The organism is Herbiconiux sp., from assembly GCF_023264895.1.
Lineage (GTDB): Bacteria > Actinomycetota > Actinomycetes > Actinomycetales > Microbacteriaceae > Herbiconiux.
Window position 1 is genome coordinate 1 of sequence record NZ_JAHFUY010000036.1, and the last position, 43,593, is coordinate 43,593.

Below are 43,593 nucleotides of genomic sequence, written 5' to 3' on the forward strand. Positions count from 1 at the left end.
GCCCGCGGACGCCAGGGCCCGCCGGGGTGCGGCGGGGCGCCGAGCCCGGAGGACGAGCGCCGCCACCGCCCAGCCGAGGCACGCGCCCGCCGTGTTCGTGATGAGGTCGTTGACGTCGGCCGTGCGACCCACGTCCATGACGTACTGGGCGATCTCGATCGAGAGCGTGACCGCGAGCGCACCCGGCAGCAGCGCGCGGAACCGGATGCCCGCGGCCGCCGCCAGGAGGCCCAGCGGCACGAAGACGAACACGTTGAGCACGGCGTCGACCGCGGATCCCCGACCGTCGAACAGGAGCGGCAGGAGGTTGAGCCGCACGCCGAGGCCCGTTCCGGTGCGGAGGGTCATGTAGGCGACCGACACGCCCCAGACGAGCATGAGCAGCACCGCCGCGGTCACGACGACGGCCGGCACCCGCCCGCGCCGCGATCCCGCAGCACCCACGGGGGCGCCGACGGCCCGGCGCGGCACGAGCGCGAGTGCGAGACCGGCCATCGAGGTCACGGCGAGCACCGCGGCGAACGCGAGGTTGAGGGCGAAGGTGCTCATGGTCGCTCCAGAGTGGCAGGTGGCACCGCGAGACACCTGGGGAAACGCCGGGGCCCGGCTGTCCGCACGATCCACACGTGATCGACGCGGCATCCACACGCCGAGCGCGCAGCGGAGCGCGCACCGGGCACGCACCGCGCACGTGGCGGGCACGCCCGACCGCCCCGGGGCCTGGCATGATGGGGGCGATGACCGATATCAGCCAGTCGCCCGGCACCTCGGCGGCACGCGCGTCCCGCACCATCCTGGTGGGCTTCCTGGGCTCGATCGTGCGCAGGATGGGCAACTGGATGCCCATCGCCGGCGCCGTCGAGCTGATGGGTCAGTGCGGGCTCGACGAGTCGAGCGTGCGCACGGCGATCTTCCGGCTCAAGCAGCGCGGCTGGCTCGTGCCCGAGGCGCGCTCGCGGGCCAAGGGCTACCTGCTCACCGATCTCGCTCTCGAGTCGCTCGCGGCGGGCGACGAGATCGTCTGGCACGCGAGGCAGGCCGCCAACCTCGACGACGGCTGGTGCGTGGTGAACTTCTCGGTGCCCGAGTCGGCCAGGGCAAAGCGGCACAAGCTGCGCGCGCACCTCGCGGCGCTCGGCTTCGGCAACATCGGCTCCGGCGTCTGGATCGCCCCGGCCCGCATGCTCGACGCGGCCAAGCGGGCCATCGAGGAGCTCGACCTCACCGGCCAGTCCGCCGTCTTCGTGGGCGACTACGCGGGCGGCCAGGAGCTCGACGAGCTGCTGCGCAACGGCTGGGACCTGCCGGAGATCGACCAGCGCTACCGCGACTTCATCGACGACCACCTCGAGCGCGCCGAGGCCCTCGAGTCCTCCGGCACGATCGACGGCGAGGACGCCTTCGTGACCTACGTGACCGTGATCAACCAGTGGCGGAAGCTCCCCTTCCGCGACCCGGGGCTCCCGCGCGAGATCCTCGGCGACGACTGGGCGGCGCCGGCCGCGGGAGTGCTGTTCGAGCGCATGGTGACCCTCCTCGAGGGCCGCGCCCTCGCCCACGCGGCCTCGCACTGGCCGTCGGTCGCCGAGAGCGCGGGCGACCCTCGACCGTGAGCGCCGTCGGCGAGGCCGCCGCCCCCGACCTCGGCAACCTGCCCCGGTTCCTCGACCATCTGGCCGAGCGCGATGACGACGCGGCCCGGTTGGCCCGACAGCTTCTCGCCGACGGCGGTGAGGTGCTCGTGTTCTGGGGGCCGCAGCAGATGGACGTGTGGCATCTCGAGGTGCGGCGCGGGCGGTGGATCGTGCTCTTCCGCATCGAGCGCGGCATGGCCGAGTGGCCCCGGATGGGGCTCGTCGCCGACCCGCCCGTCTCGTGGGACGACTATCGCCCGGTCGGCCTGGCCGTGCTCGCCTGGGCCCGAGCGAACGATGTGCCGTTCGACCTGGACGGACCAGACGACCTCCATCACGACCTGGCGTCGCACGGCCCGGCAGCTCTGGACTGGCTGGGCGACGGGCGGGTGCAGGTGTTCGATCGTCTGTGCGCCGCCTGGATGGACTACCGACACGCCCGCGTGGCCAGGGCCGGCGAGGGCGCGCGGGAGTCCGTCCGGGCCGAGGGCCTCGCGGCCCTCGAGCGTGCGGCGGCCGGATAGTACGTCACCAACACCTGACGATCGATATATTTCGGGGATGTAAAACCTTCGGGATCGCTCGCCACGGGCATCCCGGTGCCCCTACTTTGAGTGCATGACGAACATCGTGGGTTCTCTGGCCGTTCCCGACTTCAAGCTCGGGCTCTTCAGCCCCAACTGCTCCTCGGGGCTCGCGGTCACCACGGTGCCCGAGCGCTGGTCCGGCAGCTGGGACGACAACATGGCGCTCGGCCGGCTGGCCGACGAGGTGGGCATCGACTTCCTGCTGCCGATCGCGCGCTGGATCGGCTACGGCGGCGGCACCAATTTCCACGGCTCGGTGCTCGACCCGATCGCCTGGCAGGCCGGGCTCCTCGCCATCACCGAGAAGATCAGCGTGTTCGCCACCGTGCACACCGCCTTCAACCACCCCATCGTCGTGGCGAAGGCCCTCGCCACCGCCTCGCAGATCGGGAAGGGCCGCGCGGGCCTCAACATCGTGGCCGGCTGGAACCAGCCCGAGTACGAGACCTTCGGCATCGAGCTGCCCACCGACCACGACGCCCGCTACGCCCGCGCGCAGGAGTGGTGGGACCTCATCCGCACGCTCTGGCAGTCGGAGGAGCCGTTCGACTGGAACGGCGAGTACTTCCAGTCGCAGCACCTCGAGGGGTGGCCGAAGCCGCAGGGCGGGAGCCTCCCCGTGCTGAACGCCGGCTCGTCGAAGCAGGGGCGCGACTTCGCCGCCCGCAACGCCGACTACGCCTTCACGGTGGTGGGCGGCCCGGAGGACGGCGCCGGCATCGTGCAGTCGATCAAGGCGGCAGGGCAAGCGGATCATGGTCGCGACGTGGGTGTGTTCACGCTCGGTCACGTGGTCTGCCGACCCACCCGCGCCGAGGCCGAGGAGTACCTGCACTACTACGCCGACGAGAACGCCGACTGGGACGCCGTGGACAACCTGATGCGCCTGCAGGGCCTCCACGCCCAGTCGTTCACACCCGAGATGCTCGAGATGTTCCGCGGGCGCTTCGCCGCCGGGCACGGCAGCGTGCCGCTCGTGGGCTCGCCCGACGACGTGGCCGACGAGATCGCGCGCTACGCCGAGGCCGGCTTCTCAGGCATGACGCTCTCGTTCCTCAACTACACCGCCGAGCTCGGCGACTTCGCGGCCGAGGTCATCCCCCGCCTCGAGCGGAAGGGCATCCGGCTCCCGCGCTGACGCCGCTGCCGACACCGGATCCGCTCACCGCGGCACGGCGGGCCCGGTCGGCCACCGCAGGAGGGCGGCGACCCCCGACCCCGTCGGCGGCTCCACCAGGTCGACGTCATCCGGCACCCGGCGCGAGTCGGTGAACAGCACCGACGCATCGGTGAGCACCGCGGCGCGCACGAGCGCGACGGGGGCGGGCACCGAGGCGAGCACCTCGGCCCCGAGGGCCTCCTCCGGGCTCGCCGCCAGCCACGGCTCGGCGGCGAGCGCGAGCAGCTCGCGATCGCGCAGCCGATCGGTGTCGAGCAGCAGCGTGTCGACCTGGGCCGACGCGAGCGCGTGCACGACTCCTCCGACGGTGGTCTCCACCTCGTTGTCGCCGCGACCGGCGTGCAGGGCGATGAGGTCGGCCGCCTCGTCCTTCCGCTCGGCCAGCAGCCGGGCGATCTCGTGCTCGATGTGCTCGTCGAGAGCGGCGGGGTTCGACCCCTCCGAGCGCGTGTCGACGGGCAGCACCGAGAGCAGCCGCCTCGACTCCTCGGCGAGCTCCTGCTCGAGCAGCTGGCGGGCGCGCACGTCTCCGCTCACCACGAGGAGGCTCGGCCTCCGCTCGCGCACGATGCGGTCGACCATCTCGGCGAGCTCGGCCTGGGTCTGCCGCCAGATCTCCTCGGCGTGGTTCTGGAACCGGTCGTGCCGCCATCCGCCCGCCTGCACCTTCTTGAGGGTGTCGGTGCGTCCCTGATGGGCCTCCCGCTGCTCGGGCGCCGAGGCCCCGAGGCGGTAGAGGGTGATCTCGCCGCCGTCGCGACCCGTCTCCACGACCAGGCAGCGGATCTCCGGCGGCCGGTGCTCGAAGAGCGGCACGAGGTCGGGCACCGGCCCCACCACGACGCTCTCGGGCTCGACCGCCCGGCCGGGCAGGAGCTCCTCGACCACGATCTCGCCGCCGTTCACGAGCAGGTAGAGGCAGTGCTCCCCGCCCTCGCCGCGGAGCGTCGCCATGGCATCGACCACGGCGTCGACGTCGGCGTCCGAGGCGTTCTGCGCCCGCAACCGGTCGACCACCGAGATGCGCCGCTCCTCGATCACGCTCGGCGGGTCACCCGTGTCGACCGAGACGTCGAGGTAGACCTGGCACCAGGGTCCCGTCCTCCGGTACACGTCACTCATCGCTGTTCTCCTTCCGATCGCGTCCGACCCTGTCGAGGCAACTCCACGGCATCCGGCGCGGGAGGGGGTTGACGAACGGAGTGCCGCTCTGTCAAGCCCCTGGGTGCGGTCGCGGGCGGTCCTACGGTGTGCGCTGACGGGCATCCGCCCGCCGGATCGACTGAAGGATCGACTGAAGGAGACACCATGGCCGACAAGCCCACCCCCATCGAACTGCAGAAGCACCTCTCGGGAGTCGACTACCCCGCGAGCAAGGACGACCTGCTGGCGGCCGCCCGCGAGCAGGGGGCTCCGGATGACGTGATCGCCGCGCTCGAGGCGGTGCAGGAGGACGAGTTCGACAGCCCGACCGCCGTGAGCAGCGCCGTCAGCGGCGACTGACGACGGCCCTGGTGACCGAGCGCAGGAGCTCCGGCCGCTGGGCCGAACCCGCCGAACCGGTGGCGGTGGAGATCGACGTCCTGATCCCCACCGCGGGCCGGGTCGCCGAGCTCGCCGTGACCCTCGCCGGGCTGGCCGCGCAGGACGGCCCGCCGTTCGGCGTGATCGTGAGCGACCAGTCCGACGACGGCGAGCCGGTGCGGCACCCGAGCGTGCAGGCCATGGTGAGGGTGCTGCGTGCCGAGGGACATCCGGTCGAGCTCGTGCGGCACGTGCCGAGGCGGGGTCTCGCCGAGCACCGGCAGTCGCTGCTCGAGCGATCGTCGGCACCGGCGGTGCTCTTCCTCGACGACGACGTCTGGCTCGAGCCCGGCCAGCTCGAGCGGCTGTGGCGCGCCCTCGGTGCGCTCGGCTGCGGTTTCGTGGGGTCGGCCGTGCAGGGGCTCTCCTACCTCGACGACGAACGGCCGCACCAGCAGGAGTCGTTCGAGCTCTGGAGCGGTGGGGTGGCTCCCGAGCGCATCCGCCGCGGCACCCCCGGCTTCGAGCGCTGGCCGCTGCACAACGCGGCGAACCTGGCACACATCGCGAGGCGCACCGCGCTGCCGCCCGAGGGCTGGGCCGCCTACAAGATCGCGTGGGTGGGCGGCTGCGTGCTGTTCCGGCGCGACGCCCTCGTCGCATCCGGGGGCTTCGTGTTCGACCGCGAGCTGCCCGAGGGGCACTCGGGTGAGGACGTGGCGGCGCAGTGGCGGGTCATGGAGCGGTTCGGGGGCGCCGGGATCCTGCCGAGCGGGGCCGTGCACCTGGAGTCGCCGACCACGGTTCCGGATCGCAGCGTGGATGTGTTCGACGTGGCCCTCGACTGAGCCGTGGGCGTGGGTGGGTGGGCGGATGCGCGAGCGGCAGGCGTAGGCGTGGGCGGGTGGGCGGGATGCGTGGGCGGCAGGCGTGGGCGGGATTGTCGCCGTTGGCGCCGGAGAAGGCAAGCCCCTTGGGGAGAAGGGCACTCGGTTCGACCGTGTTGACCATGACGGAGTACCCAGATCCGGAGGCGCTCGTGGTCGAGCACCTCTCCCTCGCCGACGCGGTGGCGCGCCGCTTCTTCCGCCACGACCGCGCCAGGGACGAGGACCTCGTGCAGGTGGCGCGGATCGGCCTGCTGAAGGCCGCCCGCCGGTTCGATCCCGAGAAGGGCGACACCTTCTCCGCCTTCGCCGTGCCCACCATGGCGGGCGAGATCAAGCGGCACCTGCGCGACCTCGGCTGGTTCGTGCGGCCTCCGCGGTCGGTGCAGGAGCTCAGGGCCCGGGTGGCCGAGGCGACCTCGCGGCTCACCCAGGAGCTCGGCCGGGCGCCCTCCCTCGCCGAGCTCACTCTCGACCTCGGCGAGTCGGCGGCCGCCGTGGTGGAGGCGAGGGCCTGCCAGCAGCACCTCTACCCGTCGTCGCTCGACGTGCCCATCGGCGACAGCCACGGTGCCACCCTCGCCGACATCATCCCGGATGCCGCCGACGAGGTCGAGCGCGCCGACCTCGTGGTGATGCTCTGGTCGGTGCTGCGCACACTGCCCGCGCGCGAGCGGCGGGTCATCCAGCTGCGCTTCTTCGAGGACCGCACGCAGCAGGAGATCGCGGTCGAGCTGGGGGTCACCCAGATGCAGGTGTCGCGCATCCTCACGAAGACCCTCGCCCTGCTCCGGGACCGGATCGTGCACGGCGCCCCGCGCGTGCACGGGGCCGGCGCCGCGTAGGCCGGGTCTCAGGCCGGGTCTGGTCAGGTCTGTGCGCGGGCGAGCACCCGCCCCGCGGCCTCCAGTACGTCGGCGACACCCACCGCGAGGAGGGCCGGGTCCGGTGTGGCGGCGAACGCGTCGCCCCGCCGCACCGAGGCATCCGTGAGCACCTCGTGCGGGCCGGGCGGCGGCCCCCAGTGCTCGGGAGCGGCCGGCCCGAAGAGCACCACGGAGGGCCTGGCGTAGGCGGAGGCGAGGTGGGCGGCGCCCGTGTCGGCCGAGATCACGAGCGCCGCGTCCTCCACGACCCCCGCGAACTCGGCCAGCCCGAGCTCGCCGGCCAGCACGCTCTCCTCGGGCGCTCCGGCGAGGCGCGCGACCTCGAGGGCGCGCTCGCGCTCGGCGGCGCTGCCGGTGAAGACCACCCGGTGGCCCTGCCGGCCGAGCTCGCGCGCGACCTCCGCGAAGCGCTCGACCGGCCAGCGGCGCGAGCCGTAGAAGGCCCCGACGTGCAGCACGGTCGCGCCCACCACGTCGACGCGGTGCGGTGACGACAGGAGGCGCACCTCATCCGGATCGGCCTCGACACCGTAAGCGCGCACGAGGCGCACCCAGCGGGCCCGCTCGCCGATGTCGTCGCGCCAGACCGGGCAGCGGCCGTCGTCCTGAGCGTCGCCGGGGCGCGGCCCGTCGATCTCGTCGACGTGATGCACCATCGCCACCCTCGCCTCGAGGGCGTCGATCAGGCGCCGGCTCTCCGGTCCGCTGCCGTGCAGGTTCACCGCCACGTCGATGCGGCCGGGCGCCAGGGGCAGCAGCTCGTCGAGCCCCTTCGTGGGCAGGAGGGCATCGACGCCGTCGACGAGGTCGACGATCGGTTCGAGCCAGCCGGGCACCGCGAGCACGAGCCGATGCTCGGGATACGACCGCCGGAGTCCGTGCAGCGCGGGCACAGCCACCAGCAGGTCACCGAGCTTGAGGGTGCGGAGCGCGAGGAGCTCGGGGCGGCCGTCGGCGTGCGCCGTGCCCGTGTCGGTGTCGGAGGTGTCCAGGAGGTGCATGCGCCCACCTTCGCAGGGGTCGGCCGGTTCGGCGAGCCCCTCGACCAGCGCCGGAGCTGAACCCGCCCGCGTTCGAGCGCCGGCTGGATCCGGAGCAGGAGGAGCAGCAGAAGGAGCAGGAGGAGAAGGAGTTTACTTCTGCCGAGAAGTGGGAAGTGCTGGGGTATGACCGAAACCGCCCCCGTGCGCGCCGTGCTGTTCGACCGCGACGGCACCCTCGTCGTCGACGTGCCGTACAACGGCGACCCCGCGCTCGTCGAGCCCATGCCGGGGGCGGTCGAGGCTGTGGGGCTGCTGCGCGCGGCAGGGCTCGCGCTCGGTGTGGTCTCGAACCAGTCGGGGGTGGGCCGCGGGCTCATCTCCCGGCGTCAGGTCGAGGCCGTCAACGCGCGGGTCGACGACCTGCTGGGCCCCTTCGACGCCTGGCACTGGTGCCCGCACACCACGAACGTCGGATGCCGGTGCCGGAAACCGGCCCCGGGTCTCGTGCTCGACGCCGTCGGCGCGCTCGGCGTGCGGCCGGAGGAGACCGTGCTGATCGGGGACATCGGCGCCGACATGAAGGCCGCAGAGGCGGCGGGGGCGCGGGCGATCCTCGTGCCGACGGCCGTGACCCGGGCAGAGGAGATCGTGGCCGCTCCGGTGGTGGCCGGCGACCTCGCGGAGGCCACCGCACTCGTGCTGGACTGGGTGGCGAGGCCCGACGAGGCGCAGCGGTGACCCGGCGCGTGCTCGTGGCACGGCTGGACAGCGTGGGTGACGTGCTGCTGTGCGGCCCGGCCGTGCGAGCGGTGGCGAGCTCTCCCGGCGTCGACGAGGTGTGGCTGCTCTGCAGCTCGATCGGCGCTCCCGCCGGGCGGATGCTGCCCGGGGTCGCCGGGGTGCTCGAGTGGGACTGCCCGTGGATCACCGCCTCCGCTCCCCCGGTGAGCGCCGCTCACCTCGACCGGCTCGACGAGCTCGTGCGCCGGATCGCGCCCGAGGCCGCCGTCATCCTCACCTCGTTCCACCAGTCGCCGCTGCCGCTCGCGCTGCAGCTGCGGCTCGCGGGGGTGCCGCGCATCGCGGGGGCCTCCGTCGACTTCGCGGGCACGCTGCTCGATGTGCGGCTGAAGCCCGGCGAGGACTTCCCGGAGGACCAGCCCGAGCCCCTGCGGGCCCTCGGCATCGCCCGGGCGGCCGGTTTCACGCTCCCACCGGAAGACGACGGCGCCCTTCGCGTGACGGGACTGGGCCCGCTGCCGGCGGCACTCGGCCGGTTCGCTGGCGACGTGGACGGTGGGCTCGACGGTGGGCTCGACGGTGAGCTCGAGAGCAAGTCCGCTGGTGGGTCCGGCGGCTACGTGGTCGTGCACCCCGGCGCCTCCGTGCCCTCCCGGCGGTGGCCGGAGGGCCACCACGCGCGGGTGGTCGAGCTGCTCCGCGACGCGGGTGTCGACGTCGTCGTGACCGGCGGGCCCGACGAGGTGGAGCTCACCCGGCAGGTAACGGGCGACGACGACGCTGCCCGCAGGGGCGACGTGGTCGATCTGGGCGGGGACACGCCGCTGCCTGTGCTGGCCGCGGTGCTCGCGGGCGCATCCGTCGTCGTCAGCGGAAACACCGGGCCCGCCCACATCGCCGCGGCCGTGGGCACGCCGGTGGTCAGCCTGTTCTCACCCGTCGTGCCCGCCGAGCGGTGGGCACCGTACGGCGTGCCCCACGTGCTGCTCGGCGATCAGCAGGCCGCCTGCCGGGGGACGCGGGCGACGGAGTGCCCGGTGCCCGGGCATCCGTGCCTCACGTCGGTGACTCCGGAGCAGGTGGTGGAGGCGTGCTTCGCCCTGGCCCCGGCGCTGCAGGCCCCCGCGCTGCAGGCCCCCGCGCTGGAGGCGGCCGCACCGCAGGAGGCCGCGCTGCAGAAGGAAGGTGCTGTCCGATGAGGATCCTGCTCTGGCACGTGCACGGCGGCTGGACCGACGCCTTCGTGCGCGGCCGCCACGACTACCTGCTGCCCCTCAACGAGGCGCACGACGCCTGGGGGCTCGGCCGGGCCGGCCGGGACTGGCCCGAGCGCGTGGTGGAGGTCGATGTGGCACGACTCCGCGAGACCGACGTCGACGTGGTCGTGCTGCAGCGGCCCGAGGAGATCGACGCCGTCGAGCGGCTGACCGGACGCGCCCCCGGCCGAGACCTGCCCGCCGTGTTCGTGGAGCACAACACGCCCAAGGTCTCGGTGACCGACACTGTGCATCCGCTCGCCGCGAGGAGCGACATCCCGATCGCTCACGTCACCCACTTCAACCGGCTGTTCTGGGATGCCGGGAGGGCGCCCAGCACGGTGATCGAGCACGGCGTCGCCGATCCGGGCCCGCTCTACACGGGCGAGCTCGAGCGCCTCGGCGTGGTGATCAACGAGCCGGTGCGCCGCGGGCGCGTGACCGGGACCGACCTCCTCCCGGGGTTCTCGAGGGTCGCTCCGCTCGACGTGTTCGGCATGGGCGCCGAGCACCTGCCCGAGGCCCTCGGGGTGCGTGCCGACAGGATCGCCCCCGTCGGAGACCTGCCCTCGGCGCGCCTGCACGCCGAGCTCGCGCGCCGGCGGGTCTACCTGCATCCGCTCCGCTGGACCTCGCTCGGGCTCGCGCTGCTCGAGGCCATGCACCTCGGCATGCCCGTGCTCGCCCTCGACACGACCGAGGCCTCGCGTGCCGTGCCCCCCGAGGCCGGGCTCGTGTCGAACGACCTCGGGGCGCTCGAGCGGGCCGCGGCACGACTGATCCGCGATCCGGCCGGAGCGGCGGAGCAGGGCGCGGCCGCCCGACGGCACGCCCTCGAGCACTACGGCCTCGAGAGGTTCCTCGAGGCCTGGGACCGGCTGCTCGGCGACCTCGCGCCCCGACGGCGCTCCGGTCGCCGTCCCGCAGCGGACTCCCCCACCACCCTGATGGAAAGGACGACACGATGAAGATCTCCATGGTGTCCGAGCACGCCAGTCCGCTCGCCACGCTCGGCGGCGTCGACGCGGGCGGGCAGAACGTGCACGTCGCCGCCCTCTCGGCGGCCCTCGCGGCCCGCGGCCACGACGTGACCGTCTACACCCGCCGCGACGACGCCTCGCTCGAGGAGCGGGTGCGGCTCTGCGACGGGGTCGAGGTGGTGAACGTGGAGGCGGGACCCGCGACCGCCATTCCGAAGGACGAGCTGCTGCCCTTCATGGGCTCCTTCGGCGACCGGCTCGCGGAGTACTGGCAGGGCGACCGGCCGGACATCGTGCACGGCCACTTCTGGATGTCGGGCCTCGCCGCCCTCGACGCGGCGCGCCGGCCCGGTGCCGCCGAGCTCCCCGTGGTGCAGACCTTCCACGCTCTCGGCACGGTGAAGCGCCGCCACCAGGGCAGCGACGACACGAGCCCGCCCGAGCGCGAGTCGCTCGAGCCGCGGGTGGGCCGCGGGGTCGACGCCGTGATCGCCACCTGCTCGGACGAGGCGTTCGAACTGAAGACGATGGGCGTGCCCTCGACGCGGATCTCGGTCGTCCCGTGCGGCGTCGACACCGGGCTCTTCACCCCCGACGGCCCGGCGGAGGAGAAGGGGCGGCCCTTCCGCATCCTGACCGTCGGCCGGCTCGTGCCGCGGAAGGGTGTGGGACTGACGATCTCCGCGCTCGCCCGGCTGGTCGACTCCGGCCGCGACGACGTCGAGCTCGTGGTGCTCGGCGGGTCACGGCCGCCCGCGGAGGTGCTGGACGACCCCGACGTGCAGCGACTACTCGCCCACGCCGAGGGCCTCGGGGTGGCCGACCGGGTGAGCTTCCGCGGCCAGATCCGGCAGGGCGACCTGCCCCAGGCGCTGCGCTCCGCCGACGTGGTGGTGTGCGCTCCCTGGTACGAGCCGTTCGGCATCGTGCCGCTCGAGGCGATGGCCACGGGAACCCCCGTGGTCGCCGCCGCGGTGGGCGGGCTGATCGACAGCGTCGTGCACGGCCGCACGGGGCTGCACGTGCCCCCGCGCGACTCGGACGCGATCGCCGACGCCGTGCAGACCCTCCTCGACGACCCGGCGCTGCTCGCGTCGCTCGGGGCGGCGGGCATCGCGCGCACGCACTCGCGCTACACGTGGTCGAAGGTGGCGGCCGAGACCGAGCGGGCCTACCTCCGCACGCTGCGGGCCGCGGGCCGCGCGGATCGTGGAGGCCGGGCGGGCCGGCCGGTCGATCACGCCGACCGGGCGGATCGCGCGGATCGCGCCGATCGAGCCGACCGCACGGATCGGGCGGCGAGACTGCCCGAGGGGGTCGCGGGCGGATCGCGCCGATCAGCCGGGCGCTCGAACGGGCGGGTGAGCTCGTGAGCATCCGGGAGGCCCTGCGGCCGGCATCGACGACGGGCCCGGACCAGACGGGCCCCTCAGTGGTGGGTGACACAACGGTGAACGGCACGGCCGACCTGCTCGCGCGCCACCTCGACGACCACGTCGACACGATCGCGGCCCTGCGCGAGCACGTGCCCACCCTCACCCGCTGGGGCGACACCCTGGCCGAGCGCCTGCTGCACGGGCACCGGCTGATCGCCGCGGGCAACGGCGGCTCCGCGGCCGAGGCCCAGCATCTCACGGCCGAGATCGTGGGGCGGTTCGACGGCGAGCGCCGGCCGTTCTCGGCCCTGTCGCTGCACGCCGAGACCTCGAGCGTGACCGCCATCGCGAACGACTACGGCTACGACGAGGTGTTCGCGCGGCAGCTGCAGGCCCACGCGAGGGCCGGCGACATCGTGGTGCTGTTCTCCACGAGCGGCCGCAGCCGCAACCTCCTGCTCGCCGCCGAGGCCGCGCGCCGCATCGGCGCCACGACCTGGGCGCTCACCGGGGTGGCTCCGAATCCGCTCTGCGACGAGTGCGACGAGCAGATCGCGCTGACGGGCCCCTCTGCCGCCGTGCAGGAGGCCCAGCTCGTGGCGCTGCACCTGCTCTGCCGGGTGTTCGACGACCGGGTGAGACGGCACGACGCCGGCTCGGGAAGGAGCTCCCGATGAGGATCGTGGTGGTGGGCGACGTGCTGCTCGACGTGGATCTGACCGGCAGCGCCGATCGGCTGAGCCCGGATGCTCCGGTGCCCGTGGTCGCGGTGCAGGATGCCGCGGAGCGCGCGGGCGGCGCCGGCCTCGTGGCGACCCTGCTGGCGCGCGACGGGATCGACGTCTCCCTCGTGACCGTGCTCGGCGACGACGACCGGGCCGGCCGCATCCGCTCGTGCCTGGAACGCACGGCCGAGGAGCCCGGGTCCGGTGCGATCGAGGTCGTGGCGGGCGACTCGGGCGCCCCCACCCCCGTCAAGACGCGGGTGCGCGGATCCGGCCAGGCGGTCGTGCGGATCGACGAGGGCTGCGACCCTCCCCCGCCCCCGCGGGTGAGCGCTGCGATGCTCGACGCGCTCACGGATGCCGACGCGGTGGTGGTGGCCGACTACGGCCGCGGCGTCGCGGCCGATCCGGTGCTGCGCGAGGCGCTCGAGCGGGTGGGCCGGCGGGTGCCCGTGGTCTGGGATCCGCATCCGCGGGGCGCGGAGCCCGTGTGCTCCGCCGCGGTCGTGACCCCCAACTCGAGCGAGGCGCTGGCTGCCGCGGCCAAGAACGGCGGCAGCAGTGGCAGCACCGACACGATCGTGGGCGCGGCCTCCGACGCCGCCGCCGCGCTCGCGGCCCACTGGGGGTGCGGTGCCGTGCTCGTGACCCTCGGCCTCCGCGGAGCGCTCCTGCACGTTCCGGGCGAGAGCCCCGACGTGCCGCACGTGGTGCCGGCCCAGGCGGTGCACGACATCGATCCGTGCGGTGCCGGTGATCGACTCGCCGCGACCCTCGCCGTGGCGCTCGCCTCGGGCGAGGAGCTCCCCGCGGCCGCCCGCACGGCGGTGGCGGCAGCCGGCAGGTTCCTCGCCGACGGTGGGGTGGGCGGCCTCGCGAACCCCGCCAACACCCGCCCGCTCGGCGGCGATGCGGGCGACGCTCTCGCGGTGGTGCACGCCGTGCGGGCACGCGGCGGCACGGTCGTGGCCACCGGCGGCTGCTTCGACCTGCTGCACGCGGGTCACGCCCGCACCCTCGCCGCCGCCCGGGCCCTCGGCGACTGCCTCGTGGTGTGTCTCAACAGCGACGCCTCGGTGCGACGGCTCAAGGGGTCAGAGCGCCCCATCATGTCCCAGCCCGACCGGGTCGACCTGCTGCAGGCGCTCGAGTGCGTCGACGCGGTGATCGTGTTCGAGGAGGACACCCCCGAGAGCGTGCTGCGCCGGATCGAGCCCCACATCTGCGTGAAGGGCGGCGACTACGTGGCCGAGGAGCTGCCCGAGACGGCGGTGCTCGCCGAGTGGGGCGGCCGCACCGTCACCGTGCCGTACCACGCCGGCAGGTCGAGCACTCGGCTCGCCGGTGCCCTGGCCCGCGTGGGCTGAGCGCCCGCCCGCACCTCCCCGCCCGCCCTGCCCCGGCCCGGCCGACGCCAGCCCTACCTACCCGACCCAGCCCCACCGATCCGAACCCGCACCACCACCGAAAGGAAGCACCCCCATGCCCCGTCCCCTCGGAAACGTCCTCATCACCGGAGGAGCCTCCGGCCTCGGAGCCGCCGTCGCCGCCGCCGTGCGCGCCGCGGGCGGCCGACCCATCGTGCTCGACCTCGACATCAGCCGCATCTCGCCCGACGACGCCTACACCGCCGACGTCTCGGACACCCGCGCGACCGAGGAGCTCGTGGCCCGGCTCGCCGAGCAGTACGGCGGCCTGGATGCGGTGGTCACCGCCGCCGGCATCGACCGGCCGGCGCCGCTCGGCTCCCTGCCGGGCGCCGACTGGGAGCGCATCGTCGCGGTCAACCTCCTCGGCACGGTCGCCGTCGTGCGAGCTGCCCTCCCCGCACTCCTCGAGGCGCACGGTCGCGTGATCACCATCGCCTCCTCGCTCGCGCTGCGCGCGCTCGGAGACGCCACCGCCTACTGCGCCTCGAAGTTCGGCGTGCTCGGCTTCAGCCGCTCGCTGGCCGCCGAGACCAAGGGGAGCCTCGGCGTGACGACCGTCATCCCGGCCGGCATGGACACCCGGTTCTTCGACGGGCGCGACGAGCAGTACCGGCCCGGATCCGACGCCAGGCTCATCGACGCGGCCGAGGTCGCCGAGGCGATCGTCTTCGCGCTCACCCGCCCCGCCGGAGTCGAGCTGCGCGAGCTCGTCATCTGCCCCGAAGAGGAACCGTCGTGGCCGTGACGGGCCCGAGCAGCGAGACGATGTCGTCGTAGACCGCGTCGGCCGGAACGTCCTGCACGAACGACACGTCGTGCTCGCAGCGCGGGGCGGTCCAGCCCACCTGGGTGCAGTCGCGGCCGCAGACCGGGCAGTGCGTCGTCCACGACAGCTGCACCCGCTGACCGCCGCGGGTGAGCGGCCCGCCGTTGATGAGGTTGCCCACCCAGTAGACGCTCGCCGTGGGGGTGCCGACCGCCTGGGCGAGGTGCCGCGGGCCGCTGTCGTTGCCCACGAACACGTCGGCGTTCGCGAGCACCCCCGCGAGCTCGGGCAGCGAGAGCCGGCCGGCGAGCGACACGACCGGCTCGGCCGACGTGGTTGCGGTGGCGGCGGCGGTCGAGGCGATCCGGTCGGCCAGGGCGGCATCGTCGCCCTCCCCCACCAGCACGACGCGGAGCCCGTCCCGGGCGGCCCGGCGGGCGACCTCGGCGAAGCGGCCGGCCGGCCACCGCCGCCGCGGGTCGGTGGCGCCGGGGTGGATGACCATCAGGCCGGCGCCGCCACCACCACCACCGGCGCCGCCCCAGCCCCCGGTGCTCGCGTCGAAGACGCCCTCGACGAGCGCCCGTGCCCGCTGCCGCTCCGGCATCGTCACCACGACATGCGGCTCGGCCCGCACCGGCACGGCACCCGCGAGCGCCACCGTCTCGAGCCAGCGCACCACCTCGTGCTGGTAGTAGAGGTAGGGCAGACTCCGCTCCAGCGGCTGCGCATCCGGGGTCACCGTGCCCACGGTGTGGGCGGCCCCGAGACCGAGCAGGAACGGGTTCGAGAAGCGGCCGCCGCCGTGCAGCTGGCAGGCGAGGTCGAAGTGCTCGGCCGCCATCCGCTTGGTGAACAGAGCAGTGCCGATCGCGTCGTCGTCGGCGGTGTCGGGGCCGTGCACGCCGCGCGCGTGCGGGAGCACCTCGACCCGCGCCACGGGCCCCGGCCGGCCCTCGAGCAGCGCGCGGTGCGCCGGGGTGCCGAGCAGCACGATCTCCGCCTCGGGATACGCCGCCGCCAGGGCGTCGACGGCGGGCAGCGCGAACAGCAGGTCGCCGAGACCGCCACCCCGCAGCACGGCGATCTTCAGCACGTCGTCGAACCGCATCGTCTGGTCGAACCGCATCGTCTGGCAGAGCGCCGTCGCATCCACTGTCCTCATCCTCTCGTCAGCCGGTTCCCTCCCCTTTCCCCATCGGGTCGCGGGCGAAACACCTGCCCGGGAACGGGATGGGCGAGGTGTGGGCCGGGCGGCAAGTGGGTACGGGTCGGTCATGAGCCTCCACCCGATCCGTTCCACCGAGCCGACCGCAGCACCGGAGGCCGAGATGGTCATCTCCGATCCCCGCACGGGAGAGCCGGTCGGCCGGGTGCGGATCGCCGATCAGGCCGACGTGGCCGCCGCCGTCGAGCGCACGCGCGACGCGTTCCGCTCCTGGTCGGAGGTCTCCCCCGCCGAGCGCGGCGTGCGCCTCCGCACGGCGGCCTCAGCGCTCTCGGCGCACGCCGACGAGCTCGCCGAGCTCAACGAGAGGGAGACGGGCAAGCCTCGCGCCGATGCCCTCGGCGGGGTGCTCGCCGGGGTCGCGACCCTCGAGCAGTACGCCGAGCTCGGCCCCCTGCACACCGGCCGCACCCTCCGCGGAGACCCGTCGGCCATCGACTACACGGTCGCCGAGCCGCGCGGCGTCGTGGCCGTCATCACCCCGTGGAACGATCCCGTGGCGGTGGCCGCCGGGCTCATCGGGGCGGCCGTGGTGACGGGCAACACCGTCGTGCACAAGCCCAGCGAGCGCTGCCCCCACCTCGGCGAGCTGCTCGGCCGTGTGCTCGGCGGGGCGCTGCCCCCGGATGTCGTCGTGACGGTCTCGGGCGACGCCGGCACGGGCGCGCAGCTCGTGGCGCAGCCGGGCGTCTCGATGGTCGCGCACGTGGGCTCCACCGCGGCGGGCGAGCGGATCGCGAGAGCCGCGGCCCTCACCGGCGCGCACGTCGTCCGCGAGAACGGCGGCAACGACGCGCTCATCGTCGACGCCGACGTCGACCCGGTCTGGGCGGCCGAGCAGGCGGCCCTCGGCGCCTTCGCCAACAGCGGCCAGATCTGCACCTCCGTGGAGCGCATCCTGGTGCACGCCGCCATCGCCCAGCCCTTCCTCAGTGCGCTCGTGGCCGAGGCCGAGCAGCGCACCGCCGATCCGCTGTTCGGCCCGCTGGTCGACACGGCGCTCCGCCGCGACGTGCACGCCCAGGTGCTCGAGGCGCTCGAGAGCGGGGCGGTCGCGCTGACCGGCGCCGCACTGTCGGAGGGTGCGGGCAGCTTCTACCCCGCCACCGTGCTGAGCGGCTGCCGGCCGACCATGACGATCATGCGCGAGGAGACCTTCGGGCCGGTCGCACCCGTGCAGGTGGTCGACTCGTTCGACGAGGCGCTCCGGCTCGCGGCCGACGACCGCTACGGCCTCGCCGCGACCGTGCTCACGCGCTCGCTCGAGCACGCCGCCGACGCCGCCCGGCGGCTGCCGGTGGGCACCGTGAAGGTGAACGCCGTGTTCGGCGGCGCCCCGGGCGGCTCGGCCGAACCGCGGAGGGCCAGCGGCAGCGGCTTCGGCTACGGGCCGGGGCTCCTCGACGAGATGACGCTCACCAAGGTCGTGCACATCGGGGTCGCGCCATGACGCCGCAGCTGCGGCAGCTGCCCGACCTCGTGCGGGCCCGCCCGCCGCGGGTGACCGTCGTGGGCGATGTCATCCTCGACCGCTGGCTGCGCGGCGGGGTGCAGCGGGTGAGCCGCGAGGCTCCCGTGCCGGTGGTCGAGGTGGGCGAGCCCGAGAGCTGCCCCGGCGGCGCCGCGAACACCGCCGTCAACCTCGCGGCCATGGGGGCCGAGGTCGAGCTCGTGACGGTGCTCGGCGACGATCCGGAGGGACGCGAGCTGCTGCGACTGCTCGCGGAGGCCGGGGTCGGCACCTCCGGCGCGCTGGTGCGGCCGGGTGCCACGACCGCGTCGAAGACCCGCATCGTGGGAGCCGACCAGATCATCGTGCGGGTCGACCAGCTCTCCCGGCCGGCGCCTGGGCCCGGCGTGCGCTCGCACGTGCTCGCCGCTCTCGAGCGCGCGCACCCCGAGGGCGCCCTCGTGTTCTGCGACTACGGCGCCGGGCTCTTCGACGACGAGCTGCTCGAGCTCCTCGCCTCGCACCGGCCTCCCGGCGGCCACCGGGTGGTCGACGCGCACGATCTCCAGCGCTGGCGGGCCTTCCGGCCGGATGTCGTGACCCCCAACGCCCAGGAGACCGAGCGGCTGCTCGGCCGGCCGCTCGGCAGCGGGGCCGAGCGGGTGGCCGCGGTCGAGGCGGCCTCCGGTGAGATCCTCAGCTCCTCCGGTGCCGGGCTCGCCGTCGTGACCCTCGACCGCGACGGGACCGCCGTGCTCGACGGAGGGCATCCGGTGCACCGCACGCACGCCCACCCCGCACCCGAGCACCAGGCATCCGGAGCCGGCGACACGTTCGTAGCGGCCCTCGCGATCGCCCTGGCCGCCGGCGCGACGCCCGCCACGAGCGCGAGCTGGGCGCAGGCAGCGGCCGACGTGGTGGTGGCCCGGCCCGGCACCGCGGTCTGCTCCCTCAACGATCTCGACGAGGCGCTCGGCGCGCGCGAACCCACCAGGGCGCTCGGCCTGCCCGAGCTCACCGAGGCGCTGGCCGCCGAGCGGGAGAAGGGTCGGCGGATCGTCTTCACGAACGGCTGCTTCGACGTCATCCACCGCGGTCACACCACCCACCTCCGCCAGGCCAAGCAGCTCGGCGACGTGCTCGTGGTCGCGCTCAACGACGACGCCTCGGTGAGCCGCCTCAAAGGTCCGGAACGGCCCGTGAACCCGGTCGGCGACCGGGTGGCGGTGCTCGAGGCGCTCGGCTGCGTCGACCACGTCGTGGTGTTCGGCGAGGACACCCCGATCGCCCTGCTCACGGCCCTCCGGCCGGACGTCTACGCGAAGGGCGGCGACTACACGCCCGAGATGCTCGCCGAGACCGAGGTGGTGCGGGGGTACGGGGGCGAGGTGCGGATCCTCGACTACATCGCCTCGCACTCCACCACGGGGCTCGTCGACCGCATCCGGGCGAGGGCGCTGCCCTAGGCCCAGCCGCACGTGCCGCCGGACCGTCCGGCGGATTCGAGGAAGAAGGAGACACCATGTCGGACGACCGACCGCAGGAGAACCCCCAGAACCACGACATCGTGCCCGGTGCGGGCACCGACAAGCCCTCGCAGGCCGAGGGATCCGAGGAGCAGGCGGAGGAGGCCATCTCGGAGGCCGCGCCCACCGGCGGCGAGGACTGAGCCCGGGCGGCTGCGGGCTCGCGGTCTTCTACGCCGCCGAGTGCGCGCTGTCCAGCCCCTCGCCCTGATCCGGGGCGGTCGTAGTTTCACTCTCAACACACACATCGGAGGCGTCGACGACGGCGCCCGGAACGGAGGATGCATCGTGTTCTTTCACAAGCAGGAGCTGCAGTTCAAGTCGTCACCGTCGAAGCCGGATGCGGTCTTCGCCCGGCGGTTCCAGGAGGTTCTCGGCGGTCAGTACGGCGAGATCACGGTGGCCATGCAGTACGGCTTCCAGGCCTGGAACGCGCACGAGCCCGGCAAGTACCGCGACCTGCTGTTCGGCATCGGAGCCGAGGAGTTCGGGCACGTCGAGATGATCGCCGTCATGATCGCGCAGCTGCTCGAGAAGGCGCCCGTGGAGCAGTCGGAGGCGGCCATCGCGGCCGATCCGGTGCTCGGGGCCGTGATCGGTGGAACCGACGTGCAGGCCGCCATCGTGGCCGGTGCGGGAGCGCGGCCCGTCGACAGCAACGGCAACCCGTGGTCGGGTTCCTACATCACGGCGAGCGGCAACCTGCTGGCCGACTTCACGGCCAACGCGAACGCCGAGATGCAGGGACGCATCCAGGTGGCCCGGCTCTACAACATGACCGACGACTACGGCGTGCGCGACCTGATCTCGTTCCTGCTGGCGCGCGACACGATGCACCAGAACCAGTGGATCGCGGCGGCAGCCGAGCTGCGGGCCGAGGGCAAGGAGGACCTGCCCGTGCCGAGCAACTTCCCTCTCAGTCAGGAGCACCGAGAGGTCTCGTACCAGTACATCAACTTCTCGGACGGCGCTGCGGCGGCCGAGGGCAGCTGGGCCTCGGGGCCGACCCCCGACGGCAAGGGCGAGTTCACCTACCTCGACGGCCCGCAGGGCTCGGTTCCCATGCCGCCGCCCACGCAGCCGGACCCGCGGCTCTTCGGCACCGACCCGAAGCCCAACCTGGTCGACAAGGCCACAGGGGTCATCAAGGACAAGCTCAGCACGAAGTAGGCGGATCAGGAGAGGGAGGTGGTGCGCGGTGCTCAGCGAACAGCTCACGCGACCGGTCGTCGACGTGCGGATCGAGCATCCGGCGGCTGACGAGTGGGAGGTGCATCTCGCCGGCGGCGGGGCCTCGGTCGGGTACGTGACCCGGCTGGGCTCCGTCTACGAGAGCATCGACGTGCTGCCTCCCTACGAGGTGCGCCTCTCGGGCTCGCTCGAGGGGGCGCTGGAGTCGATCTACGTGACGCTCACGCCCGAGAACGGGCGGCTGCTGGAGGCGTACGGGCGGTAGGGGGGCGTCATCGCGGGGGCGGGCGCTCCGGCCGCGGTCTGCGCGAGGTGCGCCTATGCGGGCCGGTTCGGTGAGGAGTTGGCGAGGCGCAAGACGATCTGCCGCGGCAGGAGCGACACGATGCGACTCGTGCGCGTGTTCGCTCTGCCGGATACGGCGCTGACGGGTGTTCTCGATTTATCCAGGGCGCGAAAGGCGGAGTCGACGACTTGCTTGGGCGTTTCGAAGGTGACGCCGTGCTCGCTCGAATCAGAGTTGCTGAAGAAGTCCGTCTTGGTGGGTCCGGGAGAGAACGCCATCACCGTCAGCGGAGAGTCGCGGAGCTCGTAGGCGAGGGCTTCGGTGAATCGCAGGACGAAGGCTTTCGACGCGGCATAGACAGCCATTCCCGGGGTGGGCATGTACGCGGTCAGGCTCGCAATGTTGATCAGGGCGCCTCGGCCCGATTCCGCGAGCTGCGGGAGGAAAGCTCGAGACACGTCGACGACCGCGTCGATGTTGACGGCGAGCTGCTCTCGAAGGTCTGAGGGGGTCGTGTCCTTGAAGTCCCGAGTGAGGCCGATACCTGCGCAATTGACGACCGTGTCCACGCGAAGGTCTCGCCGGGCAAGATCAGCAAACAGACGCGTCCCGCTGGATGGCTGGGACAGGTCGAGGGCAACGGTCGTCACCGTGCGGTGAAATTCCTCGCGGAGAGTTTCGGCAAGGTCCTCCAACAGGCTGATTCGCCGGGCGACGAGGACGATGTCTGCTCCTCGGGCGGCGAAGGCGCGAGCGAATTCACGGCCGATACCGGAGCTTGCTCCGGTGACGAGGACGGTTGTTGTTGCATATTCCATGGATAGCTCCTAGGTTGACAGGTGTTAACCATAGAGCAGGTCGGCGGTGATCAACACGGGACTCTGTGGCCGGCGTGCTGTGGAAGGGTAGGTCCATGACGACGACGGGTTCCAGGACGCGTACGGGCAGTCAGCTGCGTGACGAGCTCTTGGCCGCGGCGACCGATCTGTTGTCCGAGCGGCTTGCGATCACGCCGCCCTCGTTGCGCGAGACCGCCCGCGTGGTCGGCGTTTCTGCCACGGCGGTCTATCGGTACTTCCCCTCTCAGCAGGAGCTTCTTCTTGCGATCGCGAGCCAGAGCCTTGCTTCTCTCGAGGCCGTCCTGGGCACGTGTCAGGACGAGGCGTCAGGGGGTGAGGATCCCGTCGTCCGGGTCCGGAGCATGGCTGTCACGTATGCGACGTGGGCTGTTGCCAATCCGGGGGCATACCAGTTGTTGTTCGAGGGCCGAGATCTTCTCGACGAGTCGGCGAGGATCGACTTGGGGATTGACCGCTTGCAGGCCGACCTCGAGTCCCTCCTCCAGGATCTGCCGGCCGGCGGTCGTGACAAGCAGGTGCGTGCCGAATTGCTGTGGACCGCCCTGCACGGCCTTGTGGTCACGCGCATCCGGAAGACTCGACAGCAGTGGCGCCGCCCCCTTGCCGAGGATGCCGTGGCCCTGGTGGACGCCTTCATCAGCTGAAGGGGTCTGTCCTCGAACGCGTCACGCGTGACGGGTCGGTGGCTCCGACGGCTCGCACAGCCGGCGATCGGCTGCAACGACGCTAGAAGATCGCGACGACCATTGCTAGGACATTTTTGCGGGCACCCAAGCTCTGGCTGCTCCTCGATGGTCGGAAACGCGAGAAGCTTCCCGCGGAGGCTTCCCTGCCGCCGTCGTTCATCTCTCGAACTCGGGCGCCGTCGAGCGAAGAGAGCAGAGCGGCGTTCTCAGCCGGCGCGAGCCGCACGAGGTGCGCAACGAGCTTCGCCTCGAGAACCACGAGCTTCCATGTCGCCAAGTGACCATGCGAAGCCCTCGGAGGTGGTCGGCAGGCGCGCCGAACTCATCCCCAGCACCCAGGGGGACGAAACCGACGATGAGGACCGCGGACGATCCGCGCCGGAGTGCGGGCTGCCCGCCGGCCATCGCTAGAATTGGCGCGACCGCGCAGGGGGTGCGGCGCGACGAGGGGACGGTTGCGATGGGTCACGCCTTCGCGGGTGCCAGGACGACCAACGGGCGAGCGGCCGACCGGCGGGGGACGCTGCGCCGGGGAGCGATCGGGCTGGCGAGCGGCCTCGCGGTCGCGGCTTCCCTGTTCGCGTTCCCCGTTGTCGCACACGCCGACCCGACCGGCATCACCGACGGTGGCGTCTCGTCGGGGCTCGCGCGCCTCGCGGCGTCCGGCGCGACCCCGGGCACGCCCGAGGCTTCTCGCGCTGCCGGTCTGCCCGCGGAGGGTCCGGGCTCGCTCGCGGTCGACGGCAGCGGCCGCGTGATCGTGGAGCTGCGGTTCGAGTCGTTCGAGGCGCAGCACGCGGCGCTCCTCGCCATCCGGAATCTCTTCGAGGTGCGTTCGGTGGGTGTCAGCGCCCCCGCCGTCTCGGTCTACGCCACACCCGATCTCTTCGACGACGCGGCAGCGCTGGCCGGAGTCGTCTCGCTCGAACCGGGTCTGCTGTCCAAGCATGCGTCGAGCACCGCCCTGCCCACGCAGCTCAGCGCTGCGCTGGCGCTCTCGGGTGACCCCGACCTCACGGGCACGAGCTGCCGATCGATCCCCGTCAACACGGCGGGACCCCTCGGCGTCGACACGGTGCAGGCGCAGTACGGTCTCGACGGGACGGGCCTCACGGTCGGCGTCATCTCCGACTCCTTCGACCTCGGCGCCGACAAGGTGGCGACGAATGCCGCCGAGGACGTTCTGGCGGGCGCCCTCCCCGGCCCCGGCAACCCCTGCGGCTACACGACGCCGGTCGGTCCCGTCCTCGAGAAGAACGCGACCATGTTCTCCGACGAGGGACGCGCGATGGCCCAGGTGGTGCACGGCATCGCTCCCGGCGCGCGACTCATGTTCGCCACCGACGGGGCCACGCAGACCGAGTTCGCCGACAACATCCAGGCGCTCGTCGACAACGGCGCCGACGTGATCGTCGACGACGTGGTGCAGTTCACCGAGCCGTGGTTCCAGCAAGGCGTCGTGGCGCAGAAGATCGCCGAGATCCGCACCCAGGGCGTGCTCTACGTCGCCGCCGCCCAGAACGAGGGCAGCATCGGCTACCTCGGGGCCGGCACCGAGAACGTCGCGCCCACGGGTTCGTGGGAGTCGGCCGAGTACCGTCCCGGCGAGTGCTTCGCGGGCATCGCCGCGATGATGGACACGGCCCTCGGCACCACGGGCACCGAGGCCGACTGCATGGACTTCGGGCCTGCAGGCGCGCCGGCGAAGGGGCTCCAGGTGACGCTCGGTACCGCCCCGAGCTTCGAGCTGCTCGCGCAGTGGGCCGAGCCCGTCGACGGCCGATCGACCGTGATCGTGCCGTTCCTGCTCGATGCCACCGGCGCACCGCTGCCGTTGCCGACCGGCAGCGGCACCTTCGACGACAGGACACCAGCGTCGTACGTCGGGTACACCGCCACGACCGACCCCTCGGTGCCGTTGGTCGTCGCCGACTACACGCTCGTGCTGGCGCGCGCGAAGAATGTCGGCGAGCCAGGCACACCGCGCGTCAAGGTCATCTTCGCGATCGACGACGGTGGCGTGCAGCGCCTCCCCTACGCTCCCGGCGAGTGGCGAGACGACGTCGTCATCGGCCCGGTGGTGTTCGCGCACCCGGCGGATCCCGCCGTCCTCACGAGCGGAGCAGCGCCGGCGTACGAGCCCCAGTACATGGAGCCCTACTCGGGCACAGGTCCGGCCACGTACTACTTCGGCCCGGTCGACGCGCTGACGTACCGCCCGGCGGAGCGTCTGGTCGAGCCGCGCGTGCTCGTCAAGCCCGACCTCATCGGGGTCGACTACGTGCGCACGACGTTCTTCGAGACCTACTACTCCGACAGTCCTGTGCTGCCGGACGGCTACTACTTCCCCGGCACGTCGGCAGCCGCTCCCGGCGTTGCCGCCGTGGCCGCGCTGGCGATGCAGCACTCCCCGCAGTCCACGGCCGAGCAGGTGCGCGAGGCGCTCGTCTCGACGGCGGTCGCGATGCCGAAGCAGCCGTTCGACTACGGCGTCTCCGACGCGAACGTGTGGGGTTCGGGACGCGTTTTCGCGCCCGCCGTGATCGCGGCGCTGCCGGCAGCCCCGGCGCCGTCCCCCGCGCCGACTCCGGTGCCCGCCGGTGACGGCGGCACGCGCCTGGCCGACACAGGACTGAGCGTCGGAGGAGGTCTTCACGGAGTCGCGCTCATCGCCCTGCTGCTCGCCGGGGGCGCGATGGTGTCGTTCCGCTCTGCTCGACGTGCCGGTCGAGCCCCACGATGAGGAACTCACCGACGACGGTCTTGCCGCTCGATCTGTAGACGTGGGTCAGGCGCTCAGCCCGTGAGCTGATCGAGGATGCGCTGGATCGTGGAGGGGAAGTCGCGCGCTGCCCCGCACCAACGGGAGGCCGCCGCTCCGGAGTGCGGGGCGACGGCCTACCGTGTGAACACGGTCAGTTCTTGAAAGCGTCCTTGACGTTCTCGCCGGCCTTCTTCGCGTCGGCCTTGGTCTGGTCGGCCTTGCCCTCGGCGACGAGCTTGTCGTTGTCGGTGATGTTTCCGACGGCTTCCTTGGCCTTGCCGGCGAGGTCTTCGGCGGCGTTCTTGATCTTGTCTGCAGCGCTCATGGTGAGCTCCTTCCGTTGTGGTGTTCGGTGGGATCAGCCTCCACGGGTGTGGTGGCCGGGTGGGTCAGTGGCGTTTCCGGGCGATCCGCTTCGCGGTGTCCTTCGTGGCCTGGGTTCTGGTGCCGAGGACGTATCCGGTGACTCCGAATGCGATCGCGACGATCCAGGCGACTGGCTTCGACATGATGATGCTCTTCTCTCTCGTGCGACTGACGGCTGCAGCTACTGCAGCCGGGTGGGGGAGCTGACGCGGGCCCGGAAGCCACCGCTGATCTGCACCAGGGCGGGCAGCGGGCGACCGAGGAAGCGAGCAGCACGATCACCGCGATCACGGCCAGCACGAGGAGGGCCGGCATGGGTGGCCATGGTGTTTCTCCTTCGGGTCGTCCCCGGTGGGCTCCGGGGTGCTGCGTGGTTACGAAGATGAGACGCGGCGAACGGGTGATTCGTCACGGTCTCAGCTGGATGGTGGTTCGCAGGCCGCAGCGAGACGGCTGGCGGGCATCACCTCGATCGGCGGAACTAGGGTCGGGGTATGACTCGCACCGACAGGCTGTACGCGCTTGTGGAGGAGCTGCGGGCCGTGGCGCCGCGACCGAGAAGCGCCCGGTGGCTTGCCGACCGGTTCGGCGTCAGTTCGCGGACCATCGAACGAGACCTGTCGGCCCTGCAGCAGAGTGGAGTGCCGATCTGGGCGGAACCCGGTCGCACCGGCGGCTACTGCCTGGACACGGCACACTCCCTGTCACCCCTCGGGTTCACGGTCGATGAAGCTCTCGCCGTGATGGTCGCCCTCGGCGCGCTGGCCACGAGCCCGTTCCGTGATTCGGCGACGTCGGCTCTTCGCAAGGTCGTCGCCGTCACCGACGATCGCAGACTGAGAGAGACGGCCGACCTGGCTGCGCGCATCCATCTGCTTGGCGGCGAGGAGCCGACCGGTGCGCCTCGTGGTCTGGATGCAGCCCTGCGGACCGGACAGGTCCTTCGGATCTCCTACACCGACCGCGACGGCGGCGCGACCGTGCGGGACGTCGAACCGATGGGGTTCGTCGGCAAGGGCGACAACTGGTACCTGATCGCGTGGTGTCGGCTCCGCGACGGTCTTCGCGCGTTCCGGGGCGACCGGATCGTCCAGGCAGAGCCTCTGGTCGAGCGGGCGGCGCGTCGAACGCTCCGGGCGGAGGATCTCGGCATCGTCGAGGGACGGCTGCGAGAAGTCGGGCTGGGCCGGAATACGGCCTGAAACACCGACATGACGGTGTCGCGCAGGGCGCCCAGGATGATGACGTCGGGCCGGATGGCGCGGCCGGAAGGAAGACATGGACCTCGCATCACTCCGCATCATCACGCACGACGTCGACCGGCTCACCCGCTTCTACGAGGCGGTGACGGGGGTCACGGCCACGCGGCCTGCTCCGGTGTTCGCAGAGTTGCGGACATCAACGGGCACCTTGGCGATAGCGAGCACGGCGACGGTCGCCACGCTCGGCACCGACGCGCCACGACCAGCCACCAACAACTCGATCATCATCGAGTTCCTCGTCACGGACGTCGACGCCGAATTCGCACGCCTCCACGACCTGCTCGACGACGTCGTGCTCAGGCCGACAACCATGCCGTGGGGCAACAGGTCCACCCTCTTCCGCGATCCCGACGGCAACCTCGTCAATCTCTTCTCACGCCCAGCCCCGTGATCGAACCGCCCCTGTGGTGTGAGATCGCGGCCAGGGCTGAGCCGTTCACGAGGCGGTGCTGTGAGCCGGTGTCGTTTCGAGGTGCTGGGAATCCAGCCAGTCCAGGGTGACGTCGGCGACGTCTTTCCAGCCGCTGTCGATGGCGAGGGAATGTCCTCGGCCCTCGAACTCGTGGTAGTCGGTGATCGACGAGGTGTCCCCGTAGAGCTTGAGAACCTCGAGGGTCACGGCCTTGGGCACGGTGTGGTCCTCGGTGCCGGAGGTCAGCAGGAGGGGTCCGCGTGCTGCGACGTGGGTGTCGACGGCGGCAGGAGAGTTGCGCGTGAAGTTCGCGGTCGCGTCCTCGAACAACGGCCTCCCGGGGCCGGGGATCGTCCACGCCTCGTGCAGCGCATCGGACTCCTGTTCTGAGAGCGCGTTTCCGAAGCTGTAGCGGAACTGCTTCGCTGTCAATGACACGGTCCGATGCTTGTTGGCCGGGTTGCCGAGCACGGGAAGCCCCGACCGCAGCTGCGAGAAAGGCAGGGTCTTCACTCCCTTGATCGGAGCCGGATCGATCGCGATCCCGGCGGTCGCGTAGCCGTTCGCGAGCAGTTCCTGCGCGATGAGCCCGCCGAAGGAGTGACCGATCACGATCGGTTTCGTGGGCATCGCTTCGACCAGTGCGGCGTAGTGCCGGCAGATCGCTTCGATGCCGACGTCATCGAGCGCAGAGGGGTTCTCGCGTGTGGCCTGCACGGTGTCCCCATCGCCCGGCCATCCGGGGGCGGAGGTCTGGTATCCGGATGCCTCGAAGAGGTTCTGCCATTCGTGCCACGCGCTCGAGTGGATCCAGAGTCCGTGGATGAACATGACAGGGAATGGGCGGGTGACGGCTGGATCTGGCATTGCGGCTCCTTCAGGGTGGGGATGATTCTCGAGGCAGGGCGGACGTTCTACAGGGTGGGGATCAGGCCGCCGTCGATCCGGAAGTCGGCACCGGTGATGTTCGCGGAGCGGTCGCTGGCCAGCAGCAGCACGAGGTCGGCGACCTCACGAGGCTGTGTGAAGCGCCCCGTCACGGCCTGCGCTGCGGCGGCGGCGGCGACTTCCTCCGGGGTGCCGCCCCCCGCCTGTGAGACGGTCTGGGCTACGCCGGTGGCGCCCAGCCACAGAGCTGTCTCCACTGGTCCGGGGCTGATCGTGTTGACACGAACGCCGTGCCTCCCGACTTCCTTCGACACCGATTTGCAGTAGTTGGAGAGGGCGGCCTTCGCCGCGGAGTAGTCGGGGACGAGCGGGTCGGGCAGTGCGGCGTTGACCGAGCTGATGGTGATGATGCTGCCGCCTCCGAGGATCAGGCCGGGCAGCGCTGCACGAATAGTCCGTACAGCCGACATGAGAGTGAGGTTGAGCGTGCTCTCCCAGTCGGCATCCGTCACGCTGGTCACTCCGTCCGGCCGTGGCTTCACAGCCCCGACGTTGTTGACGAGGATGTCCACACCTCGCCCGGTCAGCGCTCTCTCGATGAGCGCCGACGGACCGAGGGGCGTCGCCAGGTCCACGGCGAAGAACTCGACGCTTCCTCCCGCGACCATCGTCTCGAGTTCGGGCGTGAGCGAACGAGCGCCCGCCAGCACGTGAGCGCCCTCTCTCGCGAGCGCCTCGACGACGGCAAGTCCGATCCCCTTGCTCGCCCCTGTGACCACTGCCGACTTGCCGGCCAGTCCATAGTCCATGCTCGTCCCGTCCTCGTCCAGGCTCAGCCCGTGGTGAAGTAGGTAGACGGACCTGTCTATCTACCTTCATGTGGCAGTATGGCCGAAGAAGAACTCGAAGGGCAAGGACGAATTCGTGAGCACCCCGCACCACGGCAGAAGTTCCGCATCCGCCGCGGAAGCGCAACAGCCACGCGCCGCCTCGGCCGCCCGCCAGCGGATTCTCGCGACCGCGACAGAACTGTTCATCTCGACCGGCATACGAATCGTCGGTGTCGATCGATTGATCGCGGAATCCGGTGTCGCTCGTGCGACGTTCTTCCGGCATTTCCCGACCAAGGATGATCTGGTCGTCGCGTTCCTCGAAGCTCAGGCGGCCGAAGCGCGCCGTGTCCTGACCGCCATACGCGCCCAGCCCGAAGGAGCTCGCGCCGTTCTGGCCGAGATCGCGTCCGGGGCGAAGGCCGGCATGGAGTGCACCGGATTCCGCGGATGCGAGTTCATCAACACCGCCGCCGAATACAGCGATCCCGACCACAAGACCCGCATCGTGGTCGACCGCCACCGCGCGTGGGTGCGCGACCTCATGGTCGACTCCCTCACGGAACTCGGCCATCCCACGCCGACCGGAACAGCCGAGGTCCTGTTCACGATGCGCACCGGCGCCATCGTCGCGTCCTCGCTCGAAGGATTCAGCGACGCCGATGGCGCCTTCGACAGAGCGTGGTGGGCTCTCATAGACCACGCCTAGCAGGCCGGCCGACGTGGTCGAGCCGCGTCGGCTACGGAGTTCCCGGCGGCTCCACTGTCACGAACTCACGTGTCCACGTCACCTGAACGTCCTCGTTCGCAAGCCGCAGGCCGGCCTCGGGGAATGCAGCCGTGACGGAACAGGTCCAGCTGTAACCGGCACCTGATGCACTCCCCGCGAGGATCGCGCAGTACTGGCCAGTGACCGAGCGCGCCAGCCAGAAACCCCCGCCGGCCGGACTTCCCGACGAGTCGAGCCGCCGGGTCGATTCCGGCTCTATGGAGGGCAAGGCGGTTGCCAACTGGTCCCCTGGCCGCTGCGGTCCGGTGAAGTAGGCGTCGACGGCGGCTGGGTCCATCGCCGAGGGAGAGGTAGGGGTGGGTGCGGTTTCGCCAGATGGCTGCTGACCCATCACGTAGATCGTTCCGACGATCGTCACACCGACCAGAGCCGCAGCGAACGCACCGGTGCGAAGGATCTTGCGCACCGGCCCGCTCGTTGCCCCGGGTCTCACGCCTGGCTCTTCACTCTTCTCCGGGTCCCGTTCGGTCGCAGAGGTGCCGTCCGGGGGAAGCGCTTGCTCGCTCGCCGGCACGAGCGGTGCCCCCTCCGCCCGTGCACGAGCGGAACGATCCCGCCGACGCTGCAACTCGTTCGTCGCTTCTTCGATCAGGTGAGCCGAGTGACCACGGTCGAAGATGATCCGCTCGAGTTCAGCGTCGGATGCGTGCGCGAGATCCATGCCAGCAGTCTCCCTCATCGGATCGCGGAGCACCGGGTGATCGACAAGGAGCCGCCTCAGCCGACCGCATGCTGGAGCGCGGTCTCCTCCCCGCCGACTCCTGACAGCAGCCGATCGTAGTCGCGGAGGCCGGCCGGGGCATCCGCGGCGATGTGACCTACGTAGCCGTCGGGGCGCACGATCACGAGGCCGCCGTGGGGCAGGCCGGCCGATCGCCGGAGCGTGTCCGCGTCGCGCTCCGTGACGGCGAGCTCCTCGATCCCGTCCGGCAGCGGCGTCGGCAGCGGCTCCGGCGAGCCCCGCCCCGGCACGCGGATGGCGAGGTGGCCGGGGTGCCGAGCGAGAGCCTGCGCCACGACGGTGTCGTCGAGGCGCAGGTAGTCGCCCGGCTTGAGCGTGCCGCCCGAACCGCCGACGATCGGGCTGTGCCGGTAGGCGACGTTCTGCTGCTCCACCCGGTCGACCATCTTCTCGGCCACCGCCGGGATGCCGAGACCGAGGTGCAAAAGCACGTTGCGGGCGTGCTGGGCCACCGGGTTCGTCAGCGTGCCGGCGGCCGAGAGCCGGGTGGTGAAGGAGATCACGTCGGCGGCCACGGGGTGCCGCTCGAGGTGGTAGCTGTCGAGCAGCCCGGCCGTGTCACCGGTCTGCACGGCCCGGGCGAGTTTCCAGCCGAGATTCGTCGCATCCTGCATGCCCGTGTTCATGCCGAGGCCGCCGGCCGGACTGTGGATGTGCGCCGCATCGCCCGCGAGGAACACGCGGCCGTCGCGATAGCGCGGCACCTGACCGTGCTTGAGCGTGACCCGGGTGAGCCAGTGCGCCTCGCGGATGCGCAGTCGGATGCCGCGCTCGTCGAGAGCCTGCTGCAGCCACTCGACGGTGACCGGGCGATCCGGCTCGATGCCGGGCTCGAGCTGGGCGAACACCCGCACCCGCTCGCCGAGCAGGGGGAACAGCAGCCCGGTACCGGTGCCCGGTGAGAAGAAGGTGTGGAACTGCGAGTCGTCGTAGTGGTGCTCGCCCTCGACGTCGCCCAGCAGGAAGTCTTCGCCCGCGAACGAGCCCTCGAGTCGCTGCCCCATGCCGTGGCGCACGGTGCTGCGCGCACCGTCGGTGCCCACGAGGTAGCGGGCCCGCAGCCGGCGGGTTCGACCGTCGGCACCGGTGAGCTCGGCATCGACGCCCTCCGCATCCTGGTCGAAACCGCTCAGCGCGGTGGACCGCTCGACCGTGACGCCGAGCTGTTGCAGCCGCTCGGCGAGCAGCGACTCGGTGTCGGTCTGGGCGATGGCGGCCGAGAAGGGGTGCACGGCCCGGATGCCCTCGAACGAGACCTCGGCCACGGTCGTGTCGCCGTCGTGCATCGCCATGCCGCGGGCCACCCGCGACCGGTCGAGGAGGGCCGGCAGCACCCCCAGCATCTCGACGTGGTCGAGCGATCGCGAGTGCACCACGATCGCGCGCGACTCGGTGGTGGGCGAGGGCAGCGTGTCGACGATGCGCACGGCGACGCCGCGCCGCGCGAGTTCGAGGGCGAGCACCAGGCCCACGGGACCTGCGCCGGCGATGAGCACGTCGGTCTCGGCGTCGGTGAGGGGGACGGTCGATTCGGCCACGGGACACTCGTCTCTGAGCGGAGGGTCGATTCAGCCATCACACCGCCCTCGGCGACTCTAACGGTCGGCCCCTGGCCACGACAGCCCCCGAGCGCGGCACAGCGCGAGACCGCCCGCCGCCGCCTGGGGGTGCGACGACGGGCGGGAGCTCGGCTCAGCCGCGGGCGGGCAGGCCGCTCGGCGCGCGGGTGTCGGCCGTGGTGCGACCCGGCACGAAGGCGGCGATGACCGCCACGAGGCCCGACGCGATGTGGAACACGATGTCGAAGGTCGTGAACCCGGTCGGCAGGATGCCGAACAGCGTGGGGTCGAAGATCGCCAGCACGCCCATCAGCACGTACATGATGCCCACGATGGCGAGCACCGCCGACAGCGCGCCGCGCGAGACGCGGCCGAACCCCACCACGAGCAGGGCGACGGCGATCACGATCCTGGCGATGTCGAGCGGCAGGTCGACGTTCGCGATCCCCGCGAAGTGCTCCCCCTCGATGAACAGCCCCACCACCGCCAGCAGTGCGACGACGATCCCGAGAATCCTGGCAACCCATTTGGCGAACATGTCGGTCCTTTCACAGAGGTGATCAACTGCTCCGGACCCTACAAACCTCCCCGCGACGGGCACGGGGCTTGACATCCGCCCCTCTCACCTGGCTAGGCAGACGCGAGCACCGAGGTGCGCCACGGCCGCGCGGTCTCGAGCGACTCCGCGAGATCGAGCAGCTGCAGGTCTGCACCGTAGGCGCCCACGAGCTGCACCCCCACGGGCACCCCGCCCGCGAACCCGGCCGGCACGCTCACCGCCGGCAGCCCGGTCATGTTGGCCTGGGGCGTGAAGCGCAGGATGCGGATGGACTCCGCGATGCCGTCGTCACCCCCGGCGAACTGCCCGGCCGGCTGCGGCTGCAGCGGGAGCACGGGGCACAGCAGCACGTCGAACTCCTCCCACCAGGACTGCACGCGTTGCCGGAACCCGTCGAACCAGCCCATCGCCTCCACGTGCTCCGCCGAGGTCTGCGAGGCCGCGAGCGCAGCCCAGTGCTCCGTGATCGGATCGAACCGCGGCGTCGCTCCGGCCGCCTCCGCCGCGTGCGCCGCGCGATCCCTCGCGACCTTCGCGAACGGCAGCAGCGCCGCGAACCAGCGTTCGGCGAACTCGTCGGGGAACATCGCCGCCGGCCACGCGGGCTCCACGACGTGCCCGAGTCCCTCGAGCAGGCCGGCTGTCTCGAGCACGGCCGAGCGGATCTCGGGCGAGACCTCGTAGACCCCGCCCGGGTCGTGGTCGAGGACTCCGATGCGGAGCGGCCTCGCCGCGTCGCCGGTCATGCCTCCGCGCACAAGTCCCGGCGACACCACGGCGTCTCCCGGCTCCCGGCCGGCCAGCAGCGCGAGCACGGCCCGCGCATCCCGCACCGACCTCGTGAGCACCCCGGTCTGCGAGATCCCGTAGAGCGACTCCCCGGCGGGCGCCTCGCTGATGGTGCCGCGGCTCACCTTGAGCGCCACGAGCCCGCAGTGCGCCGCCGGGTTGCGCAACGAACCGCCCCCGTCGGTGCCCTGGGCGAGCGCCGTCATGCCCGCCGCCACCGCGGCCGCCGAGCCTCCGGAGGATCCGCCTGCCGACCGGCTCACGTCCCAGGGGTTGCGGGTGAGCCCGTAGGCGAGGTTCCTGGTCTCGGAGTGCAGCCCGAACTCGGCCGAGTTGGTGCGGCCGATCGGCACGAAGCCGCCGGCGCGGAGGCGTCGCACGACGGCCGAGTCGTGGTCGAAGGCGCAGCCGGCGTCTTTGCGGGCGATGCTCCCCTGGTGATCCGGATGCCCCAGCGCGGCCACGCCGAGATCCTTCAGGAGGATGGGGACACCGGCGAACGGGGCGGGCTCTGCGCCCACCACGGTGCCGGCTCCGGCGGGCGTCCCCGCGCGCTCCACCGCGTGCTGGTCGACGTACACGACCGCGTTCACCGCCGCATCCGCCTCCTCGATGCGCGCGACCGACAGCGACAGCAGCTCGCGGGCCGTCAGCAGTCCGCTCCGCACCGCCTCGGCCTGCCCGGTGGCGTCGAGCGCCAGCACCGCCGACGCCTCGCTCATCGGTCGGCCGTCTCCGACTCGCGGTCCCAGCGGTCGACGGCGGCACCGCGCTTGCGGAGCTCGGCCTTGCTGACCTTGCCGTTGGCGGTGCGGGGCAGGTCGTGCTCGAACACGATGAAGCGCGGCACCGCGAACGGCGGCAGGTGCGGCTCGACGAACTCGATCAGCTCGCGCGGATCGAGGTCGACGCCGGCCTTGACCTCGACCGAGACCTGCACCTCCTCCTCGCCGAGCTCCGACGGCACCGCGTACGCCGCGACGGCAGCGACACCCGGGTGCTGCAGCACGGTCGACTCGACCTCGACCGACGAGATGTTCTCGCCCCGTCGCCGGATGATGTCCTTGATGCGGTCGAGGAAGCGGAACCAGCCGTCCTCCTCCCGCACCACCCGGTCGCCGGTGTGGAACCAGAGGTCGTCCCAGGCCTTCACCGTCTCGTTCGGCATGCCGAAGTAGCCGCGGGCGAGCGCATAGGGCTGATCGCTCCGGATGAGCAGCTCGCCCGGCACGCCGTCGGGCAGCGGTTCGCCGTTCTCCGGATCGATCACCCGGTTGTCGAAGCCCGGCACCGAGACGCCGAGGTAGCCGGGGCGCAGCTCGTCGACCGGCACCGCGATGGCGAGGTTGGTCTCGGTCGAGCCGAACGCGTCGACGAGGTTGACCCCGAAGCGCTCCTTGAACTCCGGCAGCATGCGCGCGGGCGTGGCGGGCGCGAGTGCCGCCCGCACCGTGTGCGGCACGTACTCGCTCTCGGGCCGGTTGAGGAGGATGCCCACCATCGCGCCGAGGAGGAACGTGAACGTTGCCCCGCACTCGGCGGCCTCACCCCAGAAGCGGCTGGCCGAGAACCGGCGCGCCACCACGAACGACGCACCGGACACCACCGCCTGGATGAAGGCGTTGAGGGCGTTGGTGTGGAACAGCGGCAGCGTGGTGAAGAGCACGTCGTCGCGGGTGAAGCGCATGTGCAGCGTCTGGTTGCGGCCCCACCAGTAGAACTGCGCGTGCGGGCAGAGCACACCCTTCGAGGGCCCGGTGGTGCCCGAGGTGTAGAGGATGGCGGCGATGTCGGAGGGTGCGACGGCGGCGGCCTCCACCTCGCGTGAGACGGCCGGGATGGCCTCGACCGGCAGCGACAGGACCCTCGCGCCCGGGCCGGCCGCCGCCTCGAAGCTCAGCACCCGCTCGACCGCGACCGGGTCGTCGAGCCGCGCGAATCCGGCGAGCCCCTGGTCGTCGGCGAGCAGAAGGCGCGCACCGCTGTTGAGCAGCGCGTGCCGCAGCTGCGGCGGTGTGAGGGCGGGGTTGAGGGGCACGGCGACGGCCCCGACCCAGGCGGCCGCGAGGATCATGTCGAGCAGCTCCAGCCGGTTGCCCGAGAGCATCGCCACCCGGTCGCCCACGCCCACGCCCGCGTCGGCGAGCACGCCGCCGAGCCCGCGCACCACGCGGAGCTGCTCGGCACCGGTGCGGGATTCGCTGCCGGAGCTCAGCAGCAGGTCGTCGGGCATCTCGTCGGCACGGCGCTGGAGCATGGCCGGGATGGTGCAGTCGGCGAGCGGGCGGTCCAGTTGGGGGATGCGGGTCATGGGGTTCCCTCGTTCTCGATGTGAGTGGTGGTGAAGAATGCGGCGGGCTCCACGCGGGCGGAGCCGGGCAGGTGGACGGCGTGGACCGGGTGCGCGGGCTGGCCCCCCTGCTCGGGAGGCGAGTCGACGAGCGCCACGGAGGAGCCGACCTCGACCGCCGAGGATTCCGAGGACGTCGAGCAGACCACGGGCACCCCGCGGGCCCGCACCGAGGCGATGCGGAGCCCGTCGGGGAGCTCCGTGACCTCCTCCACGACACCCGGTCCGGCCTCGACCTGCTCGAACGCCGCTCCACCGCACGCACGGCAGGCGAGCCGGGGCGGGAAGAAGACGGTGGAGCACGCCGTGCAGCGCTGGAAGAAGGCGGGGCCGCTCATCGCACTCCCTCCAGAACCGCCACGTTCGCGCAGGCCCCGTAGCGGTACAGCACCATGCCGTAGCCGGTCACGACCCCGAACCGGGCGTCGTCGACCTGCCGCTCTCCCGCGATGCCGGCGAGCTGGCGGTAGGTCTCCACGACACCGTGCATTCCCGCAGCCGCTCCCGCCTGCCCGGCCGAGAGCTGGCCGCCCGCGGTGTTCACGGGCAGACGCCGGGTGCCGATCCGCTCGGCCAGGTCGCGCTGGGCGTCCTCCGCGGCGATCGCGCCGAGGTCGATGAGCTGCGCGAGCGCCATCGCGGGATAGTCGTCGTAGACGCTGAGCACGTCCATGTCCGAGGCTCCGAGTCCGGAGCGCTCCCAGGCGCGCGGCGCGGCCTGCACGAGTCCGGTGGTGAGCCCGTCGGCATCCTGGTCGTCGATCCCGATGCTGGTCTCCACGGCGAGCACCCGCACGGGCCGGCCGGCAGCGCCCGCTCCGGTCCCGGCGGAGCCGGCAGAGCCGGCGGGCCCTGCGGTCAGCACGATGGCATCCGCCCCGCTCACGGGCGGCACGCAGTCGTACCTGCCGAGCGGCGGCGCCACGAGGGGTGCATCGAGGTACTCCTCGAGACTCAGCGGCGCGCGGTACACCGCACCCGGGTTCAGCCCGGCCCACGCGCGCTGAGCGGTCGCGATGTGCCCGTAGTCGCGCCGCGAGAGTCCGAGCGCCGTCATCTGCCGCTGGGTGAGCAGCGCGAACAGCGCGTTCGGGCCCGTGAGCGGGAGCGGTGCGAGGTGCTCCTCGGTGGCGCGGTTGTAGTGCTCCACGAGCATCCGGAACGCGGCGGCGTCCATCCGGTCGCCCGAGACGAGCACGATGGTCGAGGCCTGTCCCGAGCGGATGGCGAGTTCGGCGTGCTGCAGCATGTTGAGGGCGCTCGCGCCGCCGTTGGTGTCCTCCATGAGCCAGCTCAGAGGGCCGAGGCCTGCACGCCAGGCGAGGTCGACGGCGTGGTCGGGACCGAGCGTGAAGCTCGACACCCCGAGCCCGTCGACGTCAAACCAGCGGAGCCCGGCCGCGGCGACGGCCTCGCGGGCGGCCTGCACGAGCAGACCCGAGGTGCTGACGCCGGGCGTCGGGTGCCGGGTGTACGGCGTCTCGGCCGCTCCGACGATATATGCGGAATCGAGCATGTGCGGTCCGTCCGGCCTCAGGTGAGATTAACGAAGACGCTCTTCGTCTCGGTGAAGGCGTCGATGGCGTAGGAGCCCATCTCCCGCCCCCACCCGCTCAGGCCGATCCCGCCCCAGGGGGCAGCCGGGTCGATCAGGGGGAGCTGGTTGACGAACACGGTGCCGGCCCGCACCTCGGCTCCCACCCGGTGCGCGGTGCGGAGATCGCTCGTCCAGACCACGCTCGCGAGTCCGTAGTCGGAGTCGTTGGCGCGCTCGATCGCCTCGTCGAGGTCGCTGAAGCCGAAGATCGGGACGACGGGCCCGAAGAGCTCGTCGCGCGCCACCGCCATGTCGTCGGTCACGCCGGTGAGCACGGTGGGGCGGTAGAAGCAGCCGGAGGCGAGCTCGCCGTCCGCACGCGATCCCCCCGTGAGGAGCGTGGCCCCTCCGGCGACGGCGGCCTGCACCGCGCTGTGCACCTTCTCGAGCTGCTCCTCCGAGATGAGCGGTCCGAGCACCGTGTCGGGGTTGCTGCCGGGGCCGATCACGAGCTGCTCGGCTGCTGCGGCGATCTTCTCCGAGAACTCCGCCAGCCGGGACTCGTGCACGTAGAAGCGCGTGTAGGCGCCGCAGGCCTGACCCGAGTTGAACGCCGCACCCTGCAGGTTCCCCTGCACGGCGGCGTCGATGTCGGCGTCGGCTGCGACGATGCTCGGCGCCTTGCCGCCGAGCTCGAGCGACACCCGCTTGAGGTTGCCGGCGGAGGAGCGCACGATCTCCTGCCCCACCTCGGTCGATCCGGTGAACGAGACCTTGCCCACACCGCGGTGGGCCACGAGGGCCTTGCCGACCTCGGGTCCGCCGGTCAGCAGGCTCACGACACCGGGAGGGATGCCGGCCTCCTCGCACAGCTCGGCGAGCCGCACCGTCGAGAGCGGGGTCTGCTCAGCCGGCTTCAGGATGGCCACGTTGCCGGTGGCGAGGGCCGGCGCGAGCTTCCAGGCCGCGATGGCGAAGGGCACGTTCCAGGGAGTGATGAGAGCGGTGACGCCGATCGGCTCCCGCAGCGTGTAGGTGAGCTGGCCGGGGATGGAGACCTGGGAGGTCTTCCCCTCCAGCTTCGTGGCGTAGCCCGCGTAGTAGCGGAATACCTGGGCGCCGAGCGGCACGTTGACATCGCGGGCCATGCCGATGGGCTGGCCGGAGTCGGCCACCTCGAGCGCGGCGAGCTCGTCGGCGTGGAGCTCGATGAGCTCGGCGACGCGCCAGAGCAGCCGGCCCCTGGCATCCGGGGTGAGGCCGCGCCACGCGGGAGACCGGAAGGCCTCCCGCGCGGCACGCACCGCGTCGTCGACGTCGTCACGAGTGGCCTCGGCCGCCGTGCCGATCACGAGCCCGGTGGCGGGGTCGAGGGTCTCCCTCGTGCCTCCGTCGCTCGCGTCGGCCCATCGGCCGCCGATCAGGAGCCGGGTGGGTGCGCTCATGCCGTCGTCGCCTTTCTTCAGGTGGAACTGTGGATCGGTGGAACTGTGGATCTGTGGATCTGTGGAACCGTGCTGCGGGGGTCGCGCTACTCGACCAGCGGGATGGTGTCGAGCGTGTAGACGCGGTCCTCGGGAGCGACGTAGTCGGCCAGGTTCTCGCCCGTCCAGAAGGTGGCCTCCACGATCAGGTCGGCGGGCTCGCCGTCCTTCAGCAGCTCAGCGGCCTTCACCATCGCCCAGCCGGTCGCCGGCGGGTTCGGGTCCCAGGTGCCGGTGAGCCGGCCCTGCTCGACGGCCTGGATGGCATCCGCGTCGCCGTTGATGCCGATCGTGATGACGCCGTCGTTCGATCCGTTGTAGATGGTGCCGCCGGCCTGGGTGATGGCCGAGGAGGCGCCGAGCGCGGAGGCGTCGTTGTACGACCAGATCGCGTCGACGTCCGGGTACTGCAGCAGCAGGTCGGAGACGATGGAGGCCGCCGTCGCGCTGTCGTCGGCGGTGTTGTCGGTCTGGTTCACGATCGTGATGCCGGCGGCCTCGGCGGCCTTCGTGAAGCACTCGACGGTGGCGGTGATCGAGGCGACGGGCGGCCCGCCGATCACGATGACCTCGGCGTCGGGCTTGGCCGAGGCGATGTACTCGGCGGTCTGGTCGCTCGGCCCGCCGTCGAGGCACACGTGGGTCTGCCACGAGACGGTGCCGTCGAACTCCTCGGCCTCGCTGTTGAGGCCGATGAGCTTGACGTCCTGGCTCGCGGCCTGCGCGTAGGCGCTCCGCAGAGCGTTCGAGTCGAGCGCCCAGAGGCCGATCGCGTTGACGCCGAGCTGCAGCATGGTCTGCACGTCGGAGACCTGCTTGTCGACCGAGAGGTTCGCGTCGAGGATCTCGTTGCTCCAGCCGAGCTCGGTCGTTGCCGACCCGATGGTCTCGGCGATCTGCTGCTGGCCGGGCTGGGCGCCGACCGGCGTGGAGTAGCCGAGGCTCCAGGCGCCGGAGTCGTCGCCTCCCCCGGCCGCGTCGGTGGTGCCACCGCTGCACGCGGCGAGCAGGAGGGCTGCGGGGATCAGCGCCGCGACGGCGACGGTTGTCTTGGACTTCATGTCGAACGACCTCTCTTCAGGATGTGTTGATTGGTGCTTTCGGGGTGATGCGGGGGCTCCTCGGGCTGTTTTCGGGCGTGCGGATGCACGGGAGCCCGAGGAGGGGCTGGTGGGGAGGGGTGGGGAGGGGGCCGGCCCGGGTCAGTCGGCCTCTCGAGCCGAGGCGTGAGCCGTCGCCGCCGCCGTCGTTGCGGGCGCGGCCGTGCCGACGAGCGCCTCCGCCGTGCGCTCGGCGACCGCCATGACGGTGATCATCGGGTTCACCCCGGGCGCCGTCGGCAGCGCCGAGGCGTCTCCGATCCACACCCCGGCCACGTCGTGCAGCTGCCCGCGGCCGTCGGCCACCGAGACGGCGGGGTCGGAGCCGAGTCGGCACGAGCCCATCTGGTGCGCCGACATCGCGAGGTGGTCGCGCGGCGGCTCCGCGGCGAGCGCCTCGAGGAACGCCTCGAAGTCCTCGCCGTCACGCCAGCGCAGGTCGCGCCAGAGGAAGGTGAAGATCTCCTTCGCGCCCGCGGCCCGGTGCATGCGGGCGAGCTCCTGGTGGGCGCGCACGCCCACGCGGTAGTCGATGTCGTCGTCGAGATCCCAGATCAGGGCAGCGCGGCCCTCCTCGTCGAGCACGATCCGACCGGCCCCGTGGTCGTGCGCCACGCCGTGCCAGGTGGCGTAGCGGTCGAAGGAGCGCATCCGGTCGCGAGCGGTGCGCCCGTCGGCGAGGGGGCTGAGCCCCGCCCAGCTGCCGATGTTGAGCGAGAGCGACTCCACGAGGAATCCCTCGCCGTCGACCACCTCGGTGAGGTCGAAGCTCACGGCCGACTGGATCTGGCCGTGCCAGGCCTCGATGGCCTCGTCGTAGACGCCGGTCACGATCCAGGCCGGGTGCAGGCGCAGGTTCCGCCCCACCGCCGGTCCGCCGATGCCCGAGCGCAGAAGGAGCGCCGGCGACTCGATGCCGCCGGCGGCCACGACCACGGTGGGGGCGTCGACGCGGAGCGGACGGGGGCCGTCGGCGGTCTCGATGCTGCCGACCACGCCGGATGCCCGGCCGTCGGCCGCGATCACCCGGTCGACCCAGGCCCCGGCGAAGATGCGGGCGCCCGAGGCGACGGCGTCGTCGAGGTAGGTCACCACGGTCGAGGCGCGGTAGCCCTGCTGGTGGGTGCAGCCCTCGGCGCAGAACGGGCAGAACTCGCTCACGCCGTCGGCCACGAAGTTGCGCGGCAGCCGCTCGTGGCGGTAGCCGAGCTCGGCGAGGCCGGTGATCATGGCGCGGGTGTTGGCGTTGTGGTGCGAGGCCTCGGTGTTCACGCCGAGGCGGCTCCAGACCCGGTCGAGGAGCGCGTCGAACTCCGGGCCGTCGAGGCCCTCGAGGCCCTCGCTCGCCCACAGCTCACGGATCTTCTGCGGCGGCCGCAGGCTCACCATCGAGTTGATGAGGGTGCCGCCGCCCACCGCCGAGCCGGCGAGGATGCCCATCTGCCCGGTCTCGGAGAACAGGCCCCCGCGGCCGAGGAACAGCGGTCCGCCTTCGGCACCGTGCTGGGTGCGCTTGGCGTCGACCACGTGCGGGCCGGCGTCGAGCACGATGACCGAGAGACCGGCCTCCGCGGCACGCGCGGCGATCACGCCGCCGCCGGCACCCGAGCCCACCACGACCACGTCGGCGGTGAGTACGACCTCGTCGCCCGGCTGCGGGGTCTCGACCCGGAGGTTCTTCGGCGTCTCGCCCGGTGTGGCGGGGCGATAGGTGAGCGGGCCGTAGCCGATGGCGGGCCAGACGGGGTTCGTGCCGCTCTCGTCGACCGCGTTCACGAAGGTGCCCATCGCCATGCTCTTGAGCTGGCGCACCGCGTTGCGGTGGGTGAGCGAGGCGTCTCCGGCCGCGCGGAGCAGCTCGATCCGGCGCCCGGCATCGGCATCTGCGTCTGCACCTGCATCTGCGCCCGCGTCGAGGAAGCCGGCGGCCGCGAGGTGCTCGGCGAGTCCCGCGATCGCGCGGCGGAGCGTCGCGTCGAGCGTGGGCACGGCGGCGGCCACGGCCACGTCGATGCCCCGCGCGACGGCGCCGTCGCGGTAGTAGGCCTCGAGCACGGGGTCGCCGAGGGCGTCGGCCGGTGGCTCGAGCGCGGGCAGCAGGGCGTCGCAGACCGCCTTGACGATCTCGTCCTGCAGCTGCCGATCGGCGCCGCGCGGGGCACCGCCCTGGGTGGGGTCGTTCTGGGTGAGGGTGTGCGTGTCGGTCATCGTCATCGTCCTTTCCGCCCGAATCGCAGCCAGCCGTACTGTCGCGCCACGCCCAGCGCGACGGCGAGGATGAGCACGATCCCGTTGACCGCGCCCCGCCAGAAGGAGGAGACGCTCGTGAGGGTCAGCCCGTTCTGGATCACACCGAGGAAGAGCACGCCGAGCACCGTTCCGCCCACGCCGCCCTCGCCGCCGGTGTAGGCGGTGCCGCCGATCAGCACGGCGGCGATGACCGTGAGCAGCAGCGTGGCGTCGAAGGTCGGTGCCGCCCCGGCGAGCCTGCCCACCTGCACGAGCGAGGCGAGCGCGGCGGTGAAGCCCACGATCACGTACACGAGCATCGTGGTGAGGCGCACGTTGATGCCGTTCAGGCGCGCCGCCTCGGCGTTCGAGCCCACGGCGTAGATTCCCCGGCCGAACTTGGTGTAGCGCAGCACCACCGCGGTGATGACCACGAGCACGATGTCGAACATCAGGATGAAGGGGATGCCGAACGCCTGCCCCAGCACGAAGTCGTTCACGAAGGCGAAGCCCGGGAAGTCGAAGACGTTGATGGTCTTGCCGTCGTTCAGCAGCAGCGCGATGCTCGCGAAGAGCGAGGCCGTGCCGAGGGTCACCACGAGGAACGGGATCCGCGCGTAGCTCGTGAGCACGCCGTTGAGCAGCCCGAAGACGAGGCCGGCGAGGAGCGTGACGGCGATGGCCGGGAGGGCGTCGGCGCCGCTCTGCAGCATGAGCCCAAACACCATGCCCGTGGCGGCGCTCGCGGCCACGATCGAGAGGTCGAGGCCGCCCGCGAGCAGCACGAAAGTGGCGCCGAGAGCGAGCACGAGCGTGACGCTGTTGGCACCCACGAGGTTGGTGATGTTGCCCCAGGTGAGGAACACCGGCTGGGTGAGGGCGAGGACGACCGTGAGGATGACGATGCCGGCGATCGCGCCGGTCGCCGGGCCGGTGGCGGCCGCGATGCGCGAGAGCACCGGTCGGCGGGCCGGGGGCGCCGCCTTCAGGTCGGTGCGCTCCGCTGTGGACTGGTTCATCGTGTCCTTCCCGCGCCGGCGACGGCGCTGGTGGGGGTGTCTGCGCTGGTGGGGGTGTCGGTGCTGGTGGGGGTATCGGTGCTGGTGGAGGTATCGGTGCCGGTGGCCGTGTCGGTGGAGATGGCGGCCGACGGGTGGTCGCCCGGCCGCGCGCCGCTCACGGCCCAGGCCCCGAGCACCTCCTCGGTGAGGTCGTCGCCCGAGACGACGGCGCGGATGCCGCCATGGTGGAACACGGCCACGCGATCCGAGAGGCCGATCAGCTCGGGCAGCTCGGAGGAGATCAGCACCACGGCGGCGCCCTTCTCGGCGAGGGCCTGGATGTAGCCGTAGATCGCGCTCTTCGAACCGACGTCGACCCCGCGGGTGGGTTCGTTGAGCACGTAGACGGGGCAGCCCCTCGCGAAGGTGCGGCCGAGGATGGCCTTCTGCTGGTTGCCGCCCGAGAGCAGTGTGATGCGCTTGTCGAGCGAGGAGGTCTTCACGCCGTAGTCGGTCACCACCTGCGAGACGTCGCGGCGCTCGGCGGCGACCCTCACGAAGCCGAACCGGGTGATCGTCTCGAGCCAGGCGAAGCTGATGTTCTCGGCCACGCTCCGCGGCGGCAGCAGGGCCTCGCGGCGGCGGTCGTCCGGCACGTAGCCGATGCCGGCCGCGATGGCGCGCCGGGGGCTGCCGAGGCGGAGCGGCCGGCCGGCCACCCGCACCTCGCCGCGGGCCGGGGTGGCGC

The 43,593-nt window shown here is 72.1% G+C and carries 44 protein-coding genes; 23 read left to right on the forward strand and 21 right to left on the reverse strand.

The window, feature by feature from the left end; all coding sequences use genetic code 11:
* Positions 1-549, reverse strand: a 549-nt coding sequence (locus Q0D57_RS08200; protein WP_291041196.1) for a VanZ family protein, incomplete at its 3' end; no start/stop codon positions are given.
* Between the two features lie 188 nt (positions 550-737).
* On the opposite strand from Q0D57_RS08200, the gene Q0D57_RS08205 reads away from it, so the two are divergent.
* The 3 genes from Q0D57_RS08205 to Q0D57_RS08215 all read left to right on the forward strand — a co-directional run bounded on the left by Q0D57_RS08205 (position 738) and on the right by Q0D57_RS08215 (position 3,359).
* Complete coding sequence (locus Q0D57_RS08205; RefSeq protein WP_291041199.1) at positions 738-1,613, forward strand: PaaX family transcriptional regulator C-terminal domain-containing protein; 876 nt, start codon at positions 738-740, stop codon at positions 1,611-1,613.
* Complete coding sequence (locus tag Q0D57_RS08210) at positions 1,610-2,158, forward strand: hypothetical protein (RefSeq protein WP_291041204.1); 549 nt, start codon at positions 1,610-1,612, stop codon at positions 2,156-2,158. The genes Q0D57_RS08205 and Q0D57_RS08210 overlap by 4 nt, the downstream gene beginning before the upstream one ends.
* Positions 2,159-2,252: 94 nt before the next feature.
* A complete protein-coding gene (locus Q0D57_RS08215; RefSeq protein ID WP_291041207.1) occupies positions 2,253-3,359 on the forward strand; it encodes an LLM class flavin-dependent oxidoreductase in 1,107 nt (368 codons plus the stop codon).
* A gap of 24 nt (positions 3,360-3,383) precedes the next feature.
* On the opposite strand, the gene Q0D57_RS08220 is transcribed toward Q0D57_RS08215, so the two are convergent.
* Positions 3,384-4,523 carry a Vms1/Ankzf1 family peptidyl-tRNA hydrolase gene (locus tag Q0D57_RS08220; protein ID WP_291041210.1) on the reverse strand — a complete coding sequence of 380 codons (1,140 nt, stop codon included), beginning with the start codon at positions 4,521-4,523 and terminating at the stop codon, positions 3,384-3,386.
* A gap of 186 nt (positions 4,524-4,709) precedes the next feature.
* Between Q0D57_RS08220 and Q0D57_RS08225 the strand changes: the two genes are divergently transcribed.
* The 3 genes from Q0D57_RS08225 (at position 4,710) to Q0D57_RS08235 (ending at position 6,657) form a co-directional block, all read left to right on the forward strand.
* On the forward strand, positions 4,710-4,904 hold the full coding sequence (locus Q0D57_RS08225) for a DUF2795 domain-containing protein (RefSeq protein WP_291041214.1): 195 nt from the start codon (positions 4,710-4,712) through the stop codon (positions 4,902-4,904).
* An 11-nt stretch (positions 4,905-4,915) separates the two neighbouring features.
* The gene (locus tag Q0D57_RS08230) at positions 4,916-5,773 is read left to right on the forward strand and encodes a glycosyltransferase family 2 protein (protein ID WP_291041217.1); all 858 of its coding nucleotides are present in this window, start codon (positions 4,916-4,918) and stop codon (positions 5,771-5,773) included.
* Positions 5,774-5,934: 161 nt separating this feature from the next.
* On the forward strand, positions 5,935-6,657 hold the full coding sequence (locus tag Q0D57_RS08235; protein WP_291041226.1) for a sigma-70 family RNA polymerase sigma factor: 723 nt from the start codon (positions 5,935-5,937) through the stop codon (positions 6,655-6,657).
* A 23-nt stretch (positions 6,658-6,680) separates the two neighbouring features.
* Here the strand turns inward: Q0D57_RS08235 and Q0D57_RS08240 are convergent, their stop codons facing one another.
* Positions 6,681-7,700, reverse strand: a complete 1,020-nt coding sequence (locus Q0D57_RS08240; protein ID WP_291041229.1) for a glycosyltransferase family 9 protein — start codon at positions 7,698-7,700, stop codon at positions 6,681-6,683.
* A gap of 165 nt (positions 7,701-7,865) precedes the next feature.
* On the opposite strand from Q0D57_RS08240, the gene Q0D57_RS08245 reads away from it, so the two are divergent.
* The 7 genes from Q0D57_RS08245 to Q0D57_RS08275 all read left to right on the forward strand — a co-directional run bounded on the left by Q0D57_RS08245 (position 7,866) and on the right by Q0D57_RS08275 (position 14,935).
* Positions 7,866-8,420, forward strand: a complete 555-nt coding sequence (locus tag Q0D57_RS08245) for an HAD family hydrolase (protein ID WP_291041232.1) — start codon at positions 7,866-7,868, stop codon at positions 8,418-8,420.
* Positions 8,417-9,622, forward strand: a complete 1,206-nt coding sequence (locus tag Q0D57_RS08250) for a glycosyltransferase family 9 protein (protein WP_291041235.1) — start codon at positions 8,417-8,419, stop codon at positions 9,620-9,622. The genes Q0D57_RS08245 and Q0D57_RS08250 overlap by 4 nt, the downstream gene beginning before the upstream one ends.
* Positions 9,619-10,647, forward strand: a complete 1,029-nt coding sequence (locus tag Q0D57_RS08255; RefSeq protein ID WP_291041238.1) for a glycosyltransferase — start codon at positions 9,619-9,621, stop codon at positions 10,645-10,647. Before Q0D57_RS08250 ends, Q0D57_RS08255 begins: the two co-directional genes overlap by 4 nt.
* Complete coding sequence (locus Q0D57_RS08260) at positions 10,644-12,032, forward strand: glycosyltransferase (RefSeq protein ID WP_291041241.1); 1,389 nt, start codon at positions 10,644-10,646, stop codon at positions 12,030-12,032. Before Q0D57_RS08255 ends, Q0D57_RS08260 begins: the two co-directional genes overlap by 4 nt.
* 59 nt (positions 12,033-12,091) lie before the next feature.
* Positions 12,092-12,712, forward strand: a complete 621-nt coding sequence (locus tag Q0D57_RS08265; protein ID WP_366518593.1) for an SIS domain-containing protein — start codon at positions 12,092-12,094, stop codon at positions 12,710-12,712.
* A complete protein-coding gene (locus Q0D57_RS08270) occupies positions 12,709-14,127 on the forward strand; it encodes a PfkB family carbohydrate kinase (protein ID WP_291041243.1) in 1,419 nt (472 codons plus the stop codon). The genes Q0D57_RS08265 and Q0D57_RS08270 overlap by 4 nt, the downstream gene beginning before the upstream one ends.
* A 115-nt stretch (positions 14,128-14,242) precedes the next feature.
* Positions 14,243-14,935, forward strand: coding sequence for an SDR family oxidoreductase (locus Q0D57_RS08275; protein WP_291041247.1), 693 nt, complete (start codon positions 14,243-14,245; stop codon positions 14,933-14,935).
* Here the strand turns inward: Q0D57_RS08275 and Q0D57_RS08280 are convergent.
* Positions 14,901-16,112, reverse strand: a complete 1,212-nt coding sequence (locus Q0D57_RS08280; RefSeq protein ID WP_291041250.1) for a glycosyltransferase family 9 protein — start codon at positions 16,110-16,112, stop codon at positions 14,901-14,903. The genes Q0D57_RS08275 and Q0D57_RS08280 overlap by 35 nt on opposite strands.
* Positions 16,113-16,233: 121 nt before the next feature.
* On the opposite strand from Q0D57_RS08280, the gene Q0D57_RS08285 reads away from it, so the two are divergent.
* The 5 genes from Q0D57_RS08285 (at position 16,234) to Q0D57_RS08305 (ending at position 20,616) form a co-directional block, all read left to right on the forward strand.
* The gene (locus tag Q0D57_RS08285; RefSeq protein WP_291041253.1) at positions 16,234-17,634 is read left to right on the forward strand and encodes an aldehyde dehydrogenase family protein; all 1,401 of its coding nucleotides are present in this window, start codon (positions 16,234-16,236) and stop codon (positions 17,632-17,634) included.
* Entirely contained in the window at positions 17,631-19,100 is a 1,470-nt protein-coding gene (rfaE2, locus tag Q0D57_RS08290) for a D-glycero-beta-D-manno-heptose 1-phosphate adenylyltransferase (protein WP_291041256.1), read from the forward strand. The genes Q0D57_RS08285 and rfaE2 overlap by 4 nt, the downstream gene beginning before the upstream one ends.
* 56 nt (positions 19,101-19,156) lie before the next feature.
* A complete protein-coding gene (locus Q0D57_RS08295) occupies positions 19,157-19,303 on the forward strand; it encodes a hypothetical protein (RefSeq protein ID WP_291041259.1) in 147 nt (48 codons plus the stop codon).
* 145 nt (positions 19,304-19,448) lie between these two features.
* Entirely contained in the window at positions 19,449-20,330 is an 882-nt protein-coding gene (locus tag Q0D57_RS08300) for a manganese catalase family protein (RefSeq protein ID WP_291041262.1), read from the forward strand.
* A 28-nt stretch (positions 20,331-20,358) separates the two neighbouring features.
* Positions 20,359-20,616, forward strand: coding sequence for a hypothetical protein (locus Q0D57_RS08305; RefSeq protein ID WP_291041264.1), 258 nt, complete (start codon positions 20,359-20,361; stop codon positions 20,614-20,616).
* Between the two features lie 53 nt (positions 20,617-20,669).
* Here the strand turns inward: Q0D57_RS08305 and Q0D57_RS08310 are convergent, their stop codons facing one another.
* Positions 20,670-21,455, reverse strand: a complete 786-nt coding sequence (locus Q0D57_RS08310) for an SDR family NAD(P)-dependent oxidoreductase (protein WP_291041267.1) — start codon at positions 21,453-21,455, stop codon at positions 20,670-20,672.
* A gap of 95 nt (positions 21,456-21,550) precedes the next feature.
* On the opposite strand from Q0D57_RS08310, the gene Q0D57_RS08315 reads away from it, so the two are divergent.
* Both Q0D57_RS08315 and Q0D57_RS08320 read left to right on the forward strand, forming a co-directional pair.
* Entirely contained in the window at positions 21,551-22,141 is a 591-nt protein-coding gene (locus Q0D57_RS08315; RefSeq protein WP_291041271.1) for a TetR/AcrR family transcriptional regulator, read from the forward strand.
* A gap of 397 nt (positions 22,142-22,538) precedes the next feature.
* On the forward strand, positions 22,539-24,926 hold the full coding sequence (locus tag Q0D57_RS08320) for a S8 family serine peptidase (protein WP_291041276.1): 2,388 nt from the start codon (positions 22,539-22,541) through the stop codon (positions 24,924-24,926).
* Positions 24,927-25,098: 172 nt separating this feature from the next.
* Here Q0D57_RS08320 and Q0D57_RS08325 read toward each other — a convergent pair whose 3' ends face one another.
* Together Q0D57_RS08325 and Q0D57_RS08330 are read right to left on the reverse strand one after the other, a co-directional pair.
* Positions 25,099-25,272, reverse strand: a complete 174-nt coding sequence (locus Q0D57_RS08325) for a CsbD family protein (RefSeq protein ID WP_291041279.1) — start codon at positions 25,270-25,272, stop codon at positions 25,099-25,101.
* A 222-nt stretch (positions 25,273-25,494) separates the two neighbouring features.
* Positions 25,495-25,638, reverse strand: a complete 144-nt coding sequence (locus Q0D57_RS08330) for a hypothetical protein (RefSeq protein ID WP_291041282.1) — start codon at positions 25,636-25,638, stop codon at positions 25,495-25,497.
* Between the two features lie 169 nt (positions 25,639-25,807).
* On the opposite strand from Q0D57_RS08330, the gene Q0D57_RS08335 reads away from it, so the two are divergent.
* Positions 25,808-26,515 (forward strand): YafY family protein, encoded by a 708-nt coding sequence (locus Q0D57_RS08335; RefSeq protein WP_291041285.1) that lies wholly within the window; start codon positions 25,808-25,810, stop codon positions 26,513-26,515.
* Between the two features lie 76 nt (positions 26,516-26,591).
* Complete coding sequence (locus tag Q0D57_RS08340; protein WP_291041288.1) at positions 26,592-26,966, forward strand: VOC family protein; 375 nt, start codon at positions 26,592-26,594, stop codon at positions 26,964-26,966.
* A gap of 45 nt (positions 26,967-27,011) precedes the next feature.
* On the opposite strand, the gene Q0D57_RS08345 is transcribed toward Q0D57_RS08340, so the two are convergent.
* Both Q0D57_RS08345 and Q0D57_RS08350 read right to left on the reverse strand, forming a co-directional pair.
* Complete coding sequence (locus Q0D57_RS08345; protein WP_291041291.1) at positions 27,012-27,854, reverse strand: alpha/beta hydrolase; 843 nt, start codon at positions 27,852-27,854, stop codon at positions 27,012-27,014.
* 47 nt (positions 27,855-27,901) lie between these two features.
* A complete protein-coding gene (locus Q0D57_RS08350) occupies positions 27,902-28,684 on the reverse strand; it encodes an SDR family oxidoreductase (protein WP_291041295.1) in 783 nt (260 codons plus the stop codon).
* A 115-nt stretch (positions 28,685-28,799) separates the two neighbouring features.
* Between Q0D57_RS08350 and Q0D57_RS08355 the strand changes: the two genes are divergently transcribed.
* Positions 28,800-29,414 carry a TetR/AcrR family transcriptional regulator gene (locus Q0D57_RS08355; protein ID WP_291041298.1) on the forward strand — a complete coding sequence of 205 codons (615 nt, stop codon included), beginning with the start codon at positions 28,800-28,802 and terminating at the stop codon, positions 29,412-29,414.
* A 31-nt stretch (positions 29,415-29,445) separates the two neighbouring features.
* On the opposite strand, the gene Q0D57_RS08360 is transcribed toward Q0D57_RS08355, so the two are convergent.
* The 12 genes from Q0D57_RS08360 to Q0D57_RS08415 all read right to left on the reverse strand — a co-directional run.
* Complete coding sequence (locus Q0D57_RS08360) at positions 29,446-30,156, reverse strand: hypothetical protein (RefSeq protein WP_291041301.1); 711 nt, start codon at positions 30,154-30,156, stop codon at positions 29,446-29,448.
* Between the two features lie 56 nt (positions 30,157-30,212).
* Complete coding sequence (locus tag Q0D57_RS08365) at positions 30,213-31,775, reverse strand: FAD-dependent monooxygenase (RefSeq protein WP_291041304.1); 1,563 nt, start codon at positions 31,773-31,775, stop codon at positions 30,213-30,215.
* Between the two features lie 154 nt (positions 31,776-31,929).
* Positions 31,930-32,334: a hypothetical protein gene (locus Q0D57_RS08370; protein ID WP_291041307.1), complete on the reverse strand. Its 405-nt coding sequence runs from the start codon at positions 32,332-32,334 to the stop codon at positions 31,930-31,932.
* A gap of 92 nt (positions 32,335-32,426) precedes the next feature.
* A complete protein-coding gene (locus Q0D57_RS08375; protein ID WP_291041310.1) occupies positions 32,427-33,866 on the reverse strand; it encodes an amidase in 1,440 nt (479 codons plus the stop codon).
* The gene (locus Q0D57_RS08380; RefSeq protein ID WP_291041313.1) at positions 33,863-35,455 is read right to left on the reverse strand and encodes an AMP-binding protein; all 1,593 of its coding nucleotides are present in this window, start codon (positions 35,453-35,455) and stop codon (positions 33,863-33,865) included. Before Q0D57_RS08380 ends, Q0D57_RS08375 begins: the two co-directional genes overlap by 4 nt.
* Positions 35,452-35,832: a zinc ribbon domain-containing protein gene (locus Q0D57_RS08385; RefSeq protein WP_291041316.1), complete on the reverse strand. Its 381-nt coding sequence runs from the start codon at positions 35,830-35,832 to the stop codon at positions 35,452-35,454. The genes Q0D57_RS08380 and Q0D57_RS08385 overlap by 4 nt, the downstream gene beginning before the upstream one ends.
* Positions 35,829-37,010, reverse strand: coding sequence for a thiolase family protein (locus Q0D57_RS08390; protein WP_291041319.1), 1,182 nt, complete (start codon positions 37,008-37,010; stop codon positions 35,829-35,831). Before Q0D57_RS08390 ends, Q0D57_RS08385 begins: the two co-directional genes overlap by 4 nt.
* 17 nt (positions 37,011-37,027) lie before the next feature.
* Positions 37,028-38,476, reverse strand: a complete 1,449-nt coding sequence (locus Q0D57_RS08395; protein ID WP_291041321.1) for an aldehyde dehydrogenase family protein — start codon at positions 38,474-38,476, stop codon at positions 37,028-37,030.
* Positions 38,477-38,562: 86 nt separating this feature from the next.
* The gene (locus Q0D57_RS08400) at positions 38,563-39,576 is read right to left on the reverse strand and encodes a sugar ABC transporter substrate-binding protein (protein ID WP_291041323.1); all 1,014 of its coding nucleotides are present in this window, start codon (positions 39,574-39,576) and stop codon (positions 38,563-38,565) included.
* Between the two features lie 141 nt (positions 39,577-39,717).
* The gene (locus Q0D57_RS08405; protein WP_291041325.1) at positions 39,718-41,823 is read right to left on the reverse strand and encodes a GMC family oxidoreductase; all 2,106 of its coding nucleotides are present in this window, start codon (positions 41,821-41,823) and stop codon (positions 39,718-39,720) included.
* A 2-nt stretch (positions 41,824-41,825) separates the two neighbouring features.
* Positions 41,826-42,863: an ABC transporter permease gene (locus tag Q0D57_RS08410; RefSeq protein WP_291041327.1), complete on the reverse strand. Its 1,038-nt coding sequence runs from the start codon at positions 42,861-42,863 to the stop codon at positions 41,826-41,828.
* On the reverse strand, positions 42,860-43,593 hold a 734-nt coding region (locus Q0D57_RS08415; protein ID WP_291041331.1), incomplete at its 5' end, for an ATP-binding cassette domain-containing protein. The genes Q0D57_RS08415 and Q0D57_RS08410, both read right to left, overlap by 4 nt.

What these genes read in the sequence shown, in the direction of transcription:
- Q0D57_RS08360 (WP_291041301.1), bottom strand. Translation starts at nt 30,156, where the DNA reads ATGGATCTCGCGCACGCATCCGACGCTGAACTCGAGCGGATCATCTTC.
- Q0D57_RS08260 (WP_291041241.1), top strand. Translation starts at nt 10,644, where the DNA reads ATGAAGATCTCCATGGTGTCCGAGCACGCCAGTCCGCTCGCCACGCTC.
- Q0D57_RS08345 (WP_291041291.1), bottom strand. Translation starts at nt 27,854, where the DNA reads ATGCCAGATCCAGCCGTCACCCGCCCATTCCCTGTCATGTTCATCCAC.
- Q0D57_RS08310 (WP_291041267.1), bottom strand. Translation starts at nt 21,455, where the DNA reads ATGGAATATGCAACAACAACCGTCCTCGTCACCGGAGCAAGCTCCGGT.
- Q0D57_RS08275 (WP_291041247.1), top strand. Translation starts at nt 14,243, where the DNA reads ATGCCCCGTCCCCTCGGAAACGTCCTCATCACCGGAGGAGCCTCCGGC.
- Q0D57_RS08335 (WP_291041285.1), top strand. Translation starts at nt 25,808, where the DNA reads ATGACTCGCACCGACAGGCTGTACGCGCTTGTGGAGGAGCTGCGGGCC.
- Q0D57_RS08325 (WP_291041279.1), bottom strand. Translation starts at nt 25,272, where the DNA reads ATGAGCGCTGCAGACAAGATCAAGAACGCCGCCGAAGACCTCGCCGGC.
- Q0D57_RS08350 (WP_291041295.1), bottom strand. Translation starts at nt 28,684, where the DNA reads ATGGACTATGGACTGGCCGGCAAGTCGGCAGTGGTCACAGGGGCGAGC.
- Q0D57_RS08370 (WP_291041307.1), bottom strand. Translation starts at nt 32,334, where the DNA reads ATGTTCGCCAAATGGGTTGCCAGGATTCTCGGGATCGTCGTCGCACTG.
- Q0D57_RS08330 (WP_291041282.1), bottom strand. Translation starts at nt 25,638, where the DNA reads ATGGCCACCCATGCCGGCCCTCCTCGTGCTGGCCGTGATCGCGGTGAT.
- Q0D57_RS08240 (WP_291041229.1), bottom strand. Translation starts at nt 7,700, where the DNA reads ATGCACCTCCTGGACACCTCCGACACCGACACGGGCACGGCGCACGCC.
- Q0D57_RS08315 (WP_291041271.1), top strand. Translation starts at nt 21,551, where the DNA reads ATGACGACGACGGGTTCCAGGACGCGTACGGGCAGTCAGCTGCGTGAC.
- Q0D57_RS08225 (WP_291041214.1), top strand. Translation starts at nt 4,710, where the DNA reads ATGGCCGACAAGCCCACCCCCATCGAACTGCAGAAGCACCTCTCGGGA.
- Q0D57_RS08295 (WP_291041259.1), top strand. Translation starts at nt 19,157, where the DNA reads ATGTCGGACGACCGACCGCAGGAGAACCCCCAGAACCACGACATCGTG.
- Q0D57_RS08245 (WP_291041232.1), top strand. Translation starts at nt 7,866, where the DNA reads ATGACCGAAACCGCCCCCGTGCGCGCCGTGCTGTTCGACCGCGACGGC.
- Q0D57_RS08410 (WP_291041327.1), bottom strand. Translation starts at nt 42,863, where the DNA reads ATGAACCAGTCCACAGCGGAGCGCACCGACCTGAAGGCGGCGCCCCCG.
- Q0D57_RS08270 (WP_291041243.1), top strand. Translation starts at nt 12,709, where the DNA reads ATGAGGATCGTGGTGGTGGGCGACGTGCTGCTCGACGTGGATCTGACC.
- Q0D57_RS08285 (WP_291041253.1), top strand. Translation starts at nt 16,234, where the DNA reads ATGAGCCTCCACCCGATCCGTTCCACCGAGCCGACCGCAGCACCGGAG.
- Q0D57_RS08385 (WP_291041316.1), bottom strand. Translation starts at nt 35,832, where the DNA reads ATGAGCGGCCCCGCCTTCTTCCAGCGCTGCACGGCGTGCTCCACCGTC.
- Q0D57_RS08375 (WP_291041310.1), bottom strand. Translation starts at nt 33,866, where the DNA reads ATGAGCGAGGCGTCGGCGGTGCTGGCGCTCGACGCCACCGGGCAGGCC.
- Q0D57_RS08340 (WP_291041288.1), top strand. Translation starts at nt 26,592, where the DNA reads ATGGACCTCGCATCACTCCGCATCATCACGCACGACGTCGACCGGCTC.
- Q0D57_RS08400 (WP_291041323.1), bottom strand. Translation starts at nt 39,576, where the DNA reads ATGAAGTCCAAGACAACCGTCGCCGTCGCGGCGCTGATCCCCGCAGCC.
- Q0D57_RS08380 (WP_291041313.1), bottom strand. Translation starts at nt 35,455, where the DNA reads ATGACCCGCATCCCCCAACTGGACCGCCCGCTCGCCGACTGCACCATC.
- Q0D57_RS08395 (WP_291041321.1), bottom strand. Translation starts at nt 38,476, where the DNA reads ATGAGCGCACCCACCCGGCTCCTGATCGGCGGCCGATGGGCCGACGCG.
- Q0D57_RS08220 (WP_291041210.1), bottom strand. Translation starts at nt 4,523, where the DNA reads ATGAGTGACGTGTACCGGAGGACGGGACCCTGGTGCCAGGTCTACCTC.
- Q0D57_RS08255 (WP_291041238.1), top strand. Translation starts at nt 9,619, where the DNA reads ATGAGGATCCTGCTCTGGCACGTGCACGGCGGCTGGACCGACGCCTTC.
- Q0D57_RS08320 (WP_291041276.1), top strand. Translation starts at nt 22,539, where the DNA reads ATGAGGACCGCGGACGATCCGCGCCGGAGTGCGGGCTGCCCGCCGGCC.
- rfaE2 (WP_291041256.1), top strand. Translation starts at nt 17,631, where the DNA reads ATGACGCCGCAGCTGCGGCAGCTGCCCGACCTCGTGCGGGCCCGCCCG.
- Q0D57_RS08405 (WP_291041325.1), bottom strand. Translation starts at nt 41,823, where the DNA reads ATGACCGACACGCACACCCTCACCCAGAACGACCCCACCCAGGGCGGT.
- Q0D57_RS08390 (WP_291041319.1), bottom strand. Translation starts at nt 37,010, where the DNA reads ATGCTCGATTCCGCATATATCGTCGGAGCGGCCGAGACGCCGTACACC.
- Q0D57_RS08235 (WP_291041226.1), top strand. Translation starts at nt 5,935, where the DNA reads ATGACGGAGTACCCAGATCCGGAGGCGCTCGTGGTCGAGCACCTCTCC.
- Q0D57_RS08215 (WP_291041207.1), top strand. Translation starts at nt 2,253, where the DNA reads ATGACGAACATCGTGGGTTCTCTGGCCGTTCCCGACTTCAAGCTCGGG.
- Q0D57_RS08205 (WP_291041199.1), top strand. Translation starts at nt 738, where the DNA reads ATGACCGATATCAGCCAGTCGCCCGGCACCTCGGCGGCACGCGCGTCC.